The 55,341-nt window shown below is 72.9% G+C and carries 59 protein-coding genes, 1 tRNA gene and 1 pseudogene (2 of these 61 running past the window's edge); 30 read left to right on the forward strand and 31 right to left on the reverse strand.

What is annotated here, in order from left to right; genetic code table 11:
- The 4 genes and pseudogenes from DFQ13_RS18715 to DFQ13_RS18725 form a co-directional block, all read left to right on the forward strand.
- A protein-coding gene (locus DFQ13_RS18715; protein ID WP_110080725.1) for an alginate O-acetyltransferase AlgX-related protein crosses the window boundary here: on the forward strand, positions 1–734 show its 3' portion. 580 nt of this gene lie to the left of the window's left edge; 734 of the gene's 1,314 nt are visible here — the last part of the coding sequence; the start codon falls outside the window, past its left edge; it ends in the stop codon at positions 732–734.
- Positions 735–751: 17 nt separating this feature from the next.
- Positions 752–1,420 (forward strand): peptide-methionine (S)-S-oxide reductase MsrA, encoded by a 669-nt coding sequence (gene msrA, locus DFQ13_RS18720; RefSeq protein WP_110080726.1) that lies wholly within the window; start codon positions 752–754, stop codon positions 1,418–1,420.
- 42 nt (positions 1,421–1,462) lie between these two features.
- Entirely contained in the window at positions 1,463–2,053 is a 591-nt protein-coding gene (locus DFQ13_RS33180) for a hypothetical protein (protein ID WP_146241273.1), read from the forward strand.
- A 247-nt stretch (positions 2,054–2,300) separates the two neighbouring features.
- Positions 2,301–2,411 (forward strand): annotated as a pseudogene (locus DFQ13_RS18725) (peptide-methionine (S)-S-oxide reductase MsrA); the annotation flags it as partial.
- 176 nt (positions 2,412–2,587) lie between these two features.
- Here DFQ13_RS18725 and DFQ13_RS18730 read toward each other — a convergent pair.
- The 3 genes from DFQ13_RS18730 to DFQ13_RS18740 form a co-directional block, all read right to left on the reverse strand.
- On the reverse strand, positions 2,588–3,034 hold the full coding sequence (locus tag DFQ13_RS18730; protein ID WP_110080727.1) for a hypothetical protein: 447 nt from the start codon (positions 3,032–3,034) through the stop codon (positions 2,588–2,590).
- A gap of 77 nt (positions 3,035–3,111) precedes the next feature.
- Entirely contained in the window at positions 3,112–3,372 is a 261-nt protein-coding gene (locus tag DFQ13_RS18735) for a Txe/YoeB family addiction module toxin (RefSeq protein WP_110080728.1), read from the reverse strand.
- Positions 3,369–3,611, reverse strand: a complete 243-nt coding sequence (locus tag DFQ13_RS18740) for a type II toxin-antitoxin system Phd/YefM family antitoxin (RefSeq protein ID WP_233427811.1) — start codon at positions 3,609–3,611, stop codon at positions 3,369–3,371. Before DFQ13_RS18740 ends, DFQ13_RS18735 begins: the two co-directional genes overlap by 4 nt.
- Before the next feature lie 199 nt (positions 3,612–3,810).
- Here DFQ13_RS18740 and DFQ13_RS18745 point away from each other — a divergent pair, with 199 nt between their 5' ends.
- On the forward strand, positions 3,811–5,370 hold the full coding sequence (locus tag DFQ13_RS18745; protein WP_219994506.1) for an Eco57I restriction-modification methylase domain-containing protein: 1,560 nt from the start codon (positions 3,811–3,813) through the stop codon (positions 5,368–5,370).
- Positions 5,371–5,413: 43 nt separating this feature from the next.
- Complete coding sequence (locus tag DFQ13_RS18750; RefSeq protein ID WP_035286229.1) at positions 5,414–5,713, forward strand: YiaA/YiaB family inner membrane protein; 300 nt, start codon at positions 5,414–5,416, stop codon at positions 5,711–5,713.
- 179 nt (positions 5,714–5,892) lie between these two features.
- Here DFQ13_RS18750 and DFQ13_RS18755 read toward each other — a convergent pair.
- Positions 5,893–5,965 (reverse strand) — tRNA-Gly (locus DFQ13_RS18755).
- A 237-nt stretch (positions 5,966–6,202) separates the two neighbouring features.
- Between DFQ13_RS18755 and DFQ13_RS18760 the strand changes: the two genes are divergently transcribed.
- From DFQ13_RS18760 to DFQ13_RS18805, 10 genes are all read left to right on the forward strand, one after another.
- Positions 6,203–7,741 carry a sigma-70 family RNA polymerase sigma factor gene (locus tag DFQ13_RS18760; RefSeq protein ID WP_052020924.1) on the forward strand — a complete coding sequence of 513 codons (1,539 nt, stop codon included), beginning with the start codon at positions 6,203–6,205 and terminating at the stop codon, positions 7,739–7,741.
- Positions 7,742–7,899: 158 nt separating this feature from the next.
- Positions 7,900–8,337, forward strand: coding sequence for a DUF983 domain-containing protein (locus DFQ13_RS18765; RefSeq protein WP_110080730.1), 438 nt, complete (start codon positions 7,900–7,902; stop codon positions 8,335–8,337).
- 38 nt (positions 8,338–8,375) lie between these two features.
- On the forward strand, positions 8,376–9,239 hold the full coding sequence (locus tag DFQ13_RS18770) for a DNA-formamidopyrimidine glycosylase family protein (protein ID WP_110080731.1): 864 nt from the start codon (positions 8,376–8,378) through the stop codon (positions 9,237–9,239).
- Between the two features lie 46 nt (positions 9,240–9,285).
- Complete coding sequence (locus DFQ13_RS18775; protein ID WP_052020925.1) at positions 9,286–10,533, forward strand: GAF domain-containing sensor histidine kinase; 1,248 nt, start codon at positions 9,286–9,288, stop codon at positions 10,531–10,533.
- A 51-nt stretch (positions 10,534–10,584) separates the two neighbouring features.
- Complete coding sequence (locus tag DFQ13_RS18780) at positions 10,585–11,442, forward strand: S49 family peptidase (RefSeq protein WP_035280498.1); 858 nt, start codon at positions 10,585–10,587, stop codon at positions 11,440–11,442.
- A gap of 85 nt (positions 11,443–11,527) precedes the next feature.
- On the forward strand, positions 11,528–12,367 hold the full coding sequence (locus DFQ13_RS18785) for a LytR/AlgR family response regulator transcription factor (RefSeq protein WP_035280500.1): 840 nt from the start codon (positions 11,528–11,530) through the stop codon (positions 12,365–12,367).
- Positions 12,364–12,756: a hypothetical protein gene (locus tag DFQ13_RS18790; protein WP_052020926.1), complete on the forward strand. Its 393-nt coding sequence runs from the start codon at positions 12,364–12,366 to the stop codon at positions 12,754–12,756. The genes DFQ13_RS18785 and DFQ13_RS18790 overlap by 4 nt, the downstream gene beginning before the upstream one ends.
- Before the next feature lie 34 nt (positions 12,757–12,790).
- The gene (locus tag DFQ13_RS18795; RefSeq protein ID WP_035280502.1) at positions 12,791–14,584 is read left to right on the forward strand and encodes a sodium/solute symporter; all 1,794 of its coding nucleotides are present in this window, start codon (positions 12,791–12,793) and stop codon (positions 14,582–14,584) included.
- Positions 14,585–14,625: 41 nt separating this feature from the next.
- Positions 14,626–14,967, forward strand: a complete 342-nt coding sequence (locus DFQ13_RS18800) for a rhodanese-like domain-containing protein (protein WP_110080732.1) — start codon at positions 14,626–14,628, stop codon at positions 14,965–14,967.
- Between the two features lie 2 nt (positions 14,968–14,969).
- On the forward strand, positions 14,970–15,869 hold the full coding sequence (locus tag DFQ13_RS18805; RefSeq protein ID WP_110080733.1) for a DUF4328 domain-containing protein: 900 nt from the start codon (positions 14,970–14,972) through the stop codon (positions 15,867–15,869).
- Here the strand turns inward: DFQ13_RS18805 and DFQ13_RS18810 are convergent.
- Positions 15,866–17,050, reverse strand: coding sequence for a cytochrome P450 (locus tag DFQ13_RS18810; RefSeq protein WP_110080734.1), 1,185 nt, complete (start codon positions 17,048–17,050; stop codon positions 15,866–15,868). The two genes, DFQ13_RS18805 and DFQ13_RS18810, sit on opposite strands and share 4 nt — an antisense overlap.
- 135 nt (positions 17,051–17,185) lie before the next feature.
- Between DFQ13_RS18810 and DFQ13_RS18815 the strand changes: the two genes are divergently transcribed.
- Together DFQ13_RS18815 and DFQ13_RS18820 are read left to right on the forward strand one after the other, a co-directional pair.
- Positions 17,186–18,139: a DUF5926 family protein gene (locus DFQ13_RS18815; RefSeq protein ID WP_035280510.1), complete on the forward strand. Its 954-nt coding sequence runs from the start codon at positions 17,186–17,188 to the stop codon at positions 18,137–18,139.
- A complete protein-coding gene (locus tag DFQ13_RS18820; RefSeq protein ID WP_110080735.1) occupies positions 18,136–18,471 on the forward strand; it encodes a DUF952 domain-containing protein in 336 nt (111 codons plus the stop codon). The genes DFQ13_RS18815 and DFQ13_RS18820 overlap by 4 nt, the downstream gene beginning before the upstream one ends.
- A gap of 53 nt (positions 18,472–18,524) precedes the next feature.
- On the opposite strand, the gene DFQ13_RS18825 is transcribed toward DFQ13_RS18820, so the two are convergent.
- The 3 genes from DFQ13_RS18825 to DFQ13_RS18835 all read right to left on the reverse strand — a co-directional run bounded on the left by DFQ13_RS18825 (position 18,525) and on the right by DFQ13_RS18835 (position 21,166).
- Positions 18,525–19,055 (reverse strand): ferritin, encoded by a 531-nt coding sequence (locus DFQ13_RS18825; protein ID WP_035280514.1) that lies wholly within the window; start codon positions 19,053–19,055, stop codon positions 18,525–18,527.
- Between the two features lie 315 nt (positions 19,056–19,370).
- A complete protein-coding gene (locus DFQ13_RS18830) occupies positions 19,371–19,910 on the reverse strand; it encodes a hypothetical protein (RefSeq protein WP_110080736.1) in 540 nt (179 codons plus the stop codon).
- A gap of 65 nt (positions 19,911–19,975) precedes the next feature.
- Positions 19,976–21,166 (reverse strand): arginine deiminase, encoded by a 1,191-nt coding sequence (locus tag DFQ13_RS18835; RefSeq protein WP_110080737.1) that lies wholly within the window; start codon positions 21,164–21,166, stop codon positions 19,976–19,978.
- A gap of 172 nt (positions 21,167–21,338) precedes the next feature.
- Here DFQ13_RS18835 and DFQ13_RS18840 point away from each other — a divergent pair, with 172 nt between their 5' ends.
- Positions 21,339–21,917 (forward strand): DM13 domain-containing protein, encoded by a 579-nt coding sequence (locus tag DFQ13_RS18840; protein ID WP_110080738.1) that lies wholly within the window; start codon positions 21,339–21,341, stop codon positions 21,915–21,917.
- Here the strand turns inward: DFQ13_RS18840 and ligD (DFQ13_RS18845) are convergent.
- The 4 genes from ligD (DFQ13_RS18845) to DFQ13_RS18860 are packed head-to-tail and all read right to left on the reverse strand — an operon-like array spanning position 21,914 to position 25,915.
- Positions 21,914–22,825, reverse strand: coding sequence for a non-homologous end-joining DNA ligase (ligD, locus tag DFQ13_RS18845; RefSeq protein ID WP_110080739.1), 912 nt, complete (start codon positions 22,823–22,825; stop codon positions 21,914–21,916). The genes DFQ13_RS18840 and ligD (DFQ13_RS18845) overlap by 4 nt on opposite strands.
- Complete coding sequence (gene ligD, locus DFQ13_RS18850) at positions 22,815–24,272, reverse strand: non-homologous end-joining DNA ligase (RefSeq protein WP_110080740.1); 1,458 nt, start codon at positions 24,270–24,272, stop codon at positions 22,815–22,817. The genes ligD (DFQ13_RS18845) and ligD (DFQ13_RS18850) overlap by 11 nt, the downstream gene beginning before the upstream one ends.
- A gap of 37 nt (positions 24,273–24,309) precedes the next feature.
- The gene (locus DFQ13_RS18855; protein ID WP_233438478.1) at positions 24,310–25,107 is read right to left on the reverse strand and encodes a CPBP family intramembrane glutamic endopeptidase; all 798 of its coding nucleotides are present in this window, start codon (positions 25,105–25,107) and stop codon (positions 24,310–24,312) included.
- 25 nt (positions 25,108–25,132) lie between these two features.
- On the reverse strand, positions 25,133–25,915 hold the full coding sequence (locus DFQ13_RS18860) for a DUF2470 domain-containing protein (protein WP_407643179.1): 783 nt from the start codon (positions 25,913–25,915) through the stop codon (positions 25,133–25,135).
- A gap of 118 nt (positions 25,916–26,033) precedes the next feature.
- Here DFQ13_RS18860 and DFQ13_RS18865 point away from each other — a divergent pair, with 118 nt between their 5' ends.
- Complete coding sequence (locus DFQ13_RS18865; protein WP_110080742.1) at positions 26,034–27,134, forward strand: hypothetical protein; 1,101 nt, start codon at positions 26,034–26,036, stop codon at positions 27,132–27,134.
- 58 nt (positions 27,135–27,192) lie between these two features.
- On the opposite strand, the gene DFQ13_RS18870 is transcribed toward DFQ13_RS18865, so the two are convergent.
- Genes DFQ13_RS18870 through DFQ13_RS18880 form a run of 3 tightly spaced genes read right to left on the reverse strand, consistent with a single transcriptional unit; the run spans position 27,193 to position 29,932 of the window.
- Positions 27,193–27,870 (reverse strand): IclR family transcriptional regulator, encoded by a 678-nt coding sequence (locus DFQ13_RS18870; RefSeq protein WP_052020928.1) that lies wholly within the window; start codon positions 27,868–27,870, stop codon positions 27,193–27,195.
- Positions 27,870–29,069, reverse strand: coding sequence for a fumarylacetoacetase (gene fahA, locus DFQ13_RS18875; protein WP_110080743.1), 1,200 nt, complete (start codon positions 29,067–29,069; stop codon positions 27,870–27,872). The genes DFQ13_RS18870 and fahA overlap by 1 nt, the downstream gene beginning before the upstream one ends.
- Entirely contained in the window at positions 29,066–29,932 is an 867-nt protein-coding gene (locus DFQ13_RS18880; protein WP_407643180.1) for a hypothetical protein, read from the reverse strand. Before DFQ13_RS18880 ends, fahA begins: the two co-directional genes overlap by 4 nt.
- A 67-nt stretch (positions 29,933–29,999) precedes the next feature.
- On the opposite strand from DFQ13_RS18880, the gene DFQ13_RS18885 reads away from it, so the two are divergent.
- Entirely contained in the window at positions 30,000–31,175 is a 1,176-nt protein-coding gene (locus DFQ13_RS18885; RefSeq protein WP_110080745.1) for a homogentisate 1,2-dioxygenase, read from the forward strand.
- Between the two features lie 351 nt (positions 31,176–31,526).
- On the opposite strand, the gene DFQ13_RS18890 is transcribed toward DFQ13_RS18885, so the two are convergent.
- On the reverse strand, positions 31,527–32,120 hold the full coding sequence (locus tag DFQ13_RS18890; protein WP_181400041.1) for an HD domain-containing protein: 594 nt from the start codon (positions 32,118–32,120) through the stop codon (positions 31,527–31,529).
- A gap of 185 nt (positions 32,121–32,305) precedes the next feature.
- Between DFQ13_RS18890 and DFQ13_RS18895 the strand changes: the two genes are divergently transcribed.
- Positions 32,306–33,052: a hypothetical protein gene (locus DFQ13_RS18895; protein WP_110080747.1), complete on the forward strand. Its 747-nt coding sequence runs from the start codon at positions 32,306–32,308 to the stop codon at positions 33,050–33,052.
- On the opposite strand, the gene DFQ13_RS18900 is transcribed toward DFQ13_RS18895, so the two are convergent.
- A complete protein-coding gene (locus tag DFQ13_RS18900) occupies positions 33,045–33,632 on the reverse strand; it encodes a TMEM165/GDT1 family protein (RefSeq protein WP_110080748.1) in 588 nt (195 codons plus the stop codon). The genes DFQ13_RS18895 and DFQ13_RS18900 overlap by 8 nt on opposite strands.
- A gap of 306 nt (positions 33,633–33,938) precedes the next feature.
- On the opposite strand from DFQ13_RS18900, the gene DFQ13_RS18905 reads away from it, so the two are divergent.
- Genes DFQ13_RS18905 through DFQ13_RS18920 form a run of 4 tightly spaced genes read left to right on the forward strand, consistent with a single transcriptional unit; the run spans position 33,939 to position 40,751 of the window.
- Positions 33,939–35,411, forward strand: coding sequence for a cytochrome ubiquinol oxidase subunit I (locus DFQ13_RS18905; RefSeq protein ID WP_110080749.1), 1,473 nt, complete (start codon positions 33,939–33,941; stop codon positions 35,409–35,411).
- Positions 35,412–35,420: 9 nt separating this feature from the next.
- Positions 35,421–36,428, forward strand: coding sequence for a cytochrome d ubiquinol oxidase subunit II (gene cydB, locus DFQ13_RS18910; RefSeq protein ID WP_110080750.1), 1,008 nt, complete (start codon positions 35,421–35,423; stop codon positions 36,426–36,428).
- Positions 36,425–39,610, forward strand: coding sequence for a thiol reductant ABC exporter subunit CydC (gene cydC, locus DFQ13_RS18915; RefSeq protein ID WP_110080751.1), 3,186 nt, complete (start codon positions 36,425–36,427; stop codon positions 39,608–39,610). The genes cydB and cydC overlap by 4 nt, the downstream gene beginning before the upstream one ends.
- Positions 39,611–39,623: 13 nt before the next feature.
- Entirely contained in the window at positions 39,624–40,751 is a 1,128-nt protein-coding gene (locus DFQ13_RS18920; RefSeq protein WP_035280565.1) for a GAF domain-containing sensor histidine kinase, read from the forward strand.
- A gap of 189 nt (positions 40,752–40,940) precedes the next feature.
- Here DFQ13_RS18920 and DFQ13_RS18925 read toward each other — a convergent pair whose 3' ends face one another.
- From DFQ13_RS18925 to DFQ13_RS18965, 9 genes are all read right to left on the reverse strand, one after another.
- Entirely contained in the window at positions 40,941–41,729 is a 789-nt protein-coding gene (locus DFQ13_RS18925) for a MerR family transcriptional regulator (RefSeq protein WP_052020931.1), read from the reverse strand.
- Complete coding sequence (locus DFQ13_RS18930; RefSeq protein WP_110080752.1) at positions 41,723–42,643, reverse strand: alpha/beta fold hydrolase; 921 nt, start codon at positions 42,641–42,643, stop codon at positions 41,723–41,725. The genes DFQ13_RS18925 and DFQ13_RS18930 overlap by 7 nt, the downstream gene beginning before the upstream one ends.
- Positions 42,644–42,737: 94 nt before the next feature.
- Entirely contained in the window at positions 42,738–43,592 is an 855-nt protein-coding gene (locus DFQ13_RS18935; protein WP_110080753.1) for an ATP-binding cassette domain-containing protein, read from the reverse strand.
- On the reverse strand, positions 43,589–43,987 hold the full coding sequence (locus tag DFQ13_RS18940) for a GntR family transcriptional regulator (RefSeq protein ID WP_200873343.1): 399 nt from the start codon (positions 43,985–43,987) through the stop codon (positions 43,589–43,591). The genes DFQ13_RS18935 and DFQ13_RS18940 overlap by 4 nt, the downstream gene beginning before the upstream one ends.
- Before the next feature lie 37 nt (positions 43,988–44,024).
- Positions 44,025–45,014 (reverse strand): ABC transporter permease, encoded by a 990-nt coding sequence (locus tag DFQ13_RS18945; RefSeq protein ID WP_110080754.1) that lies wholly within the window; start codon positions 45,012–45,014, stop codon positions 44,025–44,027.
- Entirely contained in the window at positions 45,011–45,745 is a 735-nt protein-coding gene (locus DFQ13_RS18950; protein ID WP_110080755.1) for an ABC transporter ATP-binding protein, read from the reverse strand. Before DFQ13_RS18950 ends, DFQ13_RS18945 begins: the two co-directional genes overlap by 4 nt.
- Before the next feature lie 75 nt (positions 45,746–45,820).
- Positions 45,821–46,447: a response regulator gene (locus DFQ13_RS18955; RefSeq protein WP_035280571.1), complete on the reverse strand. Its 627-nt coding sequence runs from the start codon at positions 46,445–46,447 to the stop codon at positions 45,821–45,823.
- A gap of 6 nt (positions 46,448–46,453) precedes the next feature.
- Complete coding sequence (gene coaA / locus DFQ13_RS18960) at positions 46,454–47,389, reverse strand: type I pantothenate kinase (RefSeq protein ID WP_035280550.1); 936 nt, start codon at positions 47,387–47,389, stop codon at positions 46,454–46,456.
- Between the two features lie 187 nt (positions 47,390–47,576).
- Positions 47,577–48,179 (reverse strand): macro domain-containing protein, encoded by a 603-nt coding sequence (locus tag DFQ13_RS18965; protein ID WP_035280573.1) that lies wholly within the window; start codon positions 48,177–48,179, stop codon positions 47,577–47,579.
- A 112-nt stretch (positions 48,180–48,291) separates the two neighbouring features.
- Here DFQ13_RS18965 and pheA point away from each other — a divergent pair, with 112 nt between their 5' ends.
- Positions 48,292–49,209 (forward strand): prephenate dehydratase, encoded by a 918-nt coding sequence (gene pheA, locus DFQ13_RS18970; RefSeq protein ID WP_110080830.1) that lies wholly within the window; start codon positions 48,292–48,294, stop codon positions 49,207–49,209.
- The gene (locus DFQ13_RS18975) at positions 49,206–49,820 is read left to right on the forward strand and encodes a histidine phosphatase family protein (RefSeq protein WP_324608960.1); all 615 of its coding nucleotides are present in this window, start codon (positions 49,206–49,208) and stop codon (positions 49,818–49,820) included. The genes pheA and DFQ13_RS18975 overlap by 4 nt, the downstream gene beginning before the upstream one ends.
- Before the next feature lie 498 nt (positions 49,821–50,318).
- Here the strand turns inward: DFQ13_RS18975 and DFQ13_RS18980 are convergent, their stop codons facing one another.
- Positions 50,319–51,590 carry an MFS transporter gene (locus tag DFQ13_RS18980; protein ID WP_052021170.1) on the reverse strand — a complete coding sequence of 424 codons (1,272 nt, stop codon included), beginning with the start codon at positions 51,588–51,590 and terminating at the stop codon, positions 50,319–50,321.
- A gap of 86 nt (positions 51,591–51,676) precedes the next feature.
- Positions 51,677–52,219, reverse strand: coding sequence for a hypothetical protein (locus DFQ13_RS18985; RefSeq protein WP_146241274.1), 543 nt, complete (start codon positions 52,217–52,219; stop codon positions 51,677–51,679).
- A gap of 288 nt (positions 52,220–52,507) precedes the next feature.
- Between DFQ13_RS18985 and DFQ13_RS18990 the strand changes: the two genes are divergently transcribed.
- Both DFQ13_RS18990 and DFQ13_RS18995 read left to right on the forward strand, forming a co-directional pair.
- Positions 52,508–53,161: a DUF4232 domain-containing protein gene (locus tag DFQ13_RS18990; RefSeq protein ID WP_035282860.1), complete on the forward strand. Its 654-nt coding sequence runs from the start codon at positions 52,508–52,510 to the stop codon at positions 53,159–53,161.
- A gap of 143 nt (positions 53,162–53,304) precedes the next feature.
- The gene (locus tag DFQ13_RS18995; protein ID WP_035282794.1) at positions 53,305–53,643 is read left to right on the forward strand and encodes a nucleotide pyrophosphohydrolase; all 339 of its coding nucleotides are present in this window, start codon (positions 53,305–53,307) and stop codon (positions 53,641–53,643) included.
- Between the two features lies 1 nt (position 53,644).
- Here DFQ13_RS18995 and shbA read toward each other — a convergent pair whose 3' ends face one another.
- The 3 genes from shbA to DFQ13_RS19010 form a co-directional block, all read right to left on the reverse strand.
- On the reverse strand, positions 53,645–54,313 hold the full coding sequence (gene shbA / locus DFQ13_RS19000; protein ID WP_084175569.1) for an RNA polymerase sigma factor ShbA: 669 nt from the start codon (positions 54,311–54,313) through the stop codon (positions 53,645–53,647).
- A 141-nt stretch (positions 54,314–54,454) separates the two neighbouring features.
- Positions 54,455–55,069, reverse strand: a complete 615-nt coding sequence (locus DFQ13_RS19005; RefSeq protein ID WP_110080756.1) for a glucosaminidase domain-containing protein — start codon at positions 55,067–55,069, stop codon at positions 54,455–54,457.
- A gap of 107 nt (positions 55,070–55,176) precedes the next feature.
- On the reverse strand, positions 55,177–55,341 hold the final stretch of the coding sequence (locus DFQ13_RS19010; protein WP_110080757.1) for an SDR family NAD(P)-dependent oxidoreductase. The gene runs 798 nt beyond the window's last position; the window shows 165 of its 963 coding nt (coding positions 799–963); its start codon lies beyond the right edge, outside the window — the gene reads right to left on this strand; its stop codon occupies positions 55,177–55,179.

Here is a 55,341-nt window from a genome sequence, read left to right on the forward strand (position 1 = left end):
GCGAGTTCGTCCTGCTCGTCGCCCCGGACAAGTCGACGATGGTCCCCGAACACCTGCCGCCCAACTACCCGAACAAGGAGTGCGCCGACGCGGCCCGCACCGAACTGTGGAAGCAGGTCGACGCCGCGGGTGGCGTCGACCTGCGCGGGGAGTTGCAGTCCGTCGCCAAGGGCCTGGGCCGCCCCGCCTACTTCAAGCTCGACACCCACTGGACCGACGAGGGCGCCATGGCCATGGTCCGCCGCACCGCCGAGGCCGTCCAACCCGGTGTCACGGCCACCTGGACCACCCGGCCGGGGGCGAAGTTCTCCATCCCCGCGGACCTCCCCGGCATCCAGGGCAAGCGCGGAAACCGCGAGGGCACCCTCTACTCCCTGCGCCCCGACGGCACCACCGACCGCACCCAGGCCCCCCGCACCGACCTGTCCACCCCCTTCCACCGCCAGTCCGACCCCACCGAGGGCACGATCGACGACCCCACCCTCTTCCTCGGCGATTCGTTCACCGGCGTCTCCGTGCCCTACCTGTCGGCAATATTCACGGACGTCACGGTGTTGAGCTACCTGAGCAGCGTCAAACGCCCCACCGCCACCATCAACGAGATCGCCGACCACGAGGTGGTCGTCTTCGAGATCGTGGAACGAGCCCTCGCGGTGGGCGGCGGCACCTGGCTCACCGACGACTTCATCAACCGCGTGCGGACCGAACTGGCAAAACGCCCCATCCGCCGCTGAACAGGTACTTTGGAGGCATGGTGTTCTTCGGACGCGACAAGAGCCGACTGGTGACCGCCGACCAGGCCCTCCCCGGCCGCGCCACCCCCCTGGTGGTGTCGACCAACCACACGGTCCACCCCGACCACCGCCAGGTCCCCCCGTTCCCCGAGGGCCTGGAGACGGCCGTCGTCGCCATGGGCTGCTTCTGGGGCCCGGAACGGGTCTTCTGGCAGCTCCCCGGCGTCTACTCCACCGCCGTCGGCTACACCGGCGGCACCACGCAGAACCCGACGTACGAAGAGGTGTGCAGCGGCCTCACCGGCCACACCGAGGCCGTCCAGGTCGTGTACGACCCCAAGGTGATCACCTACGCCGACCTGCTCAAGGTCTTCTGGGAAGGCCACGACCCCACCCAGGGCATGCGCCAGGGCAACGACATGGGCACCCAGTACCGCTCGGGGCTGTACTACCTCAACGCGGAGCAGAAGACCGCGGCGGAGGAGAGCCTGACCGCCTACCAGCAGTCCCTGTCGAAGGCGGGCTACGGCCAGATCACCACGGAGGTCGCCGCGGCGGGTCCCTTCTACTACGCCGAGGACTACCACCAGCAGTACCTTTCCGACCAGAAGAACCCGAACGGCTACTGCGGCATGGGCGGAACGGGCGTCTCCTGCCCGATCGGCCTCGGAGTCCGCGAGGGCTGACCGGCGCGAAGCGTAATCCTTGATCACTTGTAGTATCCAAGGGTGAGTTCGGTGGCTTTGGGCCAGTGGCAGACGACGCGGTCCACCAGCATTGAAAATCTGTTTCAGGCGCATGGGGCGGTCGGTGGATCCGCTGTTGGCAGGCGCTGGGCCACCGAGGAGTTGAATCATGCGCTCGTGTTGCGTCTGGCCAGTGAGTTCCAAGGTTTCTGCCGAGACCTGCATGACGAGGCAGTGGACGTCATTGTTGGTATCGTTCCAGGTGGGCCTCCTGTGCAACGCGTGTTCTCGGCAGCTTTCAGAGCCGCTCGGAAGCTTGATCGGGGCAACGCGGAGCCGGGGGGCCTTGGTACTGACTTTGCCTTGTTCGGGGTTGAGTTGTGGCCCGCTCTCCGTACCCGATACCCCAGCAGGGGGGCGGAGTGGAGTGCCAAGCTGACCTCGTTGAACAAGGCGCGCAATGCCCTGGCTCATGATGACCAGGCGAAGCTTGCCGCGGTTGTCGCAGATGGTTGGCCACTGACCCTGACGTCTGTCCGGCGGTGGCGGGGTGCTCTGGACGGTTTGGCGGTTGGCATGGACCATGTACTGGCAAGCCACCTGAGACTGCTGATCGGAACCGCACCGTGGTGAGAGGAGTTCAGATGCCGCAGAGGCCCCCCGCTCCGGGCGATCGTGTCCTGGTTCCTTTCGGGTTCACTGAACTGGAGGGAGAAGTCCTGCGCACCTCCATCGGTCACAGAGGTTTGACTGTCACCGTCGCGGTAGAGGTCGAGGGTGCTGACCACCCGATCGTCAACAACTACCCAGTGTCGGAGGTCACGGCCACGTCAGCCGCTTGATGGGAGTTGACCTGGCTCAAGAGCTACCTGTTCGGCGACAGGACTACCACCAGCAGTACCTCTCGCCGCAGAAGAACCCCCACGGCTACTGCGGCATGGGCGGCACCGGCGTCGCCTGCCCGGTCGGCCTCGGGGTCCGCGAGGGCTAGTCGGTTTGCTCGGGGTGGGGTGGTCGGACGCTCGGTGGGGACGATTCACGTGTTCGCCCGGGCGGTCTGGGAGAGCTGTTCCCAGCCCTTCGCTGCTTCGGTGGTGGCGAACCTGGCTTCCCAGCCGCCCGGGCGTTGGGGCGGGGCGACGCGATCGCCGCGTTCGGCGGGACAGGTCAGTGATCCACCGGTGCGGGGACCTCGCCGAGGGGGCCGGTGAGCTTGGCGCGCAGGTCGGGGTCGACGTGGATGGCCGCTGTGCTGCGCCACTCGGTGACTGTCTGTTCGAGGACAGACCAGTGCCCCAGTTCGGCGGACGCTTGGAAGGCGCGGACGAAATCATGTGCGAACTGGAGCCGGTCTTCCTGCGGGAGCACATCGGCCCAGGGGAACTCGTCGAGCAACGCCGTGGTCACGACGTCCTGCGGCAGGCGCGGTAGGACAGCGCGCAGGGCCCGCGCCGCGGTCACCGAACCCGCGGATGCGGAGCGTGAGCTGTCTTCGCGGGTGAGCAGCAGGGCCGCCCCATCCCGGCGCCGGACAAGCACCTCGCCCTGATCGGCGAGTGCGGCGACGCCCTTCGGGTCGCGTTGCAGCTCGCTCCACTGCACTTCGGTCGCCATGCGTTGATTCTGAACTTCTTCTGGGCGGCACCGGCGTGGCGTGCCCCGTCGGCCTCGGAGTCCGTGAGGGCTGAGGGCTACTTCCCGTAGTGGTACCGGCAGGCGGCGATGCGGACCTCGTCGCCTGCCAGTTTGTAGACCAGGCGGTGTTCGTCGGTGACGCGGCGGGACCAGTAGCCCTGGAAGCCGTGCTTGAGGGGTTCGGGTTTGCCGAGCCCCTCGTTCCCGTTGCGGACGATGTCCTTGATCAATTCGTTGATCCGCTTGAGGACCTTCCGGTCCTCGGACTGCCACCAGCCGTAGTCCTGCCAGGCGAGTTCGTCCCAGGTCAGCTTCATTCCGCCAAGTCGTGCTGTGCGCCGCCGCCGGACTCCAGTCGCTCGATCGCCGTGATCAGCCGCCGTGCGTTCTCCGGGCTGCGGAGCAGGTAGGCGGTCTCCTTGAGCGACTGGTAGTCGTCCAGGGACACGATGACGACCGGTTCGTGGCCCGCACGCGTGATCACGACCTCCTCGCGGTCGTTGACCACGGAGTCGAGGGTCTCGGCGTACTTCGCGCGAGACTCGGAGTAGCTCATGGTCTTCACCAGCACCCTCCCTTCGACGTACAAGATAATGTACGTCGAAGGCTGCGCGAGGGCAAGGGGTGCGCCTGGGGTGGCCTGTGTCCGCGTGGGCTCAGTGGTCCACCGGGGCGGGGTCCTCGCCGGGGGCCGCTGAGCGTGGAGGTGGCTCGGACGCGGCTCCGCCGGTGGGGGTCGCCGTAAGATCTTGGTGGTGGATCGGCGCAAGCGGTTCGGGGTGCACTACACCCCTGCCGCGTTGGCTCGGTTTGTTGCCGGGCGGGTGGTGGCGCGGGTCGGTGGGCGGGTTCGGGTGCTCGACCCGGCCTGTGGGGACGGGGAATTGCTCGCCGCGGTGGGGGAGTTGGTCGAGGCGGAGCTGGTGGGGTTCGACCTGGACCCGGAGGCGGTGGCGGCGGCGCGGGGGCGGTTGCCGGGGGCCGAGATCGCGGTGGGGGACTTCACCGAGGTGGGGGAGGCGCTGCCCGCGGGTTCGTTCGACGTCGTGATCACCAATCCGCCCTACGTGCGGACCCAGGTGCTCGGTGGGGAGAACACCCGGCGGTTGGCGGCGCGGTTCGGGTTGCGGGGGCGGATCGACCTGACCCACCCCTTCGTCGCGATGGTGCCGCGGTTGCTCAAGCCCGGTGGGGTGTTCGGGTTGCTGTGCAGCAACCGCTTCCTGAGCACCAAGGCGGGTGCCAACGTGCGGGGGCTGCTCAGCGAACGGCTCTCCGTGCGGGAGGTGTACGACCTCGGGGACACCAAGCTCTTCGAGGCGGCGGTCCTGCCCGCGGTCGTGGTGGCGACCAACGACCGGGAGCACCGGACGGCCCGCTACGCCAGCGCCTACCAGGTGGAGCGCGGGGCGCCCGCCGGTGACCTCTTCGCCGCCTTCACCTCCGACTCCTCCTCCACCGTCTCCGTGCGGGGGCGGTCCTTCGCCGTGGAGGTGGGCACGCTCGGGCGGTCGGGGCCGGAGGACCCGTGGCGGTTGAGCACCCCGGAGCGGGAGCGGCGCAGCACCTCCGTGCGGGCTCGGACGTGGAAGACGCTGGGGGAGTTGGCGAAGATCCGGGTGGGCATCAAGACCACCGCCGACCAGGTGTTCATCGGCGACCACTGGGACGCCCTGCCCGCCGACCGGGTGCCGGAGGCCGCGCTCCTGCGGCCGTTGCTCACGCACGCGGACGTGCGCCAGTGGACGGCGCCGGGGCCTGCCCGCGTCCGGGTGCTCTACCCGTACCTCGACCTCCCGACCCGCAAGCCGGTGGACCTGGCCCTGCACCCGCGGGCCGCGGCGTACCTGGCTTCGCACCGGGAGCGGTTGGAGGGCAGGCGGTACGTGGCGGCGGCGGGGCGGGAGTGGTTCGAGATCTGGGTACCGCACCGGCCTTCGCTGTGGCGGGTGCCGAAGATCGTGTTCCCGGACATCAGCCCGGAGCCGCGGTTCGCCGTGGACCGCAGCGGGGCGGTGGTGAACGGGGACTGCTACTGGATCAGCGTGCCCGAGTTGGGTGGTGACGACCTCGCCCACCTCGTGCTCGGGGTGGCCAACTCCGCGTTCGGGACCCGGTTCTACGACGAGGTGTGCGGCAACCGCCTCTACGCGGGGCGGCGGCGGTGGATCACCCAGTACGTGGCGCGGCTGCCGGTGCCGCACCCCGACTCGGCGGCGGCGCGGGAGATCGTTGCCGCCGCCAGGGGGTTGGCCGGGGGTGACCCGTCGCTGCTGCCCCGGTTGGAGCGGGCGGTGGAGCGGGCATTCGAGTAGGGCTACTCATGACAGGGGCGCGCGGGCCGCGCAGCATTCAGGCATGAGCAGCGACACCAAGGCCCCGTCCTCGCCCACCACCGGCGCGTTCTTCGCCCAGGCCGCCCTGTCCTTCGGGATCGCGCTGGTCGCCACCACCGTCGGCATCGCCGTCCTGCCCGTCGACCCGTGGGTGCGCGCCTTCCTGGCCATCGGCGCCCTCTACACCGTGACCTCGGCGTTCACCCTGGCCAAGGTCATCCGGGACCGGCAGGAGGACACCGCCGTCGCCGCCAGGATCGACCGCGCCCGCATGGAGAAGCTGATGGCCGAACACGACCCCTTCCGCACCCCCGGCACCTGACCCACCCACCGCACCCGCACCCCACCACCACACCCGCACCCCACCCACCACACCCGCACCTCGACCACGCTGGTTCAGGAACCGAACGCACCGTGGGGGTCTGGGGGTTCGACCCCCAGGTACGACGAAGGGTCGACCCCGTTCGCGCTTTCTGCGAACAAGGTCGACCCAGTCGACCGAGCGGATGACGAGACTCGAACTCGCGACCCTCACCTTGGCAAGGTGATGCGCTACCAGCTGCGCTACATCCGCGTGCCCCGGTTTCCCGGTGCGGCGTGAACTGTACCCGATGCCGTTCACCGGGTCGCAACCCGGGGGGTGCCTGCCCCGTCGGGGGATGGTCGTGACTGTGCGTGATGTGGAACTCGGACGGACTAGGACATCCGTAGGGCTCCGCTTAACGTTATTCACGGATATCAACCGGAAGACCAGCGCATGTGGCAATCTGTTCACTATTGTCACGACGGCCAGGAGGAGGTACCGGGCCGGATGACCGGGGACGACCGGCCTGCCGCGGGCGGGTGCCGCGACGGTGCGCACGACGAGGCCGAGCCGTCCGCCGCCACCTGTGAAGACCGTGCTCTGCTCCGCCGCCTGCGGGCCGGTGAGGACGCCGCCTTCGGTGAGCTGTTCTCCCGCCACTGCGACGCCGTGCGCAGGTTGGCGCGCGGCATGGTCACCGACCGTGCCGAAGCCGAGGACCTGACCGCCGAAGCCTTCTTCCGCGTGTTGCAGGCCATCCGCCGCGGTTCCGGGCCCGTCGACAACGTGCGCGGATACCTGCTGATCGTCGTCCGCCGGGTCGCCTGGGAGTGGGCCGGGCGCAGGCGGGACGTGCCGGTGACCGACGAGGAGCTGGACTACCGGGCCGGTCCCGAGCTCGACGACCCGGGGCGGTCCACCGAGCGGTCGCTGATCACCCGGGCGTTCACCAGCCTGCCCGAGCGCTGGCGCAGCGTGCTGTGGAAGGTCGAGGTCGAGGGGGAGCGGCCCGCCGTGGTCGCGGGCAAGTTCGGGTTGAGCCCCAACGCCACCGCCGCGCTGGCCCGCCGCGCCCGGCAGGGGCTGCGGGCGGCGTACCTGCAAGCGCACCTGGCCACCGAGCGCGGTTCCGTGGGGTGCCGGGCCGCGCTGGAGAAGCTGGGCGCCTACACCGCGGGCAGCATCAAGGGCACCGAGCGGCGCAAGGTCCGGGCGCACCTGCAGGTCTGCCCGTCGTGCACCGACATGCAGGCCGAGTTGCAGGACGTCTGCGCTGGGCTGCGCGCGCACGCCGCGTTCCTCACCGTCCCGGTCGCCGGGCTCGCGCTGGCGCAGCAGGCCGCCGCGCCCGCCGGGTTGCTGGCCGGGGCCAAGGCGGTGCTGACCGGCGTCAAGTTCCAGGTGGCCGCCGCCGCCGCGTCGGCCGCCGCGGTCGGGGCGTTCACGCTGCTGCCGCTGGGGCACGTCGACGGGCAGCCGGACGCCTTCGCCGACCTCGACGGCACCGCGCCGACGCTGGTGGTCACCTCCGGCAGCCCCGCTCCGGTGGGCACCACCGGCGCCACGGACCCGCCGACGGCCGCCTCCAGCGCTATCAGGATCGAGGCCGGGCACGACCCGTCCGCCGGACAGCCGCCCCCCGGGGTCGGGCGGGAGCCCGAGCGCGAGCGGACCCCCGCGCCGCCGGTGCCGCCGGTGACCGACCCGGCGCCGACCAGCACGACGACGCGCACCCCCGAGGGCCGCGACGAGGGGCCCACGGTGCTCGACGCCCCGGTCGACGACTACGACGACACGCTGCCGGTGGTGTCGCGGCAGGTGTCCCAGCAGCGCAAGTGGTGGGTCTACGACCAGTACGACGTCATCTCCGAGGTCAGCACCACGACGCTGGTCAACGCCGCCGACCAGACCACGGTGTCGACCAGCACCAGCGAGTACACCCGCTACCGCGCCCCCGGTGGCACCACCGCGCCCACCCCGATGTCGGGCGGCGCGGGCCGCGAAGCCCCCGAGGCGCCCACGGTGACGCGCACGCCATCCGGTTGATCAAGTTCCCGGCCGGTGCGACAATCGGCCACGATGAGCGCATTTCACCCATTGGGCGGAGAGCTGAGGCGGTACCGTTGTCTCTCGGTGTCCTACGCACTGCCGACTCTGATCAGCGTGACTCCCGATCAGCAGCGCCACACCGAGAGGGCTGAGAGATGACGCGCCAGGTACGCGACGTGAACGGCCGCCTGTGGACCGTGCACGGCACGCTCGAGTGGCGCACCCCGGCCACCGAGGACGACTTCGAGCACGACGTCGCCGCCGGGTACGTGCCCGGCGTGGTGATGCTGTCGGTGGTCGTGCTGCTGGCCGTGGTGCTGGTCTACTGGACCCCCACCGACGTGTACGTGCCGAGCTGGCTCGTCGTGCTGCTGGTCCTGCTCGCCCTGTTCTTCCCGGTCCGCTGGGCGATGCGCAGGCCGTGGACGCTGATCGCCGAGACCGGTGACGACGGCGACGGCGAGCCCACCGAGCGCTGGGTCGGCAAGGTCCGCGGCTACTTCGCCGCGCGCGGGGAGATCGCCCGGATCGCCAAGAGCCTCAGCATGGACGCCCAACCCAGCTACGAGGGCATCCTCAAACCGATCAACTAGGGCATGACAGGCGGGCCGTTCCGGGTGAGACTGGTCCGGTGCCGGAACTGCCCGAGGTCGAAGCCCTGGCCCACCACCTGCGCGAACACGCCGTCGGCCGCACCGTCGCGCGGGTCGACGTGGCCTCGATGAGCGCGTTGAAGACGGCCGCCCCGCCGTGGACGGCGCTGCACGGCCGGGAGGTGACCGGAGCGGGCCGCTTCGGCAAGTACCTCGACCTGGACTGCGACGGCCTGCACCTGGTCACCCACCTGGCCAGGGCCGGGTGGCTGCGCTGGGCGGACACCATGTCGGCCGCGCCGCCGAAGCCGGGCAAGGGGCCGCTGGCGCTGCGGGTGCACCTGGGCCCGCCGGGGGAGGGGCCCGGGTTCGACCTCACCGAGGCGGGCACCAAGAAGGGCCTCGCGGTGTGGGTCGTGGAGGACCCGACGTCGATCGAGCAGGTGGCCACCCTGGGGCCGGACGCGCTGGCGCTGACCCGCGACGAGTTCGGCGAACTGCTCGCCGGGCGCGGTGAGCGGCTCAAGACCGCCCTGACCGGGCAGCGGGTCATCGCGGGCATCGGCAACGCCTACTCCGACGAGATCATGCACGTGGCGAAGCTCTCCCCGTACGCCACCGCGGGCCGCCTGGACGACGACGCGCTGGACCGGCTGTACGCGGCGATGCGGGAGGTGCTGCTCGGCGCGGTCGACCGCTCGGTGGGGCAGTCCGCGGCCCGGCTCAAGGGCGAGAAGCGCTCCGGGCTGCGGGTGCACGCGCGCACCGGGCTGCCCTGCCCGGTCTGCGGGGACGCGGTCCGGGAGGTGTCGTTCGCCGACAAGGCCTTCCAGTACTGCCCGACCTGCCAGACCGGCGGCAAACCGCTCGCCGACCGGCGGCTGTCCAGGCTGCTCAAGTAGGTACTACCGTTGTCAGCCGACCCTGTGACAGGCGGGAGCTTCCCTGGTGGGCCAACTGCTGACCGAGCGCGCGGTGGTGGGTGTCATCGCCACGCTGCTGGTGCTGGGTCTGTTCGTGGCGCTGTGCCGCCCGCGCAAGGCCGGGTCGGTCGACGACGCCGTGCTCGACGCGGTCCAGCGGCTGTCGCGGGCGGCACCGGAGCTGCGCGGCGGGCTGACCGAGAAAGCGGCCGACCAGGCCACCAAGGAACTGGTCGAGCTGCTCAAGTGCGTCGCGGTGGGCATCTCCGACGGCGAGGGCAGGCTGCTGTCCTGGGCCGGTGACGCCAACGAGCACTACGTGGACCTGGAAGTGCCCATCGTGGAGGTCGTCCGCCGGGGCCACCGCGAGCACATCCAGCACGAGAACCTGCAGTGCGGCCGCCGCGGCAGCTGCCCGATGCGCACGGCGGTGATCGTCCCCCTGATCATCGACGGGCAGATCGAGGGCACCCTGGTCCTGGTCGGCGGGGTGGACAGCAAGCGGCTGATCCGCGCGGCCGACGAGCTGGCGGGCTTCCTGGTGATCCAGCTGGAGCTGGCCAAGCTCGACGAGTCCAAGCAGGCCCTGGCCAGGGCGGAGATCCGGGCGCTGCGGGCGCAGATCTCCCCGCACTTCATCTACAACACGCTCAACACCATCTCCTCGCTGATCCGCACCGACCCGGAGCAGTCGCGCGAGCTGCTGCAGGACTTCGCCGACTTCACCCGCTACTCGTTCCGCTCCTCGGGCCTGTTCGCCACCCTCGCCGACGAGCTGGGCAACATCGACCGCTACCTGACCATCGAGTGCGCCCGGTACCGCGAGCGGCTCAACGTGCGGCTGCGCATCGCCCCGGAGGTCCAGTCGGTCGTGGTGCCGTTCCTGGTGCTGCAACCGCTGGTGGAGAACGCGGTCCGGCACGGCATCGCCAAGAAGCCGGGCGGCGGCACGGTCAGCGTCTTCGCCCACGACAACGGCTCCGAGGCGCTGATCGTGATCGAGGACGACGGCGTCGGCATGGACGCCGACCGCCTCTTCGAGGACCTGCGCGACGCGCACAAGACCGGCTCGCACGTCGGCGTCGGCAACATCAACCAGCGGATGCGCCAGGTCTTCGGCGACGAGTACGCGCTGATGGTCGAGACCGCCCCCGGCGCCGGGATGAAGATCACGCTGCGGGTGCCCAAGTTCTTCCCCGGCGTGCGCCCCGACCTGCCGGACTTCTCCGAGGACCAGGACCCCGACACCGCCGTCGCCCGCCCGGTGGGCTGACCCGGCCGCGGCACCCGGTGCGCCCGGGCCGCGCGCCGTAGGGTCGGGGGCATGAGTGTGGCCGAGAAGCTCGTGGCGCGGTTGCCCGGTGTCGGGGACCGCGGGGAGAAGTCGTCCGTGGTGGCCGTGGTGCGCCTGCACGGGGTGATCAGCCCGTCGGCGACGCCGCTGGCCCGCGGGGCGATCAACGTGTCGTCCGTGGAGTCCGCGCTGAGCCGGGCGTTCGACCGGGAGCGGCTGGTGGCGGTGGCGCTGGTCGTCAACTCCCCCGGGGGTGCCCCGACGCAGTCCGCCCTGGTCGCGGAGCGGGTGCGGGAGCTGGCGGCGAAGAGGGGCGTCCCGGTGCTGGCGTTCTGCGAGGACGTCGCCGCCTCCGGGGGCTACTGGCTGGCCTGCGCGGGCGACGAGATCTACGCGCACCCCACCTCGCAGGTCGGGTCGATCGGCGTGGTCTCGGCGACCTTCGGGCTCAACGGGCTGCTGGAGCGGTTCGGCGTGGAGCGGCGGGTGCACACGGCGGGCGCGCGCAAGGTGCGCCTCGACCCGTTCCTGCCCGAGGACCAGGAGGACGTCGAGTGGCTCAAGGGGTTGCAGCGCGAGCTGCACGACCAGTTCGTCGAGTGGGTGTTGCAGCGGCGCGGCGACAAGCTCACCGGCACCCCCGAGCAGCTCTTCTCCGGTGAGGTGTGGACCGGGGTGAAGGCGGCCGAGCTGGGGCTGGTGGACGGGCTGGGCAGCGTGCGCTCGGTGCTCGCCGAGCGGTTCCCGGACGCGGAGCTGGTGGTGGCCGAACCCCGCCGGGCGCTGCTGGCGCGGCTCGGCGTGCCGGGGGCCTCCGCGGCCGACCGTGTACTGGCCGCGCTCGACGCGATCGAGAACCGGGTGACGTGGTCGCGCTTCGGCCTGTGAAGGCAGTCCAATCTCGACATTGAGTCACAATCGTCTCGGTTCGCTACTTCGGACGGGTGACACTGGGATTGGTCATGGACAGGCCATGGGGGTACTGGGCAAGATTGCGCTCACCGTGAGTACCGCCACCAAAACCCCGGGTCTCGTCGTTCTCGCCGTCGACGACGAGCAAGCAGGCATGGACGAGCTCGTCATCCTCCTGAACGGGAACCGACAGGTTCGGCGCGTCCTGAAGGCCTTCGACGCCACCGAGGCACTGCGCCTGCTCTCCGGCGATGACGAGGAACTGGCCGCCCGCAAGGCGGCCGGGATGCCGGTCGTCGACGTCGTCTTCGCCGACCTCGACATGCCCGGGCTGACCGGGATGGAGCTGGCCAAGGTGGTGGCCGGGTTCAAGCCCGCCCCGGTGCTGGTCTTCGTCACCGCGCACAGCCACGAGGCCGTCGCCGCGTTCGAGCTGGGCGCGGTCGACTACATCCTCAAGCCCGCCAAGCAGCCGCGGATGGACAAGGCCATGGAGCGGGTGCTGACCAAGATCAACTCCGATGGCGGCGGCGGTTCGACCGCGGTCCCCGAGCAGCGCGACGACGAGGTCATCCCGGTCGAGCTGGCGGGCACCACCAAGCTGGTCTCCCGGGCGGCCGTGCGCTGGGTCGAGGCCCAGGGCGACTACGCCCGCCTCTACACCTCCGACGGCTCGCACCTGGTGCGCATCCCGCTCGCCCAGCTCGAGGAGCGCTGGGAGAAGGCCGGGTTCGTGCGCATCCACCGCTCCTACCTGGTGCCGCTGTCGCTGATCACCGAACTGCGGATGGGCGGCTCCGGCTACTCGGTGGTCATCGGCCACGAGGAGAAGGTCCTGCCGGTCAGCCGCAGGCACACCCGCGAACTCAAGGACCGCCTGGTCCGCGGCGCGGGCCCGTGACCGACGGGACCACCCAGCCCAAGCCGCCGCGCCCGCCGCGGCGCAAGCGGGTCGTGCTCGCCGACTCCCGCGCCCCGGTCACCGTGCTGCGGACCGTGCTGGAACTCGAGGAGCAGACGAGCTGGGCCGAGGAGGTCGTGCGCGGCTTCATCCGCACCCAGTTCTGGACGGCGGTGAAGCTGGCGCTGCTGGTCATCGGCACGCTCGGGGCGCTGCCGCTGGTGTTCTTCCTGGCGCCCGGTTTGTCCGGGGTGACCGTGGTGGGCGTCCCGCTGCCGTGGATACTGCTCGGGATCGTGCCCTTCCCCCTGTTGTTCGGCCTGGCGTATTGGTACAACGTGCTGGCCGAACGGCACGAGCGCGACTTCGTGGACATGGTCGAGAAGTAGTGCCCAGATCGAGGGACACGGGGATTCGGGAGCCTTGGAACTGAACCTGTGGGCGGTGGCGGGCATCGTCGCAGTCGGGCTCGCCACCTTCACCATCGGCTTCCGCAGCGCCCGGCAGGCGAGCACCACCCAGGACTTCCTCGTCGCCCGGCGCACCGTGCGGTCGCGGCGCAACGCGGCGGCGGTGTCCGGGGAGTACCTGTCGGCCGCGTCGTTCCTCGGCGTCGCCGGGCTCGTGCTCAAGGACGGCGCCGACGCGCTGTGGTACCCGATCGGCTTCACCGCGGGCTACCTGGCGCTGATGCTGTTCGTCGCCGCGCCGCTGCGCCGGTCCGGGGCCTACTCGCTGCCCGACTTCGCCGAGGCGCGGCTGGGGTCGCGGCAACTGCGCGGGCTCTCCACCGTGTTCGTGGTCTTCATCGGCATGCTCTACCTGGTCCCGCAGTTGCAGGGGGCCGGGCTGACGCTGAGCCAGATCGTGCCCGGGGTGCCGCTGTGGGCGGGCGCGGTGGTGGTGGCCGTGCTGGTGATGGTCAACGTGCTGGGCGGCGGGATGCGCGCCATCACCGTCGTCCAGGCGTTCCAGTACTGGCTCAAGCTGTTCGCCCTCGCCGCGCCGACGTTCGTGCTGTGCGTGCTGTTCCTGCGCGACGGCGGGGCGGGCGGGGTGGGCGGCACCGGGCTCGCCGCGCCGCTGCCGCCCCGGTTCACCAGCGCCGCCGAGATCGACGTCAGCACCGACGTGGTGCTCCAGGTCCGCGAGGCGGTGCTGCTGTGGGCCGACGGCGCGGTCGACGGCGGGCGCACCACCGGGGTGGTCTACTGGGGCCCCGGCGAGCACACCGTGCTCGCGGGCACCCGGCTGCGCTTCGCCGCGGACACCGCGGTGCCGGTGGTCGAGGGCGCACCCGTGGACAACGCCACCTGGTTGCGGCCGGGGTCGGGCGTCGGCGACCTGTTCACCACGTACTCGCTGGTCTTCGCCACGTTCCTGGGCACCATGGGCCTGCCGCACGTGCTCACCCGGTTCTACACCAACCCCGACGGACGGGCCGCGCGCCGCACGACGCTGCACGTGATGATGCTGCTGAGCCTGTTCTACCTGTTCCCGATCGTGCTGGGCGCGCTGGCGCGGATCTACACACCGGAGCTGCTGGTCACCGGCGGCACGGACGCGGCGGTGCTGATCCTGCCGCTGAAGGTCGTGCCGGGCACGCTAGGGCAGGTCCTGGGCGCGGTGACGGCGGCGGGCGCGTTCGCGGCGTTCCTGTCGACGTCGTCCGGGCTGGTGGTCAGCGTCGCCGGGGTGCTGTCGACGTCGAACGGCGGGCGCGGCCGGGTGCGCGACTTCCGCTGGGCGTCGGTGATCGCCGGGTCGGTGCCGCTGGGGATCGCGCTGGTGCTGCCCCACGGGGACGTCTCGATCAGCGTGGGCCTGTCGTTCGCGCTGGCCGCCTCCACCTTCTGCCCGGTCCTGCTGCTGGGCATCTGGTGGCCCCGGATCACCTGGGTCGGCGCCGCGGCGGGCATGTGCGTCGGCGGCGGGCTGGTGCTGCTGTCGCTGGCCATCACCACCGTCAGCGGGTTCACCGGCGGCTGGGCGCCCGCGTTCTTCCAGCAACCGGCGCTGGTCACCGTGCCGGTGGCGTTCCTCTGCGTGTTCCTGCTGAGCAAGGCGACCGCGAGCAAGGTCCCACCGGAGACCAACCGCATCCGGATGCGCATGCACGCCCCCGACCGGCTCGGCTTCATCCGCGACCGCGACACCGCCCGCTGGGGCACCGCGGAGGAGCGCAGCCGACTCGCCAACGGCCGCCACCGGCGGTAGCTCACCCGCAGGCAACGACCGCGCGTGGCAGCATTGACCCCGTGACGACCCCCGACGTGCCCACCACCACCGTGGCCGACATCCCGGCCGAGCTGCCCGAGGGCACCGCCCTGCTCGACGTGCGCGAGCGGGACGAGTGGGACGCCGGGCACGCGCCGGGCGCCGCGCACATCCCGATGAGCGAGCTGGCCGGGCGCCTCGGCGACCTCACCGACACCACCTACCTGGTGATCTGCCGCTCCGGTGGCCGCTCCGCCCGGGTCACCACCTACCTCAACGCCAACGGCTGGGAGGCGGCGAACGTCGACGGCGGCATGCAGGTCTGGGAGGCCCAGGGCAGGCCGGTCGTCAGCGACACCGACCCGACCCCGAGGGTCATCTGACCGTGCAGCCGCACCGGCCCCGGTTCGACTGGGTGGCGACCCCGCCGCCCGGGGCGGGCGCGCCCCCGGCCCGCCCGCGCCGCGGCCCGTACACCGGTCCCCCCGCCTACCGCACCCCGCCGCGCTGGGGCTTCCCCGCGCTGGCCTGGCGCTGGCCCACCGCGGTCTCCGGCCTCGACGCCGACGAACCCGCCCCGGTCGACCGGCTGCGCCGCCGGGGCAGGCTGGCGTCCTCGGCGCTGTGGATGCTCGCCGCGGTGGCGCTGCTGGCCGCCGGTGCCGAGGCCTGGCGCTACGTGCTCCTGCTGCTCAGCCGCGATGGCGCGCTGTCGCGCGGGGTGGTCGAGGTGTCGGACAGCCTGGTCGTCACCGGTGCCGTGCTGGCGCTGGTGGCCGGGCTGCTGGCACTGCTGGGCACGGTCTGGTGGCTGTCCACCGCCCGCCGGGTCGCCGCCGACGTCGCGGGCTACGACCCGCCGCGACCGGACTGGCAGGTGCTGCCCGCCCTGGTCGTCCCGCTGGTCAACCTGGTCGTGCCGGGTTCGCTCCTGGCCGAGCTGGAGCACGCGGTGCTGCGCCGCCCGGAGGCCGAACGGCCCCGGCCGTCGCCGCTGGTGCGCTGGTGGTGGGCGGCTTGGGCGGCGAGCGTGGTCCTGTTCACCGTCACGGTGGTCTGGCGCTTCCGCTCCGGCGTGCAGGCCGAAGCCGACGGGGTGCTGCTGAACGTGCTGACCGACCTGGCCGCCGCCGCGCTCGCGATCGCCACCGAGGTGGTCGTCGCCCGCTTCACCGCCCTGCTCGCCCCGGTCGACGCGAACGAGGTGCGCCGGGTCCGGGTGGTCCGGGTCAACGGCGCCCCGGAACTGGGCCTGCGCCCCCGCCCCGCCAGCTCCCGGCGCTAGACGCCCACCGGCAGTTCCTCCAACCCCCGGATCACGAACTCCGGCCTGCGCCCCGGCGCACCCGCGCCGACCAGGCCGGGCAGGCGCGCGGTGAGGGCCTTGAGCGCCGCCGAGACCTCCACCCTGGCCAGCGGGGCGCCGACGCAGTAGTGGATGCCCGCGCCGAAGCCCAGGTGCGGGTTGGGGGAGCGGGTGATGTCGAGGCGGTCCGGGTCGGGGAACACCGCCGGGTCGCGGGCGGCGGCGCCGAGCAGGGCGGCGACCTTGGCGCCGGGCTCGACCCGGTGGCCCGCGATGGTCACCGGGGCCGTGGCGGTGCGCTCGAAGAGTTGCAGCGGGGCGTCGAAGCGGATCAGCTCCTCGACCGCCGACGGCAGCAGCGCCGGGTCGGCGAGCAGCAGCTCCCACTGGTCGCGGTAGGTCAGCAGGGCGTGCACGCCGTTGCCGACGACGTTGACCGTGGCCTCGTGGCCCGCCATCAGCAGCAGCACGGCGGTGGCGACCAGCTCGTCCTCCGACAGCCGGTCGGTGCCGTCGCGGACCGCCACCAGGTCGGAGACCAGGTCGTCGCCCGGGTGCGCGCGGCGGTGCGCGACCAGGGTGCGCAGGTAGGCCGCGAACTCACCGGCCGCCCGCTCCGCCGCGGCGGCCAGGTCGGGGGCGAGGTCGTACTCGTACATCTTCACGATGGCGTTCGACCACGGTTGCAGCAGCCCGCGCTCGGACTCCGGCACGCCCAGCAGCTCACCGATCACCTGGATCGGCAGCGGCGCGGCCAGCACCGCCAGCAGGTCGGCCGACCCGTCGGCGTTGACCCGCTCGGCCAGCTCCTCGACCAGGCCCGCCGCCAGCGCCTCCACCCGGGGCCGCAGCCGCTCGGTGTGGCCGCGGCCGAACGCCGCCGCGACCAGCCGCCGCAGCCGGGTGTGCGTCGGCGGTTCGCTCTCCAGCAGCGAGTTGCGGTGCAGCAGGTTGAACTCGGCGAAGGCGGCCACCGGTGCCGCGTCCGTCCACAGTCGACCGAGCGACCGCTCCCGCAGCACCGCGCTGGAGGCGGCGTGCGACACGGCCACCGCCAACCCCAGGCCCGGGTGGTCGTGCACCTCGGCCTCGGCGCGCAGCGCGGCGAAGACCGGGTACGGGTCGGCGAGGAAGGCCGGGTCAGCGGGGTCGAAGCTCACCCGGCCACGGTAACCCCGCCTGCGGCGCGACCGTGGTCCGCGCGCCGCCGACCCACCCGCACCGACCCCGGCGCGGCCGGATTGGGTAGCGTCCCACGCATCAATCCCGGTCTCGGTCTCGACGAGGAGTCGTAGATGTCCAGGCGATCCGCCGTGAAGAACGCGCGCAAGGCGACCCCCCAGGACTCCTCGGGAGTGAACCCGCGCCAGCCGTGCCCCTGCGGCTCCGGCAAGCGCTACAAGGCCTGCCACGGCTCGGCCGGTGGCGTCGTCGACGTCCCCGTGGCCAGGCCGTTCGAGGGGCTGGCCGGTGAGTGCGAGCTGATCGCGCTGCGCGAGTTCGTCCCCTCCGGCACCGCCGTGCTGCCCGGGGCGGGCGCGGACGAGATCACCCTCGCCACCGTGCTGCCGATGGCCGCCGCCGGACTGGTCCGCGCCGACGGGGTCAAGTTCGTCGGCCTGCAGGTGCAGACCCGGTCCAACGACATCAGCCGCGACCTGGCCCGCGCCGTGCTGTGGGCGCGCGACGCCGAACCGGGCGACGTGCTCGCCGTCGTCGGCCCGGACACCGACGCGGGGGAGAACCCGGAGCGGTTGCAGGACCTCATCGACGCCACCGCGCCGCTGGAGCCGGTCGTGCACGCCGACTTCACCTGGTGGATGCCCGAGGGCAGCGAGCCCACCGGCGAGGTCGCCCTGTCGCTGGAGCGGGCCAACGGCGCCATCCTGCCCACCGAGCGCATCGGCCCGGCCGCGTACTGGGTCGACGCGGGGGAGAAGGCGCACCTGCGCTGGGTCCGCCCGGAACCGGAGGAGCAGCTCCTCGCCGCCCTGTCCCGGCTGCACGCCGCCGGTGAGCTGGCGCTGGGCGAGGGCTCCCGCTACGCCGGTTCGTTCCGCGCGCACGGCCTGCTGGTGCCGGTGTGGGACCTCGACCGCGAACTCCACGCCCGCGAGTGGACCGACGGCGCCACCGCCCTCGGCGAGCGCCTCGACGCCGCGCTGGCGTCGGTGGAGTCCACCCCGCTCACCCCGGCCGAGCGCCGCGCCCGCGACGGCCTGCTGGGCCGCCAGATCACCATCCGGTGATCGTCTACATCACCGCCCGCGCGGACTGGCCCGCGGCGGAGATCGAGCCCGACCCGGCCGTGGGCTTCGTGCACTGCTCGGACCCCGGCTCGGTGCTGGTCCCGGCCCGCAGGCTGTTCGCGGGCCGGGAAGACCTGCTGCTGCTGGAAATCGACCCGGCGCTCATCGGCGCCCCGGTCCGCTGGGAGGTCGGGTCGCCCCCGGAGCCCGGCGGACCGTGGTTCCCGCACGTCTACGGCCCCATCCCGGCCTCGGCCGTGGTGGGCGTGCACGAGTTCCCACCCGGCCCGGACGGGGAGTTCGAACTGCCCGCGTCGCTGGCCCACCGCTGACAGCGAAGTGGGGTGGTCCCGGTCGCCCGGAACCACCCCACTCGTGCGTCGGATCAGATGGCGCCACCCGCGACGCGCGGCGCCGTCGGGTCGGAACCGGTGTCGCCCACGGTTTCGCGGGCCAGGTAGGTCTCCACGTCGAACAGGTTCCCGCCCGCCCGCTTGACGACGTTGAGCAGCGTCGTCATCGAGGCCACCTCCTCGACCTGCTCCTTGAGGAACCACTGCATGAACTGCTCGCCGGTGTAGTCGTCCTCGTCCCGCGCGGTCTTCGCCAGCGCCACCACCTCGTCGGTGACGGTCCGCTCCTGCTGCAACGCCAACGCGATCAACTCGACCGGGTCCGCGAAGTCGTTGCGCGGCTCGTCCACCCCCGTCACCGCGGGCGAGATGTCGTTGTCCAGCAGGTACTGCACGATCATCATCCCGTGGTTCCGCTCCTCCAGCGACTGGCGGTAGAAGTGCTTCGCCAACTGCGGGAGGTCCTGCCCGTCGAACCAGACGGCGAGCGCGACGTACTGCTGGGAGGCGCTGAACTCGTTGCGGATCTGGGACTGGAGCAACTGGTGGAACTTCGTGGTCATGGCACCGACGATACGTCCCGAATAGCGATTATGCAGGTTTTTGATGCGCTATTCTCGTCACGTTAGGCAAGGCTATTGCACAGTTAGGCAAGCCTATCGAGTGGTAATTCAGGTTAGGCATTCCTAGCTTTCTTGCCTTGATGTCACCACCTGTGACGATGTACGCCTATCCAGGTAAGCCCCGATCAAGCGAGTGCGCTGTGGGCAGCGAATGGGGTATAGTTGTCCTCGCTGAGGCCACTAGGCCTCAGAAGTGGACCCGGGCAGGACTCGTCGGACGGCGAGAGCCCGGGTTTCGCGCTGTCTGGGCCTTGTTCAGCCCACATCTCGCACTTGGTCGACGATCGCCTCGACCCGCCTGCGCCAGTTGCCGCCTGCTCCCCAGCACCACGCGACCACGTCGGGGACCCACAGCGCGGGCTCCTCGTGCGACCGGAGGTGCTCGTAGCTGAAGGCGTCCGGTCCGCTCATCGTCGCGCGGATCAACTGGCGGTCGGCTCGGTCGCCCGCTTCGCCCCGGGAGTCCAGCACCAGCCGTGCGAGGTTGTCCGGTTCGAGGTCGCACACCAGTGCCGCCAGCGCTGCCTGCCGCACCTCGTCCGCCTTGCCGCGCCCGGTGTAGACCCGGGCGCGCACCGGCGCCTCCACCACTGCGGCGGCGATGTCCTTCCGCACCGCGTCGCGCTCGTGCTTGAAGTGGATGCGCCGGGCTCCGGGCATCCGCAGGGAGCGCATCAGCGTGCGGATGGGGCGCACCGAGCCCGCCGGGATCACGGCGGCGGCGAGCAGGTACGTGGCGCTCCGACGGGACTCGTCGACGAAGGCGTGCGCGAGGCGGGTGTTGCTCTGATTCACCTGCCGGGCATCGGTCGTCTCCGGGGGTGAACCGTGCGGTTCGCACAGGTGTTCGCTCGAACGGGCTATAGGGGGTCGCGGGTGATGGGGCAGGACATGCAGCGGGGGCCGCCCCGGCCGGTGCCGAGTTCGGAGCCGCTGATGCGCAGGACCTCGATGCCCGCGTCCTCCAGCCTGGCGTTCGTCTCCACGTTGCGCTCGTAGGCGACGACCACGCCGGGGGCCACGGCGAGGGTGTTGTTGCCGTCGTCCCACTGCTCTCGTTCGGCGGTGACCGGGTCGAGGCCGGTGTGGATGACGCGGAGGCGGTCGATGGACATGGCCGCGGCCGCCGCCTCCAAGAAGGGGGCGGGGCCGTCGACGACCACACCGAGCACGCCGTCCGCCTCGGGGCGCAGGGTGTAGGCCTGGAGGGTGTCGCGGATGGCCGGGTACATGACCACGGCGTCGCGGTCGACCATGGTGCAGACCGTGTCCAGGTGCATGGTGGCTCGGTCCTGGGCGATGGGGACGGCGAGGACCGTGTGCGCCAGGCCGTCGCGGAAGGCGGAGCGGGCCAGGGACTCCGCTCCCGCAGGGGTGGTGCGCTCGCCGACGCCGATGGCCAGGACGCCGGGGGCCAGCAGAAGGACGTCGCCGCCCTCGACCGGGGCGTAGTGGGCGCCGTAGGCGCGGCCCGCGGCGCGGAAGCGGGGGTGGTAGGCGTAGATCAGGTCCAGCAGCGCCGTCTCGCGGGCGCGGGCGGGCATGGCCAGGGACGCGATGGCCACCCGGTCGCCGATCCAGACCGAGGAGTCGCGGGTGAACAGCAGGTTCGGCAGCGGGTCGACGACGAAGTCGTGCGGGTGGTGCATCCGGCGGACCAGGGAGGCGCCCTCGGCGTGCGGCAGCTCCTCGAAGGTCATGCCGCCCATCAGCACGTCCGCCAGGCCCTTGGCGTCCACAGTGGACAGGTGGGCGGCCAGGGCGTCGCCCAGTTCGTTGCCGAGCCTGCGGCGGTCGACGGCGGTGGTGGCGGCCGCGGCGTGCGCCCGCTCGTCGGCCAGGGCGGCGACCAGGGCGTCGGCCAGCAGCACCACCTCCACGCCGCGACCGGTCAGGACCTCGGCGAAGCGGTCGTGCTCGTCTTGGGCCCGGTCGACCCAGGGGATGCTGTCGAACAGCAACTGGTCGTTGTTGCGCGGGGTGAGGCGCTTGAGCTCGGTGCCCGGCCGGTGCAGCAGGACCGTGCGCAGGGGGCCGACCTCGCTGTCCACCCGGGGTGCGGGCGGCGGCTGCTCGACTTCGGGGATGTCCGGGGAGGGAGCGGTCACGGATTCGAGCGTAACCACTCGGTAAGGAAAACGCCGCTCCAGAGCGGGCAGAATGGCGGAGAAAGCCACAGATCGGGCCTGTGGCACACCGGTCGTTAAGCGGAGGGCGAGGTCGATGCGCGGATCGTTGCGCCGCAGGGTGTGGTGGGGTGCGGGTGCCGCGGTGCTCGCCGTTGTGATCATCGCACTCTGGGCGTTCCAGCCGTGGAAACTCTTCACGCACAGCCGCGTGGACGAGCCGCTGGCCTTCGAGGTCCCCGTGGTCAGCACCACCCCGGCGACCCCCGCGACGACCACCGCCACACCCGCACCGGCCCCCGAAGCGACCACCACGACCGCGCCCACGCCGACCGGTCCCGCGGTCCTGGCCGAGGGCCGCTTCGTCAGCCAGGAGCACCCCACCTCCGGTGCCGCCCGCCTCCTCGAACAGGGCGGTGCCCGGGTGCTGCGCCTGGAGGGCTTCTCCACCTCCGACGGCCCGGACGTGCACGTCTGGCTGAGCACGGCCACCGCGGGCGGCGACTGGCACAAGTACGACGACGGCCGCGTGGTCAAGCTGGGGAAGATCAAGGCCACCGACGGCAACCACAACTACGCCGTCCCCGCCGACGCCGACCTCGCTGGCCTGCGCAGCGTCGTCATCTGGTGCGACCGGTTCAACGTCGCCTTCGGCTCCGCCCCGCTCGCGCTCTAGCGCGGCAGCCGGGGGCCCTTCTCCAGCAGCGGCGCGAACAGGTCGCCGTGCTCGGCGACCCGGTCCAGCACGTCGTCGGCGGTGAACACCAGGTCCTCGGGGGTGCGGCAGGCGGTGACCTCGTCCCAGGTCAGCGGGGTGGAGGCGGTGGGCAGGGGGCGGGCGCGCAGCGAGTACGGGGCGACCGTCGTCTTGTGCGGGTTGTTCTGGCTCCAGTCGATGAGGACCTTGCCCGGGCGCAGGTTCTTCGCCATCCGGGAGACCACGAGCCCCGGCAGTTCCGCCTCCAGCCGCTCGGCCAGTGCCCTGGCGTAGTTCGAGGTGCGGTCCGGGGAGGTGGTCGTGACCGGCGCGTAGAGCTGCATCCCCTTGGAGCCGCTGGTCTTCGCCACCACGGTCAGCCCGTCCGCCTCCAGCGCCGCGCGCAGCGCCAGCGCGACCTCGCAGCACTCCACGATCGTCGCGGGCGCCCCCGGGTCGAGGTCGAACACCAGCCGGTCCGGCGCCTGCCTGCCACCGCGCGGGCCGACAGTCCACTGTGGAACGTGGAGTTCGATCCCGGCCCGGTTCGCCGCCCACACCAGTGCCGGGAGGTCGCACAGCAGCGCGAAGTCCAGGCTCTCCGCGCCGGTGGTGGACCCGGGGGTCTCGATGGTGACCATGCGCAGCCAGTCCGGTGCGCGCCCGGCGGCGTTCTTCTCGAAGAAACCCGGTTTCGCCACCCCGTCCGGGAAGCGGCGGAAGGTGGCCGGGCGGTCGACCAGGTGCGGGGTCAGCACCGGCGCGACCCGGCTGTAGTAGTCGATCACGTCACCCTTGGTGAAGCCGTCCCCCGGGTAGAGCACTTTGTCCAAATTGGACAGTCGGAGCCGCTGACCGGCCACGTCGACGAGCACCTCACCGGACACCGGGCCACCCCTCCGCGCCGTTGACGTCCTCCGGCCCCTTGTCCGGCCGCAGCCCCCGCCACGACGGCGCGCGCAGCCGCCCGTCGGTCGTCCAGTTCCTGAACACGACCTCCCCGACCAGGGTCGGCCGCACCCAGTGCCCGCCCCGCGCCCGCGCGCGCGGCACCTCGTTGTGGAACGGCGGGGTCTTGCGCTCCAGCGGGCGCAACCGGCCCATCAGGTCGTGCAGCACTTCGTCGGTGAACCCGGTGCCGACCTGGCCGACGTAGTGCAGACCCGCGTCCGTCGGCACGCCGAGCATGAGCGAGCCGAACACGCCCCGGCGCCTGCCCTCACCCGGCCGCCACCCGCCGATGACCACCTCCGCCGTGCGCAGGTCGGTGATCTTCACCCAGTCCGCCGAGCGCCGCCCCGGCAGGTAGCGCGATTCCAGCCGCTTGGCGATCACCCCCTCCAACCGCTGCTCGCGGGCGGTGTCGAGGACCGCCGGGCCCTCGCCGGGGAAGCTGGGGGAGAGGTTCCAGTGCGGGCCGCGCAGGTCCAGGTCCTCCAGCAGCGCGCGGCGGCGCTCGTGGGGCAGGTCCAGGCAGGGGCTGCCGTCGAGGTGCAGCAGGTCGAACACCACGTAGGTCACCGGGAAGTCGGCCGCGAGCCTGCGGGCCAGCCGCTCGTCGTCGACGTGCATCCGCTGTTGCAGCGCGGCGAACGACGGTGTGCCGCCGGTGAACGCGATCACCTCGCCGTCCAGCCAGACCCGGGTGCTGCCCAGGTCCTCGCCGAGCGCGCGCAGTTCCGGGTAGGTGGCGGTGATGTCGGCGCCCTTGCGGGAGAACAGCCGCAGCCGCCCGTCCTCGACCCTGGCCAGGGCGCGGACGCCGTCCCACTTGAACTCGTACGCCCACAGGTCGTCCTCGTCGGCGGGCGGGAGGGTGCCGAGGGTGGCCAGCATCGGCTCCAGGAGGTCGGGCAGCGGGGTCCGGTCCGGGTGCTGCGGCGGGTCGGAGCGGCGGACCATCCAGTCCTTCTCCGAGCGGCCCTTGAAGAAGGTGTACTTGCCCCGCACCCGGCTGCCGTTGAACACGACCGCCACCTCGCGGTCGTCCCACTTGACGGTCTCGTAGGTGCCCCGGTCCCAGATGACCATCCGGCCGCCGCCGTACTCGCCTTTGGGGATGCTGCCCTCGAAGGCGGCGTACTCCACCGGGTGGTCCTCGGTGTGCACGGCCAGGCGGATGTCGCCCTTGTCCTCCGGCAGACCCTTAGGCACGGCCCAGCTCACCAGCACGCCGTCGCGCTCCAGGCGGACGTCCCAGTGCAGGCGGGTCGCGTGGTGTTCCTGGATGACGAAGGTGTCGTCGTCGCCCCGGGGCAGCGGGCCGTCGGCGGGGACGGGCTCCGGGGTGCGGCCGGGATTCCGCTTCCTGCGGTACTCGCCGAGGCCTGCCATGTGCCCTTACTACCTCGACGAGGGCTGTTCCGCTGGATCAGGGGAGCCAGGAGACCTCGTCGCGCAGCGCGGCGTAGCCGACGAAGGCGACCACGTCGATCAGGGCGTGCGCGATCACCAGGGGCCAGAGGCGGTTCGTCCGCTGCCAGGCGCGGCCGAAGACCAGACCCATCACCACGTTGCCCAGGAACCCGCCGAAACCCTGGTAGAGGTGGTAGGAGCCGCGCAGGACCGCCGCCACGACCAGGGAGCGGTTCTCGCTCTGGCCGAGCTGCCGCAGCCGGGTGATCAGGTAGCCGACGACCAGCGCCTCCTCGGCCCACGCGTTGCCGATGGCGAGCAGGACCAGCACGACCGGGCGCCACCAGGCGTCGTTCAGGGTCGTCGGTGCCACGGCGAGGTTGATGCCCAGGCCGTAGGCGAGCAGGTAGAACCCCAGGCCGGGGATGCCGATGAGGGCGGCCAAGCCCAACCCGCCCAGGGCGTCCCGCATCTTTCGGGACGCGTCCAACCCGATTGCCGCAAGGGCGAAGCCCGCCCGGTGCAGCAGGTACACGCCCAGCGCGCCCCACGCCGTCAGCCGGATGACGCCGACCAGTTGCTTGAGCAGGTCCAGCACACCCAGGTCGGCCTGCGGGACGTTGATCGCCACCGTCTGCCTGCTCAGCGCCACCGGCTGCAAGAGCGAGTCGACCAGGGACAGCAGGCTGCTCAGGCCGGTGAGCCCGAGGGTGATGGCGAAGACGATGAGCAGCTCGACGCGGATGAGGCGCCGTTCTCGAGGGTCGTCGACCAGCCACCGGTCCGGGCGCGGGGGGAAGAACCAGGCTCGCACCCGGCGAAGCTACCCGGGGCCGCGGTCAGGTGCGCTGCGCGGCCAGGAAGGGGCAGCCGACCAGCCTGCGCAGCTCGGTGCTCAGCTCGGCGGGGGTGCCCACCGGGCGGGAGAACGCGAGCCGCACGTCGTGGTCGGCGTCCGTCGCCTCCACCCGCAGCCGCAGGCCGAAGCGGTCCAGGCCCAGCGGGCGGACGTGGCCGCCGCGCAACTCCTCCGGCAGGTGCCGCACCAGGGCGCCCACCACGTCGGTGTGGGAGACCTCCAGGTGCCGCAGCCAGCCCGCCTCCTGGGCGGCGAACGGGTCGGGCTCGGCGGCGGCGAAGGCGTCGAGCGGCACCGGGTGGGTGCCTTCCCCGTCGGCCAGGACCAGGGAGGCCGGGACGAGCTTGAGCAGGGCGGCGCCGTGGCCGAGGTCCAGCAGCCGCGGGTCCGGCCGGTCGGCGGCGACCGCCACGGCCAGGGCGCGGGCCTCGTCGTCGGACAGGGCGCGGAGCCAGCCGGTGATCCACAGCAGACCGCGGATGGACTCGCGCAGCGGGACCGGCGCCGGGTCGGCCAGTTCCACCATGGTGGCCAGTTCGCCGCGCGGCGCCTGCCAGGCGGTGGCGACCAGCTCGTGGTCGTCGGGCAGCAGGACGCTCACCGAGGCGTCGGCGTGCACGTGGTGGACCAGCGGGGTGAAGCGGTCGGTGCGGGTGGGGTCTCCCGCGGGGACGAGGGTGGCCCGACCACCGAGGGCGGCCATGGTCCTGGCGCGCTCGGGGGGTTGTGGTGCCGGGGGCCGCGGGGCGTCTGCTCTGCTCACTGGCACACCTCCTGGGTTAGGTAACCCTAACTTGCTGGGCTGCCTCCGCGAAAGGTGGTGTCCGCACATCCCACCAACTGGTTACGCTGCCGAGACACCGCACCAGGGTGGAGGGTTGATGAGCGCGACGCAACGGGAGGCGCCCGCGGTCGAACCGCCCACGGACGTCCCGGCACTGTCCGATGGGGTCACCGGGCGGGCGCTGCGGGCGCTGCGGCTGCCGCTGTTCGCCCTGCCCGCCACCGCCCTGGCCTTCGGCGCCCCCGCCGCCTGGCTGGCCGCGGCGGGGGTGTCCTGGCTGGTCGTGGCCGTGCTGACCATCGCGGCCCTGGCGTTCGTGATCGCCTCCCTGCTCACCGCCCACCTGTACGGGATGTGGTTGCGGCCCGCGGCCAGGCTCCTCGCGGAGCAGCCGTGGCGGCGGGCGGCGGTCACCGTGTTCCGACCCGCCCGGGGGAGGACACCGCTGCTGGTGACCGAACCGGACGGCACGCGGCACGCGCTGGTGGCCGTCGCGCTGCCCTGGGCGGTGCAGCAGGTCTTCGCCCGCACGGGTCGGGTGTGGCTGGTGGGACCGGACGCGGGCGGCTGGGTCGCGCTGCGGTCCTCGGGGCTGGCGCTGCCGCTGGGCGCGGCTCGGGTGACGGCGGCGGACGTCGCCTCGGGGTACGAGGTCGAGGTGGCGCAGCCCGCCCCGGTGCGGGCACCGGTCGCCGCGGCGGACGCGGTGGTGTCGCGGCTGATCGCGGGACCGCGGCGGCGCTCGCGCACCGAGCTGATCGCCCCGACCGTCCTGCTGGTGTTCGCCGGGGTGGTCATCGCCGACCTGCTCGGGCGGGACTTCGCCGGGGAGCTGCTGGAGCTGACGCTGTTCGTGCTGCTGGCGACGCTGCTGCTCGCCGGGCTGCTGGCCTGGCGGGTCCGGAAGGTCCGCTACTGGGCGAAGGTGGACCGGATGCTCGGCGTCGGCGGCTGGACGCCGGTCCCCGCGACGCTGGCGGAGTCCGCTGTCGACGGTGGGCCGCGGACGGTGACCGCGCAGGCCGTCGTGGCCGGGCGGACCGTGCCGGTGACGCTGCCGCGGGCCAGTCAGGCTCTGCGGGCGAACGTGGCCGGGACCGGCAAGCTGTGGGTGGCGGGGGTGCCCGCGCCCGGGGCGGAGGCCGTCGCCGGGCTGCCCGGGTACCCGTACCTGAACCTCGCCCGGTTCGGGCCGTGACCGGACCTGTTGCCCGGTGGGGGTTCGCTCAGCGCGGATTTCCTCAGCGCGGATTTCTTCAGCGCAGCGCCTCGGCGATGAGCCGGGCCGCCTCCACCACGGCGGGGCCGACCGCCTCGGCGTCCATCGGATCGAGGCTGACCACGCCCACGCTGGCCCGCAGGCCCAGGACGCCGCGCACCGGGGCCGCGACGCCGTGGGCGCCCGGTTGCAGCTCGCCGGTGCTCCCCGTCCACGGGGCCTCCTCGGCGCGCAGGCCGATCGCCCGCCCGGCCGCGCCCCGGTGCAGCGCGTGGCGGGTGCCCACCCGGTAGGCCACGTGGTAGGTCGTCCACGACGGTTCGACGACCGCCACGGCCTGCGCCTCGTCCCCGTCGGCGACGGTCAGGTGCGCGGTGGCGCCCACGGCCTCGGCCAGCTCCCGCAGGGCGGGCAGGGCGGCCACCCGCAACTGGGGCGCGACCTTCGCCGCCAGTTGCAGCAGGCCCAGGCCCAGGCGCACCTTCGACCCCTCGCGCCGGACCAGGCCGCGGGCCTGCAACGGCACCAGGAGCCGGTAGACCGCGGCCCGGCTGGCGCCGATGGCCACGGCGAGGTCGCTGATGGTGGGCGCCTCGGTGTCCGCGTCCGCCACCGCCTGCAGCAGGGCCAGGCCCCGGTCCAGGGTCAGCGAACTCTCCTTCCCCGCCGCCGGGGTCGGGCGCGGCGCGGGGCCGGTGGACCGGATGCCGGGCATCAGGGTGCTGCCACCACGGTGCCGGTGACCTCGGCGAGGCCGACGACCGAACCGTCCGGGCCGGGGGCGGTGGCGGTGATCGTCACCGTGTCGCCGTCCTCCAGGAAGGTGCGGGTGCTGCCGTCGTCGAGGGTGATCGGCTCCGCGCCGCTCCAGCTCAGCTCCAGGAACGAGCCGCGCTGGCGCTTCTCCGGGCCGGAGACGGTGCCGGAGGCGAACAGGTCGCCGGGGCGGACGGTGGCGCCGTTGACCGTCATGTGCGCGAGCTGCTGGGCGCACGAGTAGGCCATGCCCGCGAAGTCCGGGCGGGAGACGACGGTGCCGTTCCAGACCACCTCCAGGTGCAGGTCCAGACCCCAGTTCTGGTCCTCGACCAGGTAGTCCAGCCGGGGGTGGCCGGGGTCGGGCACCCTCACCCGAGCCGCGGCGAAGGCCTCCAGCGGGGTGATCCAGGCGCTGATGGAGGTGGCGAAGGACTTGCCGAGGAACGGGCCCAGCGGCACGTACTCCCAGGCCTGGATGTCGCGGGCGGACCAGTCGTTGACCACGGCGACGCCGAAGACGTGGTCCGGGGCCGACGAGGTCGACACCCGGCCCGCCACCGGGCCGCCGCAGACGAAGCCGATCTCGGCCTCGATGTCGAGCCGGGTGCTCGGGCCGAACTCCGGGCCCTCCGCCCCCCGGCGCTGCCCGTGCGGGCGGACCACGTCGGTGCCGGACACCACGACCGTGCCCGCCCGGCCGTGGTAGCCGACCGGCAGGTGCGTCCAGTTCGGCAGCAGCGGCTCGGCGTCCGGGCGGAAGATGCGGCCGACGTTCTCCGCGTGGTCCCGCGACGAGTAGAAGTCCACGTAGTCGCCCACGGTGAACGGCAACCGCGTGGTCGTCTCCGCGAGCGGCAGCAGGACCGCGCCCGCCGGGGCGGCGGGGGCCGTGACCAGCTCGCGCAGCCGGGCGCGCAGGACCGACCACGCGGGCCTGCCCGCCGCCAGCAGCGGGTCGAGCGATGCCGCGGTGACCAGCTCGCGCAGGTCGGGGGTGAACTCGGCCGCGATCGGGCGCAGCGGCAGCGCGTGGTCGCCCACCCGCACCGCCACCGAGGGCCCGTCCGGGGTCTCCACGACCCCGTAGGGCAGCGTCTGCGGTCCGAACGGGGACGCGGCGGTGAACGCCGGGTCGTCGATCCAGGAGGCCGTCACAGCAGGCCCAGCCCTTCCAGGTCGGTCGCGGGGTCGGTCAGCGAGCAGGAGCCGTAGGAGCCGAAGACCGCGCGCACCGCGTGCGCGGCCTGGTCGCTGAGCCCGCCCGCCTCCTCGGCCAGCAGCTTGCCGTCGGTCTCCGACAGCGCCGCGCGGACGTCGCCGCCGGAGAGCAGCCGGGCCGTGGCGACCAGCAGGTTGAGGAACCCGTGGTGGGTGAAGCCGGTGGTCCCGTCGGTGTGCCGGACGGCGTTGTGCAGGCCCGCGGTGGCCTTGAACGACGCCTCGCCCGCGCTGATCACCGACAGGAAGTCGGCGACCTCGTCGACGCTGGGGAAGGCCTCGTGGCTCAGCCCGCCGGTGCGGATCTTGGGCCAGCTCCCGTGCTCGACGACCCGGCGGATGCCCTCCAGCCACTCGGCCCCGCCGCGGCGGGGCTCCACGACCCGGATGACGTCCTCGGGGACGAACTCGTTGACCCGCTCCAGCCAGACGTCGTCGATGTCGGCCGGGGCGGGCATCTCGACCATCCGCAGCGCGAGCAGCTCGGCCCGCGACTCGACGATCGACAGCGCCTTCGGCACCCCGCCCAGCCCGGTGTCGATCACCAGCGAGAGCGCGACCGGTTTCGCCGGTTTCGCCTTCACCAACTCGGTGATCAGCTCGGGCAGGCGGGACGCCTGGCACAGGAACAGGCCCATCAGGCCCGCGCGCTCGCCCGCCCGCCCGGCGAGGTGCAGGCGCACCGCGTCGGGCATGGCGGCGTTCCCCGGGGGGAACAGGGCGGCGTCGTCGACAAGCCGCGCGAACAGGGGCGGAATGCCGCGAGGGCCGGGCGGAGGCAGGGGAACGGCGCTTGACACGGCTGACACGCTAGTGGCGTACCGGCAACTGAACAAAGATGTCCGACTAACGGACACCGGAGGAGTTATGCCTTACTACCGCCGAGTCGGGCAGATCCCCAGCAAGAGGCACACAACCTTCCGTTCACCGGACGGTTCCCTCTACGCCGAAGAGCTGATGGGCGTCGAGGGCTTCTCGTCGGATTCCGCGCTGCTGTACCACCGGTACCCGCCCACCGCGATCGTCGACGCGGTCGCCGTCGACGACTCCCGGACCCCGCTGGCGCCCAACCGCCCCCTCAAGCCGAGGCACCTGCGCACCCAGGAAATGGAGTGGGCCCCGGGCACCGACGCGGTCACCGGGCGGCGCACCCTGCTGGGCAACGCGGACGTGACGATCTCCTTCGTCGTGGCCGCCGCCCCGAGCCCGCTCTACCGCAACGCGGTCGGCGACGAACTGCTCTACGTCCAGGGCGGCGCCGCCACCATCGAGACCATCTACGGCGCACTGGCGGTCACCGACGGCGACTACGTGGTGATCCCCACCTCCACCACCTACCGCGTGCTGCCCGAGGGCGACCTGCGGCTCTACACCGTGGAGGCGACCGGCCACATCGGCCCGCCCAAGCGCTACCTGTCCACCCGGGGCCAGTTCCTGGAGCACTCCCCGTACTGCGAGCGCGACCAGCGCGGCCCCACCGAACCCCTGCTGGTCGAGGGCACCGACGTCGACGTGCTGGTGCGCCACCGCTCCGGCCTGACCCGCTACACCTACGCCCAGCACCCGTTCGACGTGGTCGGCTGGGACGGCTGCCTGTACCCGTGGGCGTTCCACATCAGCGACTTCGAGCCGATCACCGGCCGAATCCACCAGCCACCGCCGGTGCACCAGACGTTCGAGGGCCCGAACTTCGTGGTCTGCTCGTTCGTCCCGCGCAAGGTCGACTACCACCCGGACGCGGTCCCGGTCCCCTACAACCACGCCAACGTCGACTCCGACGAGCTGATGTTCTACGTCGGCGGCGACTACGAGGCGCGCAAGGGCTCCGGCATCGGCATCGGCTCCCTGTCGCTGCACCCGGCCGGGTTCACCCACGGCCCGCAGCCCGGCGCCGCCGAGGCATCCCTGGGCGCCGAGCGCTTCGACGAGACCGCGGTCATGGTCGACACCTTCCGCCCCCTCGACCTGGCCGACCCGGAGACCACCCACGAGGACCCCCGCTACGCCTGGTCGTGGGCCCGCCGGGGCCCGGACTGGGACTAGGGACGTTCCCAGAGCCCGGGATTTTTGTGGTGGCGCCCGGGTGGGTGGATCTGCTTGGGCGGGGCCCCTACAGCGATCATGTGCCTGGTGTGACCGAGTGGGGCGAAAAGAGTGCCCCACTGCCCAGGCAGGCTCGCACATGATCGCTTCCCCTACCCAGCACATCCACCCACCCGGGCATATCCGTAGCCGGGCCGGCGGTTCGTTGGGTGGCTGGCTGTCGCTGCGCCGGTGTTGTTCGGCGTGGCTGGCCGGGTGGCCGGTGGTTGGCGGGGTGGCTGAGCGGGTGTGGGGGCGGGCTCTGGGGTTCGGCTCCTGCAAGCCGTTGACCAGTGGGTCCGTCAGGGCTGGTCAGGTCGCGATGGGGTGGGCCGCCTGGAACGCCAGGCGGTGGTCGGCGTCCGCGGCGAGGGCTTCGAGGTGGTCGTCGAGGGCCAGGAAGGCCTCCCACGGCTGTTGGCCGCTCGCGGCGGCCAGCCGGTTGACGACCAGTTGCTCCAGGTCGGGGAGGCGCTTGGCCTTCCAGACCTTGTCGGCCAGGCTGACCAGCAGGTCCTCGGTGCCGGTGTCGGCCGGTGCCCACGTCGCGTGGGTGCGGGCGAAGCGGGCCAGGTCCGCCGGGACGCCGTGGGTCAGGAGGAGCCGGTAGCCCGCTTCCTCGTGCGCGGAGCCGGGGCCGGACAGCTCGGCGGGGTGCAGGGTCTTGCCGATGTCGTGCACGGCCGCGCCGAAGAGGGTCGCCTCGCGGTCGAACGGCAGGCCGGGGTGGTTCCGCTGGACCCAGCCGGTGAGCTGGTGGGCCACGTCGTGGACCGCGCGGAGGTGGGCGGCGAGCCGGGGCGGGGCGTCCAGCTCCGCCAGGAGCGCGGCGGCGCGTTCGGGCAGCGGTCGCAGCGGTGGGGTGCCGGGGTCGGTGAGAGCGCGGTGCAACAGAGCGGAGGCCACCGACCACGGTAACCCGATCGGCGGTGGTCGCGGCACCGCGCGATCACCGGGGACCGGTCTGCCCGCCACCGCGGCCGGGAGCACGTGTCGTCCGCTGATCTCGCCCCCGGTGGTGCTCCGAGCCGGCACCATCGGTCGGGTTCCGCACCGCGGGTCCCGGACCCGCGACTTCCCGGGGGGCCGACATGGGGTACGCGAAGCACCTGGTCGAGCCCTGGGGCCTGCTCGCGGCCACCGTCGCGGGCGGCGCCGCCTGGGCCGCCCACCTGCCCGCGCCCACAGCCGCCGGGATCGGCGCGGGGGTGCTGCTGCTCAAGGTCGTCCTGTTCGGCCGCTCCAAGCGCGAGCGGGAACCCGAGGAGCGGCAGCGGCCGGTGGTGGAGGTGGCGCAGTTCAGCGACGAGGCGGGCTGGTTGCGCCGCGCCGTCGACGCCGAGCGGGAGTTCGCCGACGTCGCCGGGTCGCTGCCGCCGGGGCCGTTGGCCGAGCAGGTGGCGGGCATGACCGCGACCGTCAACGGCACTGTCGACACCCTGCACCGCCTCGCGGGCCGGGTGACCGCCACGCACCGGGCGCTGGCCCGCGTCGACCTGGGCACCCTCGCCGCCGACGACCGCAGGCTGCGGGCGGCCAAGACCAACGCCCGCGCCGACGACGTGCGCGCCGAGCTGGACAAGTCCCTGGCCTCGGTGCGCGACCAGCGGGAGGTGCACGGCAGGCTCACCGCCGCCCGCGACCGGCTGCTGGCCCAGCTTGAGTCCGGGGCGATCGGCCTGGCGGGTCTGGTGGCCCGCGCGGTGGAGCTGGCGACCTCGCCGCCCGCGTTCCCCGAGGCCGACCCGGTCACCGACCTGGCCGAGCAGCTTGAGGGCATCCGGCGCGGGGTGGCCGAGACCGACGAGACCACCCGCCGGGTCCTCGGGCTCAGGTGAGTTCGGTGATCGCCTCCACCAGCAGCCAGGCGCCGAAGAGGAAGAACAGGGCCGACGCGCCGTAGCGGATGGCCTTCTCCGGGAGGTTGCGGCCCAGGGCCCGGCCGATCACGATCGCCAGCGCGTCGGCGGCGACCATGCCGACCGTGGAGCCCAGCCACACGCCGAACCAGCCGTAGTCGGTGGCCAGGGTGATGGTGGCGAGCATGGTCTTGTCGCCCAGTTCGGACAGGAAGAACGCGGTGCCCACGGCGATCACCACCGACTTGGTGACCCGGCTCGCCTTGGCCTTCTCGTCCTCGGTCAGCTCGTCGCCGCGCAGCGTCCACAGGCCGAAGGCGAGGAAGGCCAGCGCGGCGGCCAGGTTGATCCAGCCGGTGGGCAGCGCCGAGCCCAGGCCGTGGCCGATGGCGACCGAGGCCAGGTGCACGACGGTGGTGGCGGCGGTGATGCCGACGAGGACCGGCCACACCCGGTACCTGGTGGCGAAGGTCAGTGCCATGAGCTGGGACTTGTCGCCGAGTTCGGCGACGAAGATGACCCAGAACGACACGAGAGTGCTGACGACGACCGCGTCCATCGGTGCGCTTACCCCTGACCTGATTTCAGGCCGGACCTCGGACGCGCGCGACCTCGATCCGGCACATGGCTGTGCCTGGATCGAAGGTCTCGCCCGCCTCGGATCTCCCGGGGCCGCCCGACCGGACCCGGCGAGCCGGGTCAGTATGTCGATCGGGACGTTGGGGGCTACTCCCCTTCCAACCGTGGGTCAGCATAGCTGATCGGGGCGCCCGCACCAGGTGGTCCCGCTCACGGGACCTACGTCCCGGGCGAGGGGGACCCGCAGACCTGGGATCGGGACCCGGACCGGCGGACCCTGTGTGGTGTGGACGTACTCGACCTGGCGCGGTGGCAGTTCGGCATCACCACCGTCTACCACTTCCTGATGGTGCCGCTGACCATCGGTCTGGCGGTGCTGGTCGCGGGCGTGCAGACGGCGTGGGTGCGCACCGGCGACGTGAAGTACCTGCGGATGACCAAGTTCTGGGGCAAGTTGATGCTGGTCAACTTCGCCATGGGCGTGGTGACCGGCATCGTGCAGGAGTTCCAGTTCGGGATGTCCTGGAGCGAGTACTCCCGGTTCGTCGGCGACGTGTTCGGGGCGCCGCTGGCGATGGAGGGGCTGGTCGCGTTCTTCGTCGAGTCCACGTTCCTGGGGCTGTGGATCTTCGGCTGGGACCGGTTGCCCAAGCGGGTGCACCTGGCCTGCGCGTGGGCGTTCTCACTGGCCACGGTCGCCTCGGCGTACTTCATCCTGGCGGCGAACTCGTGGATGCAGCACCCGGTGGGGGTGGAGCTGGTCGACGGGCGGCCCCGGCTGACCTCGATCTGGGCGGTGCTGGGCAACAACACCGCGCTGACCGCCGTGCCGCACGCGATCGCGGGCTGCTTCGCGGTGGCCGGGGCGTTCCTGGTCGGCATCGGCACCTGGCACCTGTGCCGCCGCGAGTCCGAGGACCAGCCCGTGTGGCGGGCGTCGGTGAAGCTCGGCGGGGCGGTGGGGCTGGTCGCGTTCGCGGCGCTGGCGGTCAGCGGCGACGCGCAGGGCAAGCTGATGTTCGAGCAGCAGCCGATGAAGATGGCCGCCGCCGAGGCGCTGTGCCACACCGAGCAGCCAGCCAGCTTCTCGATCTTCGCCGTGGGCGACGTGTCGCGGCCGGACTGCGAGAGCGTCAAGTCCATCACCGTGCCCGCGCTGCTGTCCTTCCTGGCGCACAACGACTTCACCACCGAGGTGCGCGGCATCGACCAGCTCGTGGCCGAGTACCAGCAGGCGTACGGCACCAACTACCCGGTCGACGACCGGCTCGGTGAGCTGTCGGGCAAGCCGATCGACTACGTGCCGAACCTGCCGGTCACCTACTGGGCCTTCCGGTTCATGATCGGCTTCGGTGCGCTGTCGGCGCTGACCGGCGCGGTCGTGCTGTGGTTCACCCGCAAGGGTCGGACCCCGCGCTCGAAGTGGCTGCCCCGGCTGGCCCTGGCGGGCATCGCGACCCCGTTCGTGGGCAACAGCTTCGGCTGGATCTTCACCGAGATGGGCAGGCAGCCGTTCGTGGTCGCGCCCAACCCGTCCGGTGTGGACGGTGTGTGGCTGTTCACCGCGCGCGGCGTCTCCGGGGTGACCGCGGGCGAGGTGCTGACCTCGCTCATCGCGCTGACCACCGTCTACGCGGTCCTCGCCGGGGTGGAGTTCTACCTGATCAGGCGGTACGCCCGGGCGGGCGTGGCGGGCGTGATGCCGCCGAAGGACACCGACGACACCGAGCCGGGCGACAAGCTCGCGTTCGCCTACTGAGGAGGGCACGTGGAACTCGCGGTCGTCTGGTTCTGCGTCATCGCCCTGCTCTGGCTGGGCTACCTGTTCCTGGAGGGCTTCGACTTCGGCGTCGGGATGCTGCTGCCGGTGCTGGCCGAGGACAACACCGAGCGCCGGGTCATGGTCAACACCATCGGACCGGTGTGGGACGGCAACGAGGTGTGGCTGATCGTGGCCGTCGGCGCCACCTTCGCCGCCTTCCCCGGCTGGTACGCCTCGCTGCTCAGCGCCACCTACCTGCCGGTGCTGCTGATCCTGCTTGGCCTGATCGGGCGCGGGGTGGCCTTCGAGTACCGCGGCAAGGTCGACTCGGTCCGCTGGCGGCGGACCTGGGACCGGGTGATCTTCACCGGGTCGCTGGTCCCGGCACTGGGGGTGGGCCTGCTGATCTCGACGACCGTGTTCGGGCTGCCGCTCGACGCCGACGGCAACCGGGTGGGCTCGGTGTTCGCCTCGGTGCGGCCGGAAACCGTGCTCGGCGCGGTCGCGCTGGTCGGCTTCGCCCTGGTGCACGGGGCGGTGTTCCTGTCGCTCAAGACCGACGGGGACATCCGGCACCGGGCGCGGAACCTGGCGCTGCGGTTCGGGCCGCTGGCGCTGGCGCCGCTGGGTGCGCTGCTCGTGCTGGCGCAGCTCGAGGCGGGGGCGGGGTGGAGCTGGCTCGCGGTCGGGGTGGCCGCGGCGGCCGGGGTGGTCGCGTTCGACCGCCTGGGCCGGGGACGGGAGGGGCAGGCGTTCGCCGCGCTGGGGGTCGTCATCGCCGCCGCGGTGGTGGCGCTGTTCGGCGCGCTCTACCCGAACGTCCTGCCCTCCACCCTGGACCCGGCGTGGTCGCTGACCGTCGCCGACACCGCGTCGAGCCCCTACACCCTCCAGGTCATCAGTTGGGTCGCCCTGTTCGGCACGCCCGCCGTGCTGGTCTACCAGGCCTGGACGTACTGGGTCTTCCGCAAGCGCGTGAGCACGGCGCACATCCCGCCCGTGCACGTGCCATGAGCACCCCCGGTGACGGCCGTCCCGCCAGTCGGCACACCGGGGGAGGTGGGCGGTCGGGACCACCCCCGGCCGCCCGCCGGGGGCCCCTCGGGGCCCTGCCAGGGCTGTCGCCGTCGGCACGGCGGGCGCTTCAGGGGTGCGGCGCCCTGTCCGTGCTGGCGGCGGTGGCCGTGCTCGTGCAGGCGTGGGCGCTCGCGGCGGCGGTGGCCGGGGTCGTCACCGGTTCCGGGCTCCCGCCGTGGGCGCTGCCCGTGCTGGCGGGCGCGGTGGTCGCGCGGGCCCTGCTGTCCTGGGCGACGCAGGTCGTGGCCGTGCGCGCGGCGGCCGGGGCCAAGGCCGAACTGCGCGCCCTGGTGCTCGACCGGGCGCTGGCCGCGGGTCCGGAGTGGATCGCCGAGCGGGGCGCGGGGGAGCTGACCGCGCTCGCCACGCGCGGGCTCGACGCGCTCGACGACTACTTCGCGGTGTACCTGCCCGCCCTGGTCACCGCCGTCGCGGCGCCGCTGGGCGTCGGCGCGGTGATCCTGTTCGTGGACTGGCCCTCAGCGGTGGTGGTCGCGCTGACTGTGCCGCTGATCCCGCTGTTCGCCATCGTCATCGGCCGCTACACCGAAGACCGCGTCGGACCGGCCGCGGCGGCGCTGGAACGGCTATCGGGGTACCTCGTGGAGCTGGTCGGGGCGCTGCCGGTGCTCGCGGCGTTCCGGCGCGCGGAAGCGCAGGCGCGGACCGTGCGGGAGGTGTCCGAGGCGCACCGCAAGCGCAGCCTCGGCGTGCTGCGGGTGGCGTTCTCCTCGGCGTTCGCCCTGGAACTGGTGGCCACGCTGTCGGTCGCGCTGGTCGCCGTGGTGATCGGCCTGCGGCTGGTCGCGGGGGACCTGTCGCTGGCCGTGGGGCTGTTCGTGCTGGTCGTGGTGCCGGAGTGCTACCTGCCGCTGCGGGCGGCGGGCGCGGCGCACCACGCCAGCGAGGACGGGCTGGAGGCGGTCCGCCGGGTCGCGGCCGTGCCCGAGGTGCCGCGCGCGGGTGGGGTCGCCGTGGCGGACTTCGCCGAGCTGCGGGTCACCGGGCTGCGGGTGCGGCGGCGGGAGGGCTTCGCGCCGGACGGGGTGACGCTGACCGTGCGGCCGGGGGAGGTCGTGCGGCTGGACTCGCCGAGCGGCAGCGGGAAGTCGACGCTGTTCGGGGTGCTGCTGGGGTTCGTCGCGCCCACGGGCGGTTCCGTCGAGGTGGACGGGGTTCCGCTGGGGGAGTTGGACGTCGAGGCGTGGCGGCGGCTGGTGGGGTGGGTGCCGCAGCGGCCGGTGTTCGCCTCGGACGTGGTGGACGTGCCCGCGGAGTGGGCGCGCGAGGTGGGGATCGCGCACGCCCTGGGCAGGCCGGTCGCCGAACTGTCCACAGGGGAGCGACAACGGGTGGCGGTGGCGCGGGCGCTGGCCCGACCGGGGGTGCGGCTGCTGGTGCTCGACGAACCCACGGCGCACCTGGACGCGGCTGCGGCGGCGTACGTGATGGGGGCGGTGCGGCGGGCTGCTGAACGCGGGGTGGCGGTGCTGCTGGCGACGCACCGGGTGGCGGACGGGGAGGCCGCCGCGGAGCCGGGGGCGGCGGTCGCGCCCGCGGTCGAGGGGGTGGCGGACCGGCTGCCGCTGCGGTCGCTGGTGACGCGCAGGCTCGTCGGCGGGGCGCTGCTGGGGGCGGCGGCGCTGGTGTGCGGGGTGGCGCTGACGGCGCTGTCGGGGTGGCTGATCGCGCGGGCGTCGCAGCAACCGCCGATCCTCGTGCTGTCGGTCGCGGTGGTCGGCGTGCGCTTCTTCGGGCTTGCCAGGGCCGGGCTGCGCTACCTGGAACGCCTGGTCAGCCACGACGCGGCGTTCCGGATCGCCACCGGTCTGCGGGTGCGGCTGTGGACCGACCTGGTGCGGCTCGGCCCCGCCCGCACGCTCGGCCTGCGCCGGGGCGAGGGGGTGCGGCGGCTGGTGGACGACGTCGACGCCGTGCGCGACCTGGGCCTGCGGGTGCTCGTGCCGCCGATCGTGGCGGGCTGCGTGGCGGTGGCGGCGGTCGCGGTGCAGGCGGCGGTGCTGCCCGGCGCCGGGCTGGCCCTGGCGCTGGCCGTCGCGGTGGCCGCGCTCGCCGGACCCGCGGTGGCCGTGCTCGCCGAACGGCGGGCCAGCCGGGCGCTCGCGGCGGGGAAGCGGCGGATCGCGGTGGGCACGCAGACGCTGTTCACCGCCGCGGCCGAACTGCTCGCGTTCGGCGAGGCGCAGCAGCGGCGGGCCGCGATCGCGGTGGCCGACCGGGCACTGGTCGCCGCCGCCCGGCGCCAGGCGTTCGGGGCGGGGGCGGGGCAGGCGGTGATCACGCTCGCCCTGGGGGCGGCAACCGTCGTCGGGGTCGCGCTGGCGGCGGTGTCCGGGATCGACCCGGTGCTGGTGCCGATCGTGGGGCTGATCCCGCTGGCGCTGGCCGAAGCCCTGGTGCCGCTGACCACGGCGGCGGTGAACCTCGCCCCGCTCCGCGCGGCCCACGCCCGGACCGCGCTGCCCGCACCCGAACCCACCGACCGGTCGGTGACCCCCGGCCCCGGCATCCGCTTGGACGGCGTGACCGCCCGGTGGCCGGGGGCGGCCGAACCCGCGCTGGAAAATGTCGACTTGGCGATACGCGCGGGGCAGCGGGTGGCCGTCGTCGGACCGTCCGGGGCGGGCAAGTCGACGCTGGTGGCGCTGCTGCTCGGGTTCCTCGACGCGGAGCGGGGAACGGTGCGCAGGCCGGACGCGGTGGCGTGGTGCCCGCAGGAACCCATGCTGGTCTCGACCACCCTGCGCGAAAACCTCCGCCTCGCCGACCCGGGGGCCACCGACGCGCAACTGCGGGCCGCGCTGGCGAAGGTCCGGCTGCACCTGCCGCTCGACACCACCGCCACCACCCTCTCCGGCGGCGAGGCGCAGCGCGTCGCCCTGGCCCGCGCCCTGCTCACCGGGGCGGACCTGCTGCTGCTCGACGAGCCCACCGCCCACCTGGACCGGGAGAACGCCGAGCACGTCCGCGCCGCCGTCGCCGCCCACCCCGGCACCGTCGTGCACATCACCCACCACCCCGAGGAGGCCGCCGCCGCCGACGTGGTGCTGGCTGTCTCACACGGTCGGGTGCGCGTCGTGGACCCGGTGAGCGCCTAACCTGATGAAGCTCATGGACCCGACCCTGGCCGCGCGGACCCTGACCGCGTCAACCGAGATCGCCACCGCGGCGCTCGCGGGCGATGACCCCGCCGCGGTGCTGGACCGCGTCGTCCGGGCGGCGGCCGAACTGGCCGAGGCCGACCTCGGCCTGGTCATGGCGGGCAACCCGGACGGCTCGCTGACCGTGGAGGCGGCGGCGGGCGCCCGCGACCCCGACCCGGTCGGCGTCGTCCTGTCCCCCCGCTCCTCGGCGGCCCGAGTCGCCCGCGGCGGCGTCCCGATCGTGGCCGACGACGTCACGACCGACCCCCGCACCGCCCCCTACGTCCCCAGGGAGCTGAGCGTCTACGGCCCCTTCGCCGCCGCCCCCTTCGGCACCAGGGAGAGCAGGCTGGGCGCGCTCACCGTCTACCGCAAGCGCCGCGCCGAACCGTTCCAACGCGACACAGTCGACATGTTGACCGCGTTCGCCGCCCAAGCGGGCCTCGTCCTCGTCCTCGCCGAGGGCGCCACCGCCCGCAACCGCGTCGACCTCTACGAGGAACGCGAACGCATCGCCCGCGACCTGCACGACGTGATCATCCAGCGCCTCTACGCCGCGGGCATGCAACTGGACCTCCTCGCCCGCCGCCCCACCCGCAAACTCCCCCGGGCCGACGCCACCCGCCTCGCCGAAGCCGTCGACCAACTCGACACCGCCATCGCCGACGTCCGCGCGGTCGTCCGCACCCTGCGCAACCCCGAACCCGACGAACCCGCCACCGACCTGGCCGAATCAGCCCAGGCCGAGGTCGACACCGCCCGCGAACTCCTCGGCTTCACCCCGTCCTTCGACCTGACCGGCGACATCCGCGGCGTCCCGGTGCCGGTCGCCGACAACGCCAGGGCCGCCCTCCGCGAAGCCCTCTCCAACGTCGTCCGCCACGCGGGCGCCATGCGCGTCGCGGTCCACCTCCGCCGCACCCCCACCACCCTCCGCCTCACCGTCGCCGACGACGGCTGCGGCATCCCCCGGGGCATCACCAAGCGCGGGTTGCAGAACATCCGCGAACGCGCCGAGAGCGCGGGCGGCCACTGCGAAGTCCGCTCCAGCCCCCGCAGCGGCACCACCGTCACCTGGGAAGTCCCCCTCGCCTGAACACCAGCCCAACGCTCGTGCTCACCGCAACGTCCAACCCCCGCGGCGCGGTCACGGCGGCCTGGGCGCGATGGGGGAGGTGTGCCCGAGGTGGTGCGGCAGCCGGACCGGGCCGCGAACCCGGTGAGTGGCCCCGGCCATCCCGGCGCACTGCTGCTCATTCCCCGGTCCACCCAGGCTGGGCCGGTCTCAGCCGGCCGTTCGGCTCGTGGATGAACCGTCGGTTCCGGCGGCGGGACCCGCGCTGAGGTCGTGATCGGCGGTTCGGCGCCGCTCGGCGCGGTGGGCGAGGGCTTCGAGGATGCGTCGCCAGGCCGGTGACGCCTCGGCGATCCGGGAGGAGATCAGCCGCAGACTGCCCGGTCTGCTGTCCCGTTCGTGGGCGACCTCCCACGCGTCCAGGTCGTCGATGAGCCGGTCCAGGCGCGGGTCGCTCGGGTCCCAGTCGACCGATTCGTCGCAGGCGCGGTACAGGCGCATCGTCTCGGGGTCGTCGAAGTCCGCGTTCTTGTCCCGTAGGCGCTGGGGTACGGCGCCCGGGTCCAGGGCCCGCATCAAGATCCACGAGTCGCGTTCGAGGCGCACCCGCTGTTCGCTGATCCCGAGGTCGCGCATCCGGTCCAGGGTGGCGACCACCTCGGGGGGCAGGACGAGCCGTTCGCCGCTGGTCAAGTCGGCGATCCGGCGGCGGGACTCGGTGATCCGGTCGACCCTGCGCCGCAACTCGGCGTCGATGTCGGCGATGGCCGACGCGAACTCGGTGGGCTGGGCGTGCAGCAACGCGTCGACGCGGGCGAGGGGAACGCCTGCGTCGGCGAGGGTCCTGATGCGGATGAGGTCCACCGCCGCCTGCGCGCTGTAGCGGCGGTAGCCGGAGGCGTCGCGCTCGGGTTCGGGCAGCAGGCCGACGTGGTGGTAGTGGCGGACGGTGCGCACGGTCACGCCCGCGGTCGCCGCGAGTTGACCGATCGTCAGCACCGTCCGCCTTCGGTCCGGGGAACGTGGTCGTGCCGGGTCCTGGGGCGGGCCACCCGGTCGACGACGTCGCGGATCGCCTGGACCACGGCGTCGGGGCGGTCGAAGCAGAGCCGGTGGTGGAGGGTGTCGGACAGGGTGCGCTGCTCCCCGTGCGAGACCGCGCCCACCAGGGCCGCGTCCATCCTCCTGCGGCCGTCCCGCGTCTCGTCCTGGGCCAGGACGCTGAGCGCGATCACCGGTACGTCGGGGAGGTCAGGACCGGCCCGCAGTTCGGCGGCGAGTTCGACCAGCGCGCCGCGCTCGGCGCTGCCGACCCGAATCCACCCGTCGCTGTCGTGGGCGTCGATCAGCGGTTGCCGCACGTGGTCCGGGTAGTCCGCCAGCAGTTCGGCACGCATCTCACGCAGGGCCGGGCGCATCTGTTCGAGCTGCTCCGGGCCAGGCGCTCCCCGTTCGGTCTCGGCGAGGTGCATCTCGGGCGGCATGAACTCGTCCCAGTCGCGGTGCAGGCCGTCCAGCCAGACCAGCCCGGCCACGTCCCGGGGGTACAACTGCGCGAACCGGTGCGCGTGCAGGCCGCCGAGGGAGTGCGGCACGAGCACGTACGGGGCGGCGATGTCCATGGCGCGCAACAGTTCGCGCAGTTCCACCGCGACCGCGCCCGCGGTCCGTGGCAGTGGGAGGGGATCGCTGTAGCCGGTGCCGCCCCGGTCGTACACCACCGCGGTGGTGAACCGGGAAACCTCCTGCTGGACCCCGAAGTAGTCCAGGCCGACCGCCCCCGCGCCCGCCAGGAACACGACGGCCGGTCCGCCGCTGCCCGACCGGTGCGCGAAGACCCGTCGACCGCTGATCTCCTGGAAACCCCCGACCGGCGGGGTGAGCCGGGCCGGGGGAGTGCTGCTGTTCGTCACCCGGCAATGCTCCGACCCTGACGCAGGGGCAAGGTCAACCCTTCCCGCCACCGATCACCGTGCGACCGCGCCGCTCCACCACCCGCGCTGGTCCTCAGCGGAGGTGCCGTTCGCGTGAGGCGCGCAGGTATCCCATGACCAGCGACTCCAGGTCGGGTTCGGTGCCCGCCCACCCCTCGGGTGCCCGCCCGGCCCCCCGCAGCAGCAGGGTGGACTGGCGCCCGGTGCGGGTCGCGCTGATCAGCGTTCCCCCCACGGCGGACTCGTCGGCCACCGGGCCGACCAGGACGCGGTGCTCCGCGAGGACTTCCTCGATGTCGCCGTCGACCTGGACCCGGCCCCCGTCGACCAGCAGGAGGTGGTCGCACACCTCGCGCAGGTCGCTGAGCAGGTGCGAGGACACCACCACCGTGGTCCCGCGGTCGGCGACCTCGGTCATGATGATCCGCAGCGTCTCGTCGCGGGCCAGCGGGTCCAGGTCGGACAGCGGTTCGTCCAGGAGCAGCAGCCGGGGGAGGCGCCCCAGCGCCATCGCGATGGCCACCTGGGTCCGGGCGCCCGCGGACAGGGTGTCGACCTTCGCGTCGCGGTCCACGCCCGCCAGCAGCCCGAGCACCTCGCGGACCCGGTCGGCGGACCAGCGGTCGTTCATGGCCGCGCAGGCGCGGGTCAGCTCGCGCACCGTGAGGTCGCGGTAGAGCGGTCGGTCCTGCGCCAGGAACGAGACGTCCGGGTGGGTGCGGCCGTCAGTGGGGGTGTCGAAGGTCCTCAGCTCGCCGGTCGTCGGGCGGACGAGACCCGCGGCCATGCGCAGCAGGGTGCTCTTGCCCGCGCCGTTCGGGCCGACCAGGGCGACGACCTTGCCCTCGGGGACGGCGAAGCTGCACTCGCGCAGCGCCCAACGGGTGCGGTAGCGCTTGCCCACGGCGGTGGCGGACAGGGGGTTCATGGTCGTTCCTCAGCGGGGTAGTGCTCGTCGCGGACCGCGGAATACAGGGCGTCGACGTCCTCGACGACGAGGCCGCCCTCCCGGGCGCGGCCCATCCAGCCCGCCAGTTCCCGCCGCAGCGGCGCGTCGTCGCCGGTGGTGGCCTCGGAGGACAGCGACGTGGTGACGAAGGTGCCCAGGCCGCGGCGGGCCTCCACCAGCCCTTCCCGTTCCAGCTCGCGGTACGCCTTGAGCACGGTGTTGGGGTTGACGGTGGTCGCCTCCACCACCTCCCGCGCCGAGGGCAGCCGGTCGCCGGGGTTCAGCAGCCCCAGTCGCATGGCCTGCCTGACCTGCTGGACGATCTGCACGTAGGTGGAGACCCCGGAGCGCCGGTCGATCCGGAACTCGATCACACCGGTCAGCATAGGTGCTCCCGGGACCCCACCGCGCTCAGCTCTGCCGCCGCAGCACCCAGGCGGTGCCCGCCAGCAGCAGGACCGCGAGCCCGCCGAAGATCGAGGCGTCGACCAGGTGCACCTGCCAGGCGTGGCCCTCCGGGACGAAGGTCGCGTACTGCTTGGCGAGACCGGACCGCGGCAGGCACGCCAGCCACTCCTCCTGGGTCCTGCGCACCCCGGCCGCCGTCGTCTTACAGGCTTGGGCCAGGGCATCAGCCCGGTCGGTGGAGACCCGCTGCCCGGCCGCGTCGAGCCAGCCGCTCTCGACCGCCAGGTTGCCGCCCCGGCTCTCGGCCAGGCTCTCGCCCGCCGCGACTTCCAGCCGCTGGGTGGGAACCAGGCGGCCCACCACGTCGGACAGGGCGAAGCGCACGACGGTGAACGCGCTGAGCGTCACGGTCATCGCCACCAGGGTGCGGCGGGACACCACGCCGACGAAGGTGCCGAGCGCGAAGGCGAACAGCGCGTGGGCGACCGGCGAGGCGTGCTCGATCCCGAAGTTGAGGAAGTGGAACGACCCGCTGCTCCGCGGGCCCAGCAGCCCGGCTGCGGACAGCCACCACGAGACCAGGGATTGCAGCGCGATCAGCACGACCAACGCCGGTGCCAGCGCGACGACCAGCTTGCTGGACATCCACCGGGTGCGGCTCACCGACTGGGTGAAGGCCAGGACGTGCGTGCCCTGTTCCAGTTCCCTGGCGAACAGGGGTGCGCCGATGAACACGCCGATCAGGGCGGGCAGGGCGAGGATCGCGGCTTGACCCAGGTTGAGCCGGGTGGTCCACACCTCCTGGAAGTCGGCCGCCCGGCCGCCCTCCAGGCACTCCGGGCCCACCCGCGTCACGCATCCGTTGAGCTGCAACGAGTTGATGGTGTCGACCATGTTCGACCGCAGCAGGACGACGGCGCCCGCGCCGACGACCAGCACGGCGAGCAGGGTGATCAGTTGCGGGCGTTGCCGCCGCCAGGAGACCCAGATCATGCCGCTTCCCCCCGTGCCGCCCTGCGCATGTGGTCCAGTACCAGTTCGCCGAGCGGGGTGCCGTCGGCGCTGAGCCTGCCGACGTCGCCCGCCAGCAGGACGCGGCCCCCGTGCAGCAGCACGAGGTGGTCGCACACGCCTTCGAGTTCGGCCAGCACGTGCGAGGACAGCACCACGGTGATGCCGTGGGTCCGCGCCTCGGTGATCAGCGCGCGCAGCACGGTCTCGCGGGCCAGCGGGTCCAGGTCGGCCAGCGGCTCATCGAGCAGCAGCAGCCTCGGGCGCTTGCCCAGGGCCAGGGCCAGGGCGACGCGGGTGCGCTGCCCGCCGGACAGGGTGCCCACCGCCGCACCCATCGGCACCGCCGCCTGCTCGACCAGGTGCTCGGCGTGGTGCTGGTCCCAGGTCGGGTTGGTCCGCGCCCCGAACGCCAGCGTCTCGGCCACGGTGAACTCCTGGTACAGCGGCTTCTGCTGGGCCAGGTAGGACACCGCGGGGTGCAGCCCCCGGCCCGTGGGGCGGTCGCCGAAGACGGTGATCGACCCGGTCGTCGGGCGCAGCAGACCGGTGATCAGCCCCATCAGCGTGCTCTTGCCCGCGCCGTTCGGGCCGACCAGGGCCACGATCCGGTTCTCGGGGACCTCCAGGGACACCTCCCGCAGCGCCCACCCCCTGCGGTACTCCCTGCCCAGGCCCTCGGCGCTGACCGGAAGCGCTTCTCGCGAGTTCACGGCCGTCCCCCTCTCCGTCGTCGACCGACGTCAAGGTAACACCTTTCACTAGTGAAGTAGTGAACTAGGTCGGCCTCAGCGCTTCTCCCGCCGGGCGATCCACGCCACCGCCTGCGTCCGCCGCTCCATCCCCAGCTTCGCCAGGACCGACGTCACGTAGTTCTTCACCGTCTTCTCCGCCAGGAACAGCCGCTCGGCGATCTCCCGGTTCGACATCCCCTCGCCGATCAGCTCCAGCACCGCCCGCTCCCGCTCGGTCAACCCCGCCAGCTCATCCGCCTCGGCGCTGCGCCGCATCCGCTCCAGCACCCGGGCCGTCGTCACCGGGTCCAGCAGCGACCGCCCCGCGGCCACCTCGCGCACCGCCGTCACTAGGTCCTGCCCCCGCACCTGCTTCAACAGGTACCCCGCGGCCCCCGCCATGATCGCCTCGACCAGCGCCTGCTCGTCGTCGAACGCGGTGAGCACCAGGCAGTGCGGTGCCGGGTCGAGTTCGCCGAGCCGCCTGCACAGCCCCACCCCGTCCCCGTCCGGCAGGCGCACGTCCACCACCGCCACGTCCGGGGTCGACGCCGTGGCGCGCACCAGGGCCTCGGCCACCCCGCCCGCCTGGGCGACGACCTCGATGTCGGGTTCGCCGTCGAGGAGGTCGCGCAGGCCGCGGCGGACCACCTCGTGGTCGTCGACCAGCAGCACCCGGATCACGGTTCAGAGCTTACGGAGTCGGACCCTGGTGGTGCGGTGGTCCGATCCCTTGCGCAGGACCAGGGTGGCGCGGGGGCGGGTGGGGAGGATGTTGTTGACCAGGTTGGGTTCGTTGGTCTGCTTCCACAGCTTCGCCGCCTCCGCCGAAGCCTGCTCGTCGGTCAGGGAGGCGTAGTGGTGGAAGTGCGAGGCGGGGTCGGCGAACGCGGTGCTGCGCAGGGCCAGGAACCGGTCGATGTACCAGCGCTCGATGTCGTCGGTGTGGGCGTCGACGTAGACGGAGAAGTCGAACAGGTCGGACACGGCGAGCCGGGCGCCGGGTTGCAGGACGTTGAGGCCTTCGACGATGAGGATGTCCGGGCGGCGCACCACCTGCTCCTCGCCGGGGACGATGTCGTAGGCCAGGTGCGAGTAGACCGGGGCGCGCACCTCCGCCGCCCCCGCCTTCACCTCGGAGACGAACCGCAGCAGGGCGCGGCGGTCGTAGCTCTCCGGGAAGCCCTTGCGGCTCATCAGGTCCCGGCGCAGCAGCTCGGCCTTGGGGAACAGGAAGCCGTCGGTGGTGATCAGGTCGACGTGCGGGTGGTCGGGCCAGCGGGCCAGCAGGGTGCGCAGCAGCCGGGCCGTGGTCGACTTGCCGACCGCGACGCTGCCCGCGATGCCGATGACGAACGGCACCTTGTCGCCCACCTTGGGGTCCTCGCCGAGGAATTCCCTGGTCGACTGGTACAGCCGCTGTCGGGCCGCCACCTGCAACGAGATCAGCCGCGACAGCGGCAGGTAGACGTCGACGACCTCTTCCAGGTCGACCGGGTCGCGCAGGCCGCGCAGGGCGACCAGTTCGTCGAGGGTCAGCGGGAGGGGCGTCGACCGGCGCAGTTGCCGCCACTGCTCCCGGCGGAGCTCCACGTACGGGCTCAGCTCGCGCACCCGGGTCATGACCGACTCCTCGCCGAGTTGGGTGGTGCGTACGCCGCCAACGTAGGTGTTCACCGGGTGTTTGCGCTGTGACCGATTACACCGATCGGGCGACGGTTTGGTGTGGCGCACATGACGTGGCGCCGATTTCACTCATCCCGGTGAGTGCGATCACCCGGGTACCCGTGCGCACCTGCGGGGATCGGGCTCAGACGCCCGCGAAGACCTCGTCCCACGCCGCGGCGAGCTGGCGGGCGCACACGGCGGGCGGCACCCGGCCGACCCCGGTGCCCAGGCCCGGCACCGCGATGGTGCGGACGACCTCGCGGACCGGGGTGCCGTCGTCGAGCGCGCCGTCGCGCCAGAGCCGGAAGACCGCGCGGGCCGCCAGGTAGGGGTGCACGGTGTCCGGCGGGAGCAGCACCCCGGGTTCGCGCATGGTGGGGGCGGTGATCAGCCACGCCGGGCGCACCGCGTCGGTGGGCACGATCAGCGCCTCGCCGACCGGCAGCTCACCGCCGTGGTAGGCCAGCACCGCGCTGCGCACCGACTGCTCGACCGTGGGGAAGGCGGCGGTGTAGACCGCGTCGATGCCGCCGCGCATCCACCCGAAGGAGTTGGCGGGGGAGACGACCGCGTCCGCGTCGACCTCCAGCAGGGAACCGCGGTGCACCCGGATCTCCGGCCTGCCCGCGGCGGCGGAGTCCCACGCCTCGGCGAGGTCCGCGTGCACCGCGCAGAGCACGAGCTGCGGTCCGCTGGCGAGGTGGCCGTGCGGGGACGCCGTCCCGGTCTCCGAATCCGCGGTCACGGGTCCCAGCATGGCACTCCCGACCGCCGCCGTGTAACCGCCGTTCGGTAACCAGCACCACAACCGGTGGTGGCCACCGGTGGTCGGGGGCACCCTGCGTAGGGTGAACCGCGTGCCGATCATCGCCTACTTCGGGCCCCGGGGGACGTTCACCGAGCAGGCGGCCCGCACCTTCGACGCGCGTGCCGAGCTGGTCCCCCACACCACGATCCCCGACGCGGTGGACGCGCTGCGCGCGGGCGGGGCCGACCTGGCCTGCGTGCCGGTGGAGAACTCGGTCGAGGGCGCGGTGTCGGCCACGATGGACGCGCTGGCCGTCGGCGAACCGGTGGTCGCGGTCGCCGAGCACGTGCTGCCCATCCGCTTCTCCGTGCTGACCCGCCCCGGCACCACCGCCGCCGACGTGCGCACCGTGGCCAGCCACCCGCACGCGCTGGCCCAGGTCCGCGCCTGGCTGGCGGCCACCCTGCCCGGCGCCACCCAGGTGGCCGCCACCTCCACCGCCGCCGCCGCGGTCGGGGTCGGCGAGGGCCGCTACGACGCCGCCGTGACCGCCCCGGTGGCCGCCGACCACTACCCGCTGGCCGCGCTGGCCGAGGACGTCGCCGACGAACCCGACGCGGTCACCCGGTTCCTGCTGCTGGCCCGCCCCGGGACGCTGCCCGAGCCGACCGGCGCCGACCGCACGTCGGTGTTCGCGGTGGTCTCGCACCGGCCGGGGGAGCTGGCCGCGATGCTGTCCGAGCTGTCGCTGCGCGGGGTCAACCTGTCGCGCATCGAGTCCCGGCCGCTGCGCAACCGGTTCGGCGAGTACCGCTTCTACCTGGACTTCGACGGGCACGTCGCCGAGCAGCGGGTGGGCGACGCGCTGGCCGCGCTGCACCGGCGCAGCCAGTTGGTGCGGTTCCTCGGCTCCTACCCGAAGGCCGACCGGTCCACCGCCGCGGCGGTCCCCGCCGCCAACACCGACGCCGACTACGCGGAATCCACCGGCTGGCTGGCCGGTCTGCGGAAGGGGGAGCACGCGTGAGCCTGCGCCTGATGCTCGTCCGGCACGGCGAGACGCCGTCGAACGTGCTGCACCTGCTCGACTCGCGCCCACCCGGCCCCAGCCTCACCGAGCTGGGCAGGCAGCAGGCCGCCGCACTGGCCGAACGCCTCACCGACGAACCGGTGCTCGCCGTCTACGCCAGCACGGCCACCCGCGCGCAGGAGACCGCGGAACCGGTCGCCAAGTCGCACGGCCACACCGTCCGGGTCGTCGAGGGCCTGCACGAACTCCAGTGCGGCGACCTGGAGGGCCGGGGCGACCAGGAGGCGATCCTCGCCTTCGGGCAGGTCTACCTGAGCTGGGTGGCCGGCGACCTGGACACCCTGATGCCCGGCGGCGAAACCGGCGCCTTCATCCGAACGCGCTACCTGGCCGCCGTCGACGACATCGCCGCCCGCCACCGCCACGAGGACGGCCTGGTCGTCGCGGTCAGCCACGGCGGCGTCATCCGCCTGGCCGCCGAATGGCTCGCCGACAACGTCACCCCGGAACTGGCGGGCACCCACCTGCTGGCCAACACCGGCCACGTCCTCCTGGAAGCCCGCGACGAGGGCTGGCACTGCCTGGAGTGGACCGGCGTCGAGGTCTGAGCCACCCCCCAGGGCCCGTCCGCAAAACCACCAGCCCCCGAAACCCTACCGGCGCAGCAACAACAACCGACCGCCCCGAAAACCGCCGGCCCAGCGAGCAAATCCCGGGTGGGTGGAGGTGCTTGACCGGCCGACCACCCCGAAACCCGCCGGCCCGGCGAGCCAACTGCCCCAGTGGGTGGAGGTCCTGAACGCAGGCCGACCGCCCCGAGAACCGGCGGCCCGGCCAAGCAACTGCCCGGGTGGGTGGATGTGTTTGGCCGGGGGTGGCGATCATGTGACAGCCTGCCTGGGCGGTGGGGCATCTTTTCAGCCCCACCCGGTCGCACTGGAGCACATGATCGCCATAGGGGCCCCGGCCAAACACATTCACCCAGCCGGGCACACCCACAAAACGACCGGGCTTTGCAGGAGACGGCCGAGCCGAGCACATTCACCCAGCCGGGCACCACCCGCAAAAGACCGGGCTTTGACAGGCGACAGCCACACGACCCCGCCCTAGGACTCCACCTCGGAGGACTCCGCGGGAACCGCCGCCGGTTCGGCGCCCAGCGTGTCTACCTCGGCACCGTGCCGCGACATCGTCCACCAGACGACCGCGGCCAGCGCCAACTGCAACGCGCCGGACACCACGAACACCCCGGGTGTCCCGATGCCGCGGGCCAGCAGACCGCCCAGCAGCGCCCCGATCGGGATGCCGCCCCACACCGCTGTCCGCCACACCCCGAGCACCCGGCCGAACAGGTGCTCCGGGACCAGCGCGTGCCGCAGGGTGCCCAGGATGACGTTGACCACGACCACCGCCGCGGCGAACAGCCCGAACAGCAGGCTGGCGGTGATCGGGTCGCGGACCAGCCCCATGCCGAGGAACCCCAGCCCGCACGCCGCGACCGAGACCACCAGCACCAGCCTGCGCGGCAGCACCCGGCTCAGCCGGGGCGCCGCTGCCGCGCCGAGCAGCCCGCCGACGCCGCCGACCAGGGCGAACAGGCCGAATGCCGCCTCGTCGAGCCCCAGGTCCTGCAGGGCGTAGAGCACCAGCAGCGCCTGCGCCAGTTCCGAGGTCAGCGCCAGCCCGAGGGCGATGAACACCAGCCGCACCATCAGCGGCCGGGTCCGCACCCACCGCAGGCCCTCGCCCAGCTGTTCGCGCAGGCGGGGCGCCGGGCCGGTGGTGGCGGGCCGGTAGCGGCCGCGCAGGGCCACCAGCAGGAGCGCGGCGACCACGAAACCGGCGGTGTTGAGCAGGAACGGCAGCGCGGCGAACAGGGCGAAGGTGATGCTGCCCAGTGGCCCGCCGAGGAACGTCTGGCCGACGATCTCCACCGACTGGAGCTTGCCGTTGGCCGATTCCAACCCGTCGCGGTCCACGACGGCGGGGACGAGGGCCTGCGCGGCGCTGTCGGCGATGGTCTCCACCGAGCCCAGCACCAGCGCCACGACGTAGAGCAGCCAGATCGACGCCGAGTCCAGCAGCACCAGCGCGGTCAGGCCGCCGACGATCACCGCCCGGGCGGCGTTGGCCAGCAGCACCGCCCGGCGCCGGTCGACCCGGTCGATCAGCGCGCCGCTGAGCAGGGCGAACAGCAGCCAGGGCAGGAACGAGGTGGCGGACAGGCCCGCGATCAGGACCGGGTCGCGGGTGACGCTGGCGCCCAGCAGCGGGAAGGCGACCTTGCCGATGCCGTCACCGAGGTTCGACAGCGCGCTGGAGCCCAGCAGCCACCGCAACCTGTGGTCGGCTCGTGAGCGCGCACCCCCACTCCCCATGCCGTGACGCTACTGGCCCGCCGCGGCGGTGAACCAGCCCCAGATCGGGCGGTTCCGTTCCCATCCCGGAACTGGGAAAAACCCGCTCACCCGCACACGACGTCCAGGTCGAGCCTGCCCGCGGCGCCGAACCCGGTGGTGACGCGCAGCCGGGGCGCGGCCACGGTGTAGTCGCCGGGTCGCAGGTCGGCGCCGAAGTCCAGCTCACCGTCCTTGACCGCCAGCGATGACCGGCCGCCGAGCCGCACCAGCACCGCCGCGCCGCCGGTGGAGGTCACCGCCACCTCGGTGCCGGTGGCGTCCGGTGAGCAGCGCCCGCGCACGTCGGAGGTCAGTTCCCCCTCGCCGGGGACGCGCACCGCCAACGTCCCCACCGCCGCCCCGTCGAGCCGGTCCAGGTCCGTCACCGACCCGGGGAGCACGGTGCCCGCGATCGGCGTCCGGACCGGTGCGGGCGGGGCGTCGGTGGGCGCCGGGTCGGCGGTGGTCCCCGGGAGCTCGGCGCCCGCGGCGCAACCCGCGGCGAGCAGCAGGGCCGCGGCGAGGGTGAGCCGGATCACCGGCGCGACGCGGGTCGTGCCGACCCCGCTCAGCCCGGGGGCGGGCAGCTTCTTCTGCACAGTGGGCACTCCGTCGTCCGCGGCGCTGGTCGAGCACCGGACCGCCCGCCGGACGCGCGTCGGTCCCGGGCGGCGGTGTGGGTCGCAGGAGGCTGGCACAGGCCCGGCCGGGCGGCGAGCCGGTGGCGCGGAGGTGCCCGGTTTGTCATGTTGCTGATTAGCCGGTTGTGGGTATCTCTGGTTAAGAGACAACCTTTCGGGGGGCGTGCGCGTCCACTGAGTGGACCATCCAGCTAGTCCGGGGTACGTCTGGAGGCGAGATCTGCTGTGCACGCTCACACGTTCGGGCGAAAGTTCTTGATCACGACCGGAATCCTGGTCGCCGCCGCCACCGCGGGGTGCGGAGCCGCGGCCGACAACGCGGGCTCCGCCGCGCCGACGCCGTCGATCACATCCGTGGACCAACCCATCACCAGCACCGCCACGCTCGCCGCGCCGCCGCCGACCGCGCCGCCCACCGCCGCCCAGCCGCCCGCCGCGGCCCAGCCCACCCGGGCGGCCAGCGAAGCCGAGGCCGCCGACGGCGCCGCGGGGTCGAACGACTGCAAGGCCGCGGACCTGGCGCTGTCCATCCGCGACGGTGAGGGCGCCGCGGGCACCGTCTACCGGACGCTGGTCTTCACCAACTCCGGCAGCCGCACCTGCACCATGCAGGGCTTCCCCGGCGTCTCCTACGTCACCGGCGACGACGGCCACCAGGTCGGCCCGGCCGCCTACCGGGACGGCACCAAGGGCGCCCCGGTCACCATGGCGCCCGGGGTGTCGTCCTCGACGACCATCGGCTTCGTGAACGTGCAGAACTTCGACCCGGCGGCCTGCCAGCCGACCGAAACCCGGGGCCTGCGCGTCTACCCGCCGCACGACACCGCGTCGATGTTCCTGCCGCTGCCCGGCACCGGCTGCTCGGCCACCCCGCCCGGCAACCAGCTCACCGTCAAGACCGTCAGCTAGGCGACCCGACCGGTCTGCCGCGCCTGGCAGACCGGTCGGCACACGTCCGTCCTGTTCGGCTGATCGACCCCCACCCGGGCAGGCACTTCCGGGGGTGGTCACCGGTTTCAAGGCCCGCGGCGCCCACCGACATACTCGGTGCCGTGACTCTCGAAGAGCTCTCCGCCCGCCAGCGCGCCTTCTCCGAAGCCAGGGCCTGGGGCCCCTGGCACACCCCCAAGAACCTGGTCATGGCCCTCACCGGCGAGGTGGGTGAGCTGACCGAGCTGTTCCAGTGGCTCACCCCGGAGGAGGCCGCCACCGCCGCCGAGGACCCCGCCCTCCGCCCCAGGATCGACGACGAACTGGCCGACGTCCTGCTCTACCTCGTCCGCCTCGCCGACGTCCTCGGCGTCGACCTCATCGAGGCCGCCAACGCCAAGATCGACCGCAACGAGACCCGCTTCCCACCGGGTGTCGGCCGCACCGCCCTGGAGAAGTAGCTCAGGCGCGGGCGAGGGTCTTGCGGAGGCGGTTGAGGGCGCGGTGCTGGGCGACGCGGATCGCCTCGGCGGTGGTGCCGATGACGTCGGCGGTTTCCTGGGCGGACATGCCCATGACCACGCGCATGACGAGGATGTCGCGCTGGCGCTCGGTGAGGCTGCGCAGGAGGACGCCGGTCTGCTCGACCAGTTCGTGGCGCAGGGTGACCTGCTCCGGGCCGTCCTCGGTGGACGGGACGTCGGGGGCGTCGGCGATGGGGTCGGACTTGTCGCGGGTGTTGGCGCGGTGGACGTCGGCGACCTTGTGCGCGGCGATGCCGTAGACGAAGGACAGGAACGGGCGGCCGAGCTGCTGGTAGGTGGGCAGGGCGCGGAACACCGCCAGGCACACCTCCTGGGCGACGTCGTCGGCGCCGCTGACCGAGCGGGGCATCCTGCCCAGCTTGGCGCGGCAGTAGCGCACGACGAGCGGCCGGAGGAAGCGCAGCAGGCCGTCGACCGCGGTGGTCTCGCCCCGGATCGCGGCGGCGACCACCTCGTCGAGGTTGTCCCGCTCGACCGGGGCCGGGGGACGGCGGACCGGCAGCACGACCTCGGTCGGCGACGTGACCGCGGTCAGCGACGCTTCGAGGGCGGCGAGCTCCTCGTCCAGCGCAATCGTGCCCAACATCGCGTTCCTCCCACGCCGAGGTGATCTCTCACCCGTTGTAGAGCGCGGGGCGTGGCGCGAAATACAGGACGTTGGGCTCTATTTTCACGCCAAAGGACTAATTGTGGCCGATACGGGAACGCATTGCGATCGGGTAATCACTCACGGCTGCGGGGCGTCGAACCGGTAGAGGTCGTTGTCCTGCATCAGCTTGATGACCTTGTCGGCGTAGCTGGGGTCGGTCGCGTACTTCTTGGCGACCTCGGTGACGAACGCGTTCGCGTCACCCGCGAGGGGGAGCGCGGCGGCGTAGTGGTCACTGGTGGTGATCAGGCGGCCGTAGTCGCGGAACGAGGCGGTCATGGACTCGTACGTGCGGAAGGACGCCGTCGTCGGGTGGCACTCCGGGGTGCACTCGGTGGTGGGGTACTCGTGGCAGCCGTTCGCCACCGGGCCGGGGCCCGCGCTGGTGCACTTGAAGCCGAAGTAGTTGCGGTCCTGCACCGCGAGCCTGCTCCGGCCCCAGGCCGATTCGAGGATGGACTGCGCCGCGGTCACCGACGCCGGGATCTTGAACTCCGCGGCGATCGCCCGCGCCGCGGGTTCGGCCGCCTTCAGGTACCCCGGATCGGGCGCGGCGGCGACCGCCGCGGCCCGGACCTGGTCCTGGTCCACCACGTCCCCGTCGGTGGCCGCCGCGGGGACCGCGAGCACGGCCGCGGCCACCAATCCCAGCAGCGCTCCGGTCGTGCGTCTGACCCGGGTTCCGATGTGCATGATCGCTCCCTCCGCTCGTTGTCCTACGAGCGTCGGCGCAGGTCAGGCGGGTCGCAACCGGTGGTAACCCGATGCGGTGAGAACTGATTGGATGCGGGAACAACCGGTTAAACCGTAAGGCTGGTCTCCGCCTCGCACAGCTCCCACAGCGCCCGCCGGGCCGCCGGGTCGTCGTGCTGCCAGGGGGCGAAGTGGGTGGGCCGGACCCGGCGGTCGTGCCAGAAGCCCCCGGTCTCCCGGTGCGCCCGCGGGGCGGCGGCGAGCCACACGAC

This window comes from Actinokineospora spheciospongiae (assembly GCF_003182415.1).
Lineage (GTDB): Bacteria > Actinomycetota > Actinomycetes > Mycobacteriales > Pseudonocardiaceae > Actinokineospora > Actinokineospora spheciospongiae.

What these genes read in the sequence shown, in the direction of transcription:
- DFQ13_RS18920 (WP_035280565.1), top strand. Translation starts at nt 39,624, where the DNA reads ATGGACCCGACCCTGGCCGCGCGGACCCTGACCGCGTCAACCGAGATC.
- DFQ13_RS18885 (WP_110080745.1), top strand. Translation starts at nt 30,000, where the DNA reads ATGCCTTACTACCGCCGAGTCGGGCAGATCCCCAGCAAGAGGCACACA.
- DFQ13_RS18750 (WP_035286229.1), top strand. Translation starts at nt 5,414, where the DNA reads ATGAGCAGCGACACCAAGGCCCCGTCCTCGCCCACCACCGGCGCGTTC.
- DFQ13_RS18780 (WP_035280498.1), top strand. Translation starts at nt 10,585, where the DNA reads ATGAGTGTGGCCGAGAAGCTCGTGGCGCGGTTGCCCGGTGTCGGGGAC.
- shbA (WP_084175569.1), bottom strand. Translation starts at nt 54,313, where the DNA reads ATGTTGGGCACGATTGCGCTGGACGAGGAGCTCGCCGCCCTCGAAGCG.
- coaA (WP_035280550.1), bottom strand. Translation starts at nt 47,389, where the DNA reads ATGACCCGGGTGCGCGAGCTGAGCCCGTACGTGGAGCTCCGCCGGGAG.
- DFQ13_RS18735 (WP_110080728.1), bottom strand. Translation starts at nt 3,372, where the DNA reads ATGAAGCTGACCTGGGACGAACTCGCCTGGCAGGACTACGGCTGGTGG.
- DFQ13_RS18760 (WP_052020924.1), top strand. Translation starts at nt 6,203, where the DNA reads ATGACCGGGGACGACCGGCCTGCCGCGGGCGGGTGCCGCGACGGTGCG.
- DFQ13_RS18785 (WP_035280500.1), top strand. Translation starts at nt 11,528, where the DNA reads ATGGGGGTACTGGGCAAGATTGCGCTCACCGTGAGTACCGCCACCAAA.
- DFQ13_RS18825 (WP_035280514.1), bottom strand. Translation starts at nt 19,055, where the DNA reads ATGACCACGAAGTTCCACCAGTTGCTCCAGTCCCAGATCCGCAACGAG.
- DFQ13_RS18840 (WP_110080738.1), top strand. Translation starts at nt 21,339, where the DNA reads ATGCGCGGATCGTTGCGCCGCAGGGTGTGGTGGGGTGCGGGTGCCGCG.
- DFQ13_RS18740 (WP_233427811.1), bottom strand. Translation starts at nt 3,611, where the DNA reads ATGAGCTACTCCGAGTCTCGCGCGAAGTACGCCGAGACCCTCGACTCC.
- DFQ13_RS18945 (WP_110080754.1), bottom strand. Translation starts at nt 45,014, where the DNA reads ATGATCTGGGTCTCCTGGCGGCGGCAACGCCCGCAACTGATCACCCTG.
- DFQ13_RS18870 (WP_052020928.1), bottom strand. Translation starts at nt 27,870, where the DNA reads ATGCCCGGCATCCGGTCCACCGGCCCCGCGCCGCGCCCGACCCCGGCG.
- DFQ13_RS18895 (WP_110080747.1), top strand. Translation starts at nt 32,306, where the DNA reads ATGGGGTACGCGAAGCACCTGGTCGAGCCCTGGGGCCTGCTCGCGGCC.
- DFQ13_RS19005 (WP_110080756.1), bottom strand. Translation starts at nt 55,069, where the DNA reads ATGCACATCGGAACCCGGGTCAGACGCACGACCGGAGCGCTGCTGGGA.
- ligD (WP_110080740.1), bottom strand. Translation starts at nt 24,272, where the DNA reads ATGGCAGGCCTCGGCGAGTACCGCAGGAAGCGGAATCCCGGCCGCACC.
- msrA (WP_110080726.1), top strand. Translation starts at nt 752, where the DNA reads ATGGTGTTCTTCGGACGCGACAAGAGCCGACTGGTGACCGCCGACCAG.
- DFQ13_RS18900 (WP_110080748.1), bottom strand. Translation starts at nt 33,632, where the DNA reads ATGGACGCGGTCGTCGTCAGCACTCTCGTGTCGTTCTGGGTCATCTTC.
- DFQ13_RS18730 (WP_110080727.1), bottom strand. Translation starts at nt 3,034, where the DNA reads ATGGCGACCGAAGTGCAGTGGAGCGAGCTGCAACGCGACCCGAAGGGC.
- DFQ13_RS18765 (WP_110080730.1), top strand. Translation starts at nt 7,900, where the DNA reads ATGACGCGCCAGGTACGCGACGTGAACGGCCGCCTGTGGACCGTGCAC.
- DFQ13_RS18935 (WP_110080753.1), bottom strand. Translation starts at nt 43,592, where the DNA reads ATGAACCCCCTGTCCGCCACCGCCGTGGGCAAGCGCTACCGCACCCGT.
- DFQ13_RS18815 (WP_035280510.1), top strand. Translation starts at nt 17,186, where the DNA reads ATGTCCAGGCGATCCGCCGTGAAGAACGCGCGCAAGGCGACCCCCCAG.
- cydC (WP_110080751.1), top strand. Translation starts at nt 36,425, where the DNA reads ATGAGCACCCCCGGTGACGGCCGTCCCGCCAGTCGGCACACCGGGGGA.
- DFQ13_RS18865 (WP_110080742.1), top strand. Translation starts at nt 26,034, where the DNA reads ATGAGCGCGACGCAACGGGAGGCGCCCGCGGTCGAACCGCCCACGGAC.
- DFQ13_RS18980 (WP_052021170.1), bottom strand. Translation starts at nt 51,590, where the DNA reads ATGGGGAGTGGGGGTGCGCGCTCACGAGCCGACCACAGGTTGCGGTGG.